General features: G+C 61.4%; 53 protein-coding genes and 4 pseudogenes (1 of these 57 only partly in view). 34 read left to right on the top strand and 23 right to left on the bottom strand.

The features are described from left to right. Together HX855_RS26480 and HX855_RS26475 are read left to right on the top strand one after the other, a co-directional pair. A protein-coding gene (locus tag HX855_RS26480; RefSeq protein ID WP_177089889.1) for a histidine phosphatase family protein crosses the window boundary here: on the top strand, positions 1–70 show its end. The gene continues 641 nt to the left of window position 1, outside the view; 70 of the gene's 711 nt are visible here — the last part of the coding sequence; its start codon lies beyond the left edge, outside the window; it ends in the stop codon at positions 68–70. 55 nt (positions 71–125) lie between these two features. Then, the gene (locus HX855_RS26475) at positions 126–440 is read left to right on the top strand and encodes an SCP2 sterol-binding domain-containing protein (RefSeq protein ID WP_008434667.1); all 315 of its coding nucleotides are present in this window, start codon (positions 126–128) and stop codon (positions 438–440) included. 478 nt (positions 441–918) lie between these two features. On the opposite strand, the gene HX855_RS26470 is transcribed toward HX855_RS26475, so the two are convergent. Beyond that, positions 919–3,552 (bottom strand): glucosidase, encoded by a 2,634-nt coding sequence (locus HX855_RS26470; RefSeq protein WP_177089888.1) that lies wholly within the window; start codon positions 3,550–3,552, stop codon positions 919–921. Between the two features lie 195 nt (positions 3,553–3,747). Between HX855_RS26470 and HX855_RS26465 the strand changes: the two genes are divergently transcribed. After that, on the top strand, positions 3,748–5,115 hold the full coding sequence (locus HX855_RS26465) for a VOC family protein (RefSeq protein WP_177089887.1): 1,368 nt from the start codon (positions 3,748–3,750) through the stop codon (positions 5,113–5,115). A 125-nt stretch (positions 5,116–5,240) separates the two neighbouring features. Here HX855_RS26465 and HX855_RS26460 read toward each other — a convergent pair whose 3' ends face one another. Then, entirely contained in the window at positions 5,241–5,480 is a 240-nt protein-coding gene (locus HX855_RS26460; protein WP_177089886.1) for a DUF465 domain-containing protein, read from the bottom strand. Positions 5,481–5,669: 189 nt separating this feature from the next. Between HX855_RS26460 and tkt the strand changes: the two genes are divergently transcribed. Beyond that, positions 5,670–7,736, top strand: coding sequence for a transketolase (gene tkt, locus HX855_RS26455; protein ID WP_177089885.1), 2,067 nt, complete (start codon positions 5,670–5,672; stop codon positions 7,734–7,736). Between the two features lie 57 nt (positions 7,737–7,793). Here the strand turns inward: tkt and HX855_RS26450 are convergent, their stop codons facing one another. From HX855_RS26450 to HX855_RS26395, 12 genes are all read right to left on the bottom strand, one after another. Next, complete coding sequence (locus HX855_RS26450; protein WP_177089884.1) at positions 7,794–8,555, bottom strand: SDR family oxidoreductase; 762 nt, start codon at positions 8,553–8,555, stop codon at positions 7,794–7,796. Between the two features lie 41 nt (positions 8,556–8,596). Beyond that, positions 8,597–9,424 carry a DMT family transporter gene (locus tag HX855_RS26445; protein WP_177089883.1) on the bottom strand — a complete coding sequence of 276 codons (828 nt, stop codon included), beginning with the start codon at positions 9,422–9,424 and terminating at the stop codon, positions 8,597–8,599. Between the two features lie 75 nt (positions 9,425–9,499). Next, positions 9,500–10,405 (bottom strand): transcriptional regulator GcvA, encoded by a 906-nt coding sequence (gene gcvA, locus HX855_RS26440; protein ID WP_177089882.1) that lies wholly within the window; start codon positions 10,403–10,405, stop codon positions 9,500–9,502. A gap of 87 nt (positions 10,406–10,492) precedes the next feature. Then, a complete protein-coding gene (locus HX855_RS26435; protein ID WP_177089881.1) occupies positions 10,493–10,861 on the bottom strand; it encodes an SMI1/KNR4 family protein in 369 nt (122 codons plus the stop codon). Between the two features lie 67 nt (positions 10,862–10,928). Beyond that, a complete protein-coding gene (locus HX855_RS26430) occupies positions 10,929–12,986 on the bottom strand; it encodes a methyl-accepting chemotaxis protein (protein ID WP_177089880.1) in 2,058 nt (685 codons plus the stop codon). A 385-nt stretch (positions 12,987–13,371) separates the two neighbouring features. Beyond that, entirely contained in the window at positions 13,372–14,523 is a 1,152-nt protein-coding gene (gene argE / locus HX855_RS26425; RefSeq protein WP_177089879.1) for an acetylornithine deacetylase, read from the bottom strand. After that, a complete protein-coding gene (locus tag HX855_RS26420) occupies positions 14,520–15,197 on the bottom strand; it encodes a DUF1028 domain-containing protein (RefSeq protein ID WP_177089878.1) in 678 nt (225 codons plus the stop codon). Before HX855_RS26420 ends, argE begins: the two co-directional genes overlap by 4 nt. A 27-nt stretch (positions 15,198–15,224) precedes the next feature. Next, positions 15,225–15,956 (bottom strand): class II aldolase and adducin N-terminal domain-containing protein, encoded by a 732-nt coding sequence (locus HX855_RS26415; protein ID WP_177089877.1) that lies wholly within the window; start codon positions 15,954–15,956, stop codon positions 15,225–15,227. Positions 15,957–16,174: 218 nt separating this feature from the next. Next, a complete protein-coding gene (locus HX855_RS26410; RefSeq protein ID WP_177089876.1) occupies positions 16,175–17,008 on the bottom strand; it encodes an ABC transporter substrate-binding protein in 834 nt (277 codons plus the stop codon). A 28-nt stretch (positions 17,009–17,036) separates the two neighbouring features. Beyond that, positions 17,037–17,909, bottom strand: coding sequence for a phytanoyl-CoA dioxygenase family protein (locus HX855_RS26405; protein ID WP_177089875.1), 873 nt, complete (start codon positions 17,907–17,909; stop codon positions 17,037–17,039). 35 nt (positions 17,910–17,944) lie between these two features. After that, positions 17,945–19,462, bottom strand: a complete 1,518-nt coding sequence (locus tag HX855_RS26400; protein ID WP_177089874.1) for an amino acid ABC transporter permease/ATP-binding protein — start codon at positions 19,460–19,462, stop codon at positions 17,945–17,947. Positions 19,463–19,843: 381 nt separating this feature from the next. Next, entirely contained in the window at positions 19,844–20,818 is a 975-nt protein-coding gene (locus HX855_RS26395) for a LysR family transcriptional regulator (RefSeq protein WP_177089873.1), read from the bottom strand. A 217-nt stretch (positions 20,819–21,035) separates the two neighbouring features. Here HX855_RS26395 and HX855_RS26390 point away from each other — a divergent pair, with 217 nt between their 5' ends. The 5 genes from HX855_RS26390 (at position 21,036) to HX855_RS26370 (ending at position 25,253) form a co-directional block, all read left to right on the top strand. Then, positions 21,036–21,470, top strand: a complete 435-nt coding sequence (locus HX855_RS26390) for a RidA family protein (protein WP_177089872.1) — start codon at positions 21,036–21,038, stop codon at positions 21,468–21,470. After that, positions 21,467–22,465 carry an NAD(P)H-quinone oxidoreductase gene (locus HX855_RS26385; protein WP_177089871.1) on the top strand — a complete coding sequence of 333 codons (999 nt, stop codon included), beginning with the start codon at positions 21,467–21,469 and terminating at the stop codon, positions 22,463–22,465. Before HX855_RS26390 ends, HX855_RS26385 begins: the two co-directional genes overlap by 4 nt. Positions 22,466–22,481: 16 nt before the next feature. After that, positions 22,482–22,925: a type II 3-dehydroquinate dehydratase gene (locus HX855_RS26380; RefSeq protein ID WP_177089870.1), complete on the top strand. Its 444-nt coding sequence runs from the start codon at positions 22,482–22,484 to the stop codon at positions 22,923–22,925. Positions 22,926–23,034: 109 nt separating this feature from the next. Next, positions 23,035–24,285, top strand: coding sequence for an NAD(P)/FAD-dependent oxidoreductase (locus HX855_RS26375; RefSeq protein WP_177089869.1), 1,251 nt, complete (start codon positions 23,035–23,037; stop codon positions 24,283–24,285). A 71-nt stretch (positions 24,286–24,356) separates the two neighbouring features. Further along, on the top strand, positions 24,357–25,253 hold the full coding sequence (locus HX855_RS26370; protein WP_177089868.1) for a LysR family transcriptional regulator: 897 nt from the start codon (positions 24,357–24,359) through the stop codon (positions 25,251–25,253). 21 nt (positions 25,254–25,274) lie between these two features. Here HX855_RS26370 and HX855_RS26365 read toward each other — a convergent pair whose 3' ends face one another. After that, positions 25,275–25,931 (bottom strand): peroxiredoxin-like family protein, encoded by a 657-nt coding sequence (locus HX855_RS26365; RefSeq protein ID WP_177089867.1) that lies wholly within the window; start codon positions 25,929–25,931, stop codon positions 25,275–25,277. A gap of 181 nt (positions 25,932–26,112) precedes the next feature. Further along, positions 26,113–26,505: a YciI family protein gene (locus tag HX855_RS26360; protein ID WP_177089866.1), complete on the bottom strand. Its 393-nt coding sequence runs from the start codon at positions 26,503–26,505 to the stop codon at positions 26,113–26,115. A gap of 344 nt (positions 26,506–26,849) precedes the next feature. On the opposite strand from HX855_RS26360, the gene HX855_RS26355 reads away from it, so the two are divergent. Beyond that, the gene (locus tag HX855_RS26355) at positions 26,850–27,470 is read left to right on the top strand and encodes a hypothetical protein (protein WP_177089865.1); all 621 of its coding nucleotides are present in this window, start codon (positions 26,850–26,852) and stop codon (positions 27,468–27,470) included. Positions 27,471–27,494: 24 nt separating this feature from the next. Here HX855_RS26355 and HX855_RS26350 read toward each other — a convergent pair whose 3' ends face one another. Beyond that, positions 27,495–27,902 carry a VOC family protein gene (locus HX855_RS26350; RefSeq protein ID WP_177089864.1) on the bottom strand — a complete coding sequence of 136 codons (408 nt, stop codon included), beginning with the start codon at positions 27,900–27,902 and terminating at the stop codon, positions 27,495–27,497. A 215-nt stretch (positions 27,903–28,117) separates the two neighbouring features. Here HX855_RS26350 and HX855_RS26345 point away from each other — a divergent pair, with 215 nt between their 5' ends. The 5 genes from HX855_RS26345 to HX855_RS26325 all read left to right on the top strand — a co-directional run bounded on the left by HX855_RS26345 (position 28,118) and on the right by HX855_RS26325 (position 32,664). Then, the gene (locus HX855_RS26345) at positions 28,118–29,083 is read left to right on the top strand and encodes an amino acid ABC transporter permease (RefSeq protein ID WP_177089863.1); all 966 of its coding nucleotides are present in this window, start codon (positions 28,118–28,120) and stop codon (positions 29,081–29,083) included. A 15-nt stretch (positions 29,084–29,098) separates the two neighbouring features. Then, positions 29,099–29,863, top strand: a complete 765-nt coding sequence (locus tag HX855_RS26340) for an amino acid ABC transporter ATP-binding protein (protein ID WP_177089862.1) — start codon at positions 29,099–29,101, stop codon at positions 29,861–29,863. A gap of 75 nt (positions 29,864–29,938) precedes the next feature. Then, on the top strand, positions 29,939–30,778 hold the full coding sequence (locus HX855_RS26335; RefSeq protein ID WP_169388908.1) for a transporter substrate-binding domain-containing protein: 840 nt from the start codon (positions 29,939–29,941) through the stop codon (positions 30,776–30,778). Positions 30,779–30,859: 81 nt separating this feature from the next. After that, positions 30,860–32,167, top strand: coding sequence for an FAD-binding oxidoreductase (locus HX855_RS26330; protein ID WP_177089861.1), 1,308 nt, complete (start codon positions 30,860–30,862; stop codon positions 32,165–32,167). 26 nt (positions 32,168–32,193) lie between these two features. Then, positions 32,194–32,664 (top strand): Lrp/AsnC family transcriptional regulator, encoded by a 471-nt coding sequence (locus tag HX855_RS26325; RefSeq protein WP_010172103.1) that lies wholly within the window; start codon positions 32,194–32,196, stop codon positions 32,662–32,664. Between the two features lie 9 nt (positions 32,665–32,673). Here the strand turns inward: HX855_RS26325 and HX855_RS26320 are convergent, their stop codons facing one another. Continuing rightward, positions 32,674–33,567 (bottom strand): LysR substrate-binding domain-containing protein, encoded by an 894-nt coding sequence (locus HX855_RS26320; RefSeq protein WP_177089860.1) that lies wholly within the window; start codon positions 33,565–33,567, stop codon positions 32,674–32,676. Between the two features lie 94 nt (positions 33,568–33,661). Between HX855_RS26320 and HX855_RS26315 the strand changes: the two genes are divergently transcribed. From HX855_RS26315 to HX855_RS26295, 5 genes are all read left to right on the top strand, one after another. Then, entirely contained in the window at positions 33,662–34,846 is a 1,185-nt protein-coding gene (locus HX855_RS26315) for an MFS transporter (protein ID WP_177089859.1), read from the top strand. Positions 34,847–34,996: 150 nt separating this feature from the next. Continuing rightward, a complete protein-coding gene (locus HX855_RS26310; RefSeq protein ID WP_177089858.1) occupies positions 34,997–36,427 on the top strand; it encodes an MFS transporter in 1,431 nt (476 codons plus the stop codon). Positions 36,428–36,579: 152 nt separating this feature from the next. Further along, positions 36,580–37,101, top strand: a complete 522-nt coding sequence (locus HX855_RS26305; protein WP_177089857.1) for a helix-turn-helix domain-containing protein — start codon at positions 36,580–36,582, stop codon at positions 37,099–37,101. 22 nt (positions 37,102–37,123) lie between these two features. Further along, a complete protein-coding gene (locus HX855_RS26300) occupies positions 37,124–38,233 on the top strand; it encodes an HlyD family secretion protein (protein WP_177089856.1) in 1,110 nt (369 codons plus the stop codon). Continuing rightward, entirely contained in the window at positions 38,230–39,795 is a 1,566-nt protein-coding gene (locus HX855_RS26295; RefSeq protein ID WP_177089855.1) for a DHA2 family efflux MFS transporter permease subunit, read from the top strand. Before HX855_RS26300 ends, HX855_RS26295 begins: the two co-directional genes overlap by 4 nt. A 9-nt stretch (positions 39,796–39,804) precedes the next feature. On the opposite strand, the gene HX855_RS26290 is transcribed toward HX855_RS26295, so the two are convergent. Further along, positions 39,805–40,584, bottom strand: coding sequence for an SDR family oxidoreductase (locus HX855_RS26290; protein WP_177089854.1), 780 nt, complete (start codon positions 40,582–40,584; stop codon positions 39,805–39,807). Between the two features lie 109 nt (positions 40,585–40,693). Between HX855_RS26290 and HX855_RS26285 the strand changes: the two genes are divergently transcribed. Next, entirely contained in the window at positions 40,694–41,134 is a 441-nt protein-coding gene (locus HX855_RS26285) for a helix-turn-helix domain-containing protein (RefSeq protein ID WP_177089853.1), read from the top strand. Here HX855_RS26285 and HX855_RS26280 read toward each other — a convergent pair. Then, entirely contained in the window at positions 41,111–41,662 is a 552-nt protein-coding gene (locus HX855_RS26280) for a hypothetical protein (RefSeq protein ID WP_177089852.1), read from the bottom strand. The genes HX855_RS26285 and HX855_RS26280 overlap by 24 nt on opposite strands. 45 nt (positions 41,663–41,707) lie before the next feature. After that, on the bottom strand, positions 41,708–41,869 hold the full coding sequence (locus HX855_RS26275; protein ID WP_177089851.1) for a DUF2986 domain-containing protein: 162 nt from the start codon (positions 41,867–41,869) through the stop codon (positions 41,708–41,710). A 144-nt stretch (positions 41,870–42,013) separates the two neighbouring features. On the opposite strand from HX855_RS26275, the gene HX855_RS26270 reads away from it, so the two are divergent. The 4 genes and pseudogenes from HX855_RS26270 (at position 42,014) to HX855_RS26255 (ending at position 44,889) form a co-directional block, all read left to right on the top strand. After that, the gene (locus HX855_RS26270) at positions 42,014–42,640 is read left to right on the top strand and encodes a glutathione S-transferase family protein (RefSeq protein WP_177089850.1); all 627 of its coding nucleotides are present in this window, start codon (positions 42,014–42,016) and stop codon (positions 42,638–42,640) included. A 115-nt stretch (positions 42,641–42,755) separates the two neighbouring features. After that, positions 42,756–43,906, top strand: a pseudogene (locus tag HX855_RS26265) (IS3 family transposase). A 29-nt stretch (positions 43,907–43,935) separates the two neighbouring features. Further along, positions 43,936–44,259 (top strand): annotated as a pseudogene (locus tag HX855_RS26260) (polymorphic toxin type 15 domain-containing protein); the annotation flags it as partial. Positions 44,260–44,271: 12 nt separating this feature from the next. Next, entirely contained in the window at positions 44,272–44,889 is a 618-nt protein-coding gene (locus tag HX855_RS26255) for a GAD-like domain-containing protein (protein WP_177089848.1), read from the top strand. An 83-nt stretch (positions 44,890–44,972) separates the two neighbouring features. Here HX855_RS26255 and HX855_RS26250 read toward each other — a convergent pair. Both HX855_RS26250 and HX855_RS33520 read right to left on the bottom strand, forming a co-directional pair. Next, positions 44,973–45,760, bottom strand: a pseudogene (locus HX855_RS26250) (PAS domain-containing protein); the annotation flags it as partial. Positions 45,761–45,838: 78 nt separating this feature from the next. After that, a pseudogene (locus HX855_RS33520) lies at positions 45,839–46,099 on the bottom strand (EAL domain-containing protein); the annotation flags it as partial. Between the two features lie 677 nt (positions 46,100–46,776). Here HX855_RS33520 and HX855_RS26240 point away from each other — a divergent pair. The 9 genes from HX855_RS26240 to HX855_RS26200 all read left to right on the top strand — a co-directional run bounded on the left by HX855_RS26240 (position 46,777) and on the right by HX855_RS26200 (position 55,919). Beyond that, the gene (locus HX855_RS26240) at positions 46,777–47,403 is read left to right on the top strand and encodes a LysE family translocator (protein ID WP_177089847.1); all 627 of its coding nucleotides are present in this window, start codon (positions 46,777–46,779) and stop codon (positions 47,401–47,403) included. A 235-nt stretch (positions 47,404–47,638) separates the two neighbouring features. Next, the gene (locus HX855_RS26235) at positions 47,639–48,535 is read left to right on the top strand and encodes a nitrilase family protein (RefSeq protein WP_177089846.1); all 897 of its coding nucleotides are present in this window, start codon (positions 47,639–47,641) and stop codon (positions 48,533–48,535) included. 36 nt (positions 48,536–48,571) lie between these two features. Further along, a complete protein-coding gene (locus HX855_RS26230) occupies positions 48,572–49,735 on the top strand; it encodes a substrate-binding protein (RefSeq protein WP_177089845.1) in 1,164 nt (387 codons plus the stop codon). A gap of 58 nt (positions 49,736–49,793) precedes the next feature. After that, the gene (locus HX855_RS26225; protein ID WP_177089844.1) at positions 49,794–50,627 is read left to right on the top strand and encodes a branched-chain amino acid ABC transporter permease; all 834 of its coding nucleotides are present in this window, start codon (positions 49,794–49,796) and stop codon (positions 50,625–50,627) included. After that, positions 50,620–52,431, top strand: a complete 1,812-nt coding sequence (locus HX855_RS26220; protein ID WP_177089843.1) for an ATP-binding cassette domain-containing protein — start codon at positions 50,620–50,622, stop codon at positions 52,429–52,431. Before HX855_RS26225 ends, HX855_RS26220 begins: the two co-directional genes overlap by 8 nt. Further along, positions 52,428–53,135 (top strand): ABC transporter ATP-binding protein, encoded by a 708-nt coding sequence (locus tag HX855_RS26215; RefSeq protein WP_177089842.1) that lies wholly within the window; start codon positions 52,428–52,430, stop codon positions 53,133–53,135. Before HX855_RS26220 ends, HX855_RS26215 begins: the two co-directional genes overlap by 4 nt. Before the next feature lie 5 nt (positions 53,136–53,140). Further along, the gene (locus HX855_RS26210) at positions 53,141–54,145 is read left to right on the top strand and encodes an asparaginase (RefSeq protein WP_177089841.1); all 1,005 of its coding nucleotides are present in this window, start codon (positions 53,141–53,143) and stop codon (positions 54,143–54,145) included. Between the two features lie 9 nt (positions 54,146–54,154). Continuing rightward, positions 54,155–55,306: a transporter substrate-binding domain-containing protein gene (locus HX855_RS26205; protein WP_177089840.1), complete on the top strand. Its 1,152-nt coding sequence runs from the start codon at positions 54,155–54,157 to the stop codon at positions 55,304–55,306. A 4-nt stretch (positions 55,307–55,310) separates the two neighbouring features. Further along, positions 55,311–55,919 (top strand): ANTAR domain-containing response regulator, encoded by a 609-nt coding sequence (locus HX855_RS26200; protein WP_177089839.1) that lies wholly within the window; start codon positions 55,311–55,313, stop codon positions 55,917–55,919. Positions 55,920–56,208: the final 289 nt, after the last annotated feature.

The following is a 56,208-nucleotide window of genomic DNA, read 5'->3' as shown; positions in this document are numbered from 1 at the left end:
ACTGGCTTCCTTCAACAGCCATACCCACTTGCAACTGTTGAAGGCGCCGCAGCTCATCACCTACCGATGAATTGCGGCCAACCGTGACCCCAAGGTCACTGGACTCACCCAAAAGGATCGAAACCATGACTGACGTAGCTAAAGCCGTAGAAGCAATGAAAGCCAAATTCAACCCAGCCGCTGCCGACGGCCTGGACCTGGTGTTCGGTTTCCGTATCGACGACACCCAGAACTTCTCGCTGGTGGTAAAAAACAAAACCTGCGAACTGCTGGAAGGTGAAAACCCCGACGCCCAGGTCACCCTGGTGATGGACGGCGACACCATGAAAGGCATCGTCAGCGGCGAAACCGACGGCATGCAAGCCTTCATGGGCGGCAAACTGCGCACTGAAGGCGACATGATGCTGGCCATGAAATTGAGCGAGCTGTTCCCGGCCTGATCAAGCCTGTTTTAAATGACAAATCCCGCCAATGGCGGGATTTGTCGTTTCTGGCTTCTTGTAGGAGCGAGCTTGCTCGCGAGAAACCTGAGCGCGCCGCGTTGAATCAGGCTGCCAGCGTCATCGTTAACGACCTTCGCAGGCAAGCCAGCTCCTACAGTGGACCGTGCCCGCTCTCCGGCTTCTTGTAGGAGCGAGCTTGCTCGCGAGAAACCTGAGAGCGCCGCGTTGAATCAGGCTGCCAGCATCATCATTAACGACCTTCGCAGGCAAGCCAGCGCCTACAGTGGACCGTGCCCGCTCTCCGGCTTCTTGTAGGAGCGAGCTTGCTCGCGAGAAACCTGAGAGCGCCGCGTTGAACCAGGCTGCCAGCGTCATCATTAACGACCTTCGCAGGCAAGCCAGCTCCTACCGTGGACCGTGCCCGCTCCAGCTTTTGATTTTGCCTTTGTTTCTACACGCTCAACGGATTGGCCTCCTACCGCGGCTGCAACAACAGCGCCACCAACGCACTCCACCCCGTCTGATGCGAAGCCCCCAACCCACGCCCGGTCTCGCCATGAAAGTACTCATGGAACAACACCAGATCGCGACTGGCCGGATCCGCCTCCAGCTGCGCATACCCCACCATCGACGGCCTTGAACCGTTTTCATCCCGCAGAAACAACCGCGTCAGCCGCTGACTGAGACCGTCCGCCACCTCCTCCAACGAAGCCAGATACCCACTCCCCGCCGGATACTCCACCGAAAAATTATCCGCGTAGTAACGATGAAACTCCCGCAGCGACTCGATCAGCATGTAATTCACCGGCATCCACAGCGGCCCGCGCCAATTGGAGTTGCCGCCGTACAACCGCGAATCCGACTCCGCCGGCTCATACCGGGCACACAGCGTGTTGCCATTCATCTTCAGCGCCAGCGGTTCCTCGGCAAACGCTTTGGACAGCGAACGCACCCCAAACGTCGAGAGAAACTCGGACTCATCCAGCATCCGCCGCAGCAAGTCCTTGGTCCGCTCACCCCGCAACAACGCCAGCAACAGGCGATTGCCCTGCCCCGGCTCGTTCCAGCGCGACACCAGCTTGGCCAGGTCTGGCCGGTGCTTCATAAACCCCAGCAGCCGCTCACGCAGCCCCTCCAGCCCTTCATGTTCACGCTGCTCCAGCACCAGCACCGCAAACAGCGGCATCAGCCCGACGATGGACCGCAACCGCACCGGCTCGCTTTCACCGCCAGGACGGTGCAGCACGTCGTAAAAAAACTGGTCCTGCTCATCCCACAACCCTTCGGCGCTGTCGTCCACGCGGTTGATCGCCCCGGCGATGTACAGGAAGTGCTCGAAGAACTTCACCGCAATGTCCACGTACACCACGTTGCGTTTGGCCAGCTCCAGGCCGATACGCATCAAGTCCAGGGCATAGGCGGCCACCCAGGCCGTGCCATCGGCCTGGTCCAACTGATAACCCGGCGGCAGGTCGGCCGAGCGGTCGAACAACGCGATATTGTCCAGCCCGAGGAACCCGCCCTGGAACAGGTTGCGGCCCTCGGCGTCCTTGCGGTTGACCCACCAGGAAAAATTCAGCAGCAGCTTGTGGAAGATCCGCTCCAGAAAATCCATATCGCCCACGCCCTTCAGCGCCTTGTCCTGCTGGTACACACGCCAGCTGGCCCAGGCATGCACCGGCGGGTTGGCGTCGTCGAAACGCCACTCGTAGGCCGGCAGTTGCCCGTTGGGGTGCATGAAGCGGTCTTTCACCAGCAACAACAGCTGCTGCTTGGCATAACCGGGATCGATCAGGGCAAAGGCCACCGCCTGAAAACCCTGGTCCCACGAGGCGTACCACGGGTATTCCCAGGTGTCGGGCATCGAGAGGATGTCGAAATTCGACAGGTGCCGCCAATGGGTATTGCGGATATGCAGGCGCTCGGGCGGCGGCGCCGGCTGGCCCGGATCGCCGTCGAGCCATTGATTCACGTCGAAGTAATACAGCTGCTTGGACCACAGCAACCCGGCCAGGGCCTGGCGCTGTACATTGCGCGCGTCTTCATCGGCGATGCCCTGTTGCAGCGCCCCGTAGAAGTCATCGGTCTCCTGGCGGCGCGTTTCGAACAGCTTGCGCGCATTGATCCAGGGCGCATCCGCCGGGGCGAAACGCAGGTACAGGGTTTTGCTCTCCTGGCCCGCCAGTTCCAGGATGAAACGGGCAGCAACCTTGGTGCCCGAATCCCGGCGAATCGCCGTTTGCGCCCCCGTGGTCACGTAGTCGTTGATCCCGTCCTTGAACGGCCCCGGCGCAGGCTGCCCGTCCAGCTTGGGGAAGTTGGTTTCGTTCTCGCAGAACAGCCACTCCACACCGTCCTGGCCCCAGGCACTCAGGTGGCGATCGGACAATTCATGATGCCGCGCCACCACCTGTTCCCCCTCAAGGCGTAACTCGGGTTTGGGCGCATCTGCGGTCCAGCTCCAGTCGTTGCGCGCCCACAGGTGCGGCAACACCTGCAAGCGCGTGGGCCGGTCCGAACGGTTGTGCACGGTGATGCGCATGAACACGTCATCAGGCTGGTGCTTGGCGTATTCGATGGTGACGTCGCAATAGCGGTTGTCTTCGAACACCCCGGTGTCGAGGATTTCGTATTCGGCATCCCCCAGGCCACGCCGGGCGTTTTCGGTGATCAGGTCGTCGTAGGGATAGGCCGCGTGGGGGTATTTGTAGAGCATGCGCATGTAGGCATGGCTCGGCACGCCATCGACGAAAAAGTACAGTTCCTTGACGTCTTCACCGTGGTTGCCCTCGGCGTTGTTCAGCCCGAACAGGCGCTCCTTGATGATCGCGTCGTGCTCGTTCCACAGCGCCAGGCCCAGGCACCAGCGTTGGGCCTTGTCGCTGAAACCCGCCAGGCCATCCTCGCCCCAGCGGTAGGCGCGGCTGCGGGCATGTTCGTGGGGGAAGTAACGCCAGGCATCGCCGTCGGCGCTGTAGTCTTCGCGCACGGTGCCCCATTGCCGCTCGCTCAGGTAGGGGCCCCAGTCACGCCAGCGTTCGGCGTCGTCCCTGGCCAGGCGCTGGCCTTCAATCGTTTCCAGAATGTTCGTCGCAGGCTGTGCCGTCATCGATTCTTCCGTCGCGTTCAGAGGTGACGGCCAGTGTAGAGCCCTTCGGCGATGAGATGCACGTGAAGCTGACGACATCCCGCTCATTCATTTGCAGAATGAAGTCCAGAGGAATCTTCGTTTGCAAGGCGCCGGCCGGCCCAACAAAATCAGGCAACCGTGCATTTCATCTCTACAGCCGCCAGGAATTTTTCTATGCCTACCGCCCGCGTTGTCAGCCCTGACGACATTCGCAAAGGCTTCTCCAGAGCCATGTCCGACATGTACCGCGATGAAGTGCCGCTGTATGGCGCGCTGATGGAACTGGTGGCCGAGACCAATGCCCGCGTACTGGAAACCGACACCGGGTTGGCCCACCAGCTGCAGCGCACCGGGGAAATCCAGCGCCTGGATAGGGAGCGCCACGGCGCCATCCGCCTGGGCACCGCGGAAGAACTGGCGACCATCGGCCGCCTGTTCGCGGTAATGGGCATGCAGCCGGTGGGCTATTACGACCTCACGCCCGCCGGGGTTCCGGTGCATTCCACAGCCTTTCGCGCCGTGCATGAAAGCGCCCTGCAAACCAGCCCGTTCCGGGTGTTCACCTCCCTGCTGCGCCTGGAACTGATCGAAAACCCTGAACTGCGCGCCTTCGCCCAATCAGCCCTGGCCAAGCGCTCGATCTTCACCCCGCGCGCCCTTGAGTTGATCCAACAGGCGGAAGCCGACGGCGGCCTCGATGCAGCCCATGCCGAAGAATTTATCCAGCAAGCCCTGGAAACCTTCCGCTGGCACCACACCGCCACCGTCACCGCCGCGCAGTACCAGCAACTGAGTGACCAGCACCGGTTGATCGCCGACGTGGTGGCGTTCAAGGGCCCGCACATCAACCACCTGACGCCGCGCACCCTGGACATCGACCAGGTGCAGGCCGCGATGCCCGGCAAAGGCATCACCCCCAAGGCCGTGATCGAAGGCCCGCCCCGCCGCCAGTGCCCGATTTTACTGCGCCAGACCAGCTTCAAGGCCCTCGACGAGGCGATTGCCTTTACCGACGCCAAGGGCAGCCACAGCGCGCGCTTCGGTGAAATTGAACAACGCGGCGTGGCGCTGACGCCCAAGGGCCGGGCGTTGTATGACCAACTGCTGAATGCCGCACGGGATGAACTGGGGGCGTTTCCGAATGAGGCCAACGCCGGGCGCTACACCGAATTGATGGAGCAGCACTTCCAGGCGTTTCCCGACGATCACCGGCAGATGCGTGAACAGGAGCTGGCGTACTTCCGCTACTTTGTGACCGAGCAGGGTTTGGCCGCGCAGGACAAGGCCGCCACCCTGGACGAACTGATCGCCGCCGGCCACGTCGATGTGGAGCCCTTGGTGTATGAAGATTTTCTGCCGGTGAGCGCGGCGGGGATTTTCCAGTCGAACCTGGGGGATGCGGCGCAGAGTCACTACGGGGCCAACGCCAACCAGGCCGAGTTTGAAAAGGCCCTGGGCCGCCAGACCCTTGACGAATTGACGTTGTACGGGGAAACCCAGCAGCGCTCGATTGACGAATGCACGCGCGCGCTGCTGGCCTGAAAGAGAGAGTTCGCCCGGCCACAGCGCATTCCATGCGCCGTCTAAGAGCCCCAGTGCCGGGCGAACGGTTGGCATGATAGGCAGCGACGGTGTCGCTGTCTTTCAGGCAATTCTGAACAAATCTTCTACTTGGCCGCCGCTTTCTCCAACTGCTCGACGATCTTGTCTTTGATCAACAGGCGTTTCTTCTTCAGCTTCTCCAGCTCCTCATCGCCGCCGCTCGAGGACTCAAGCTCCAGCACCTCCTTGTCGGCGCTGTCGTATTGGTGGAGCAGCGAATCCAGGTAATTGTCGCCCGCCCTGCGCTGTTGAATGTCTTCCTTGGTGAAAGTCAGGTCCTGATACAGGTCGTGTTTCACTGGCATGGAGTACCTCCGCAAGTAGATCAATGACTGAATGCCCTTTGAAGCTAGCCCATCCGGCGGGCTCTTGTCATGTTTGAGATCAACCTGTCGCGTTTGAGTCCCCGTTCGTCGCAGGGCAGACGATTTCATAAAACCTTTGGCCCACGCTGCCCTCCACTGTAGATCGTCACCCGATGGAGAACAGGTTCCATGAATCACGCTGCCAACGCTGTCGACACCCAGTGCATCAACACTATTCGAACCCTGGCCATGGACGCCGTGCAGAAGGCCAACTCCGGCCACCCCGGCACGCCCATGGGCCTGGCGCCCGTCGGTTACACCCTGTGGAGCCGCTTCCTGCGGTACCACCCCGAGCATCCCGACTGGCCCAACCGTGACCGTTTTGTCTTGTCAGTCGGCCATGCCTCGATGCTGCTGTATTCACTGCTGCACCTGGCGGGTGTGGTGGAGATTGACGCCCACGGCAAGCGCTCCGGCCAACCGGCCATCAGCCTGGATGACATCAAGCAATTCCGTCAGATGGATTCGAAAACCCCCGGCCACCCCGAATACCGCATGACCACCGGCGTGGAAACCACCACCGGCCCACTCGGCCAGGGCTGCGCCAACAGCGTCGGCATGGCCATGGCCGAGCGTTGGCTGGCCAAGCGTTTCAACCACGACGACCGGGTGCTGTTCGACTACAACGTGTACACCCTGTGCGGCGACGGCGACATGATGGAAGGCATCAGCAGCGAGGCGGCGTCCATCGCCGGGCACTTGAAGCTGGAAAACCTGTGCTGGATCTACGACAACAACACCATCAGCATCGAAGGCCACACTGAGCTGGCCTTCAGCGAAGACGTGATCAAGCGCTTCCAGGCCTATGGCTGGCACACCTTGCACGTCACCGATGCGAATAACCTGCTGGCCCTGAGTGACGCCCTGAACACCTTCCGGAAAAACACCGGCGCGCCGACCCTGATCGTGGTGGACAGCGTGATCGGCTATGGCTCGCCCCACAAACACAACACCGCCTCGGCCCACGGTGAACCCTTGGGCGAAGCAGAAATCCGCCTGACCAAGGCCGCGTACGGCTGGCCCGAAGACGCCAGCTTCCGGGTGCCGGATGAAGCGCGCACCGTGCTGCGTGACGCACTGCTGGAACGCAGCGCGCCGCTGTATGAGCAATGGGTGCACACCCTGTCCCACCTGGAACAATACGAGCCGGAGCTGGCCGATGAGCTGCGGCGCATGCGCGCCGGAGAAATGCCGGAGCATTGGCAGGACCAGTTGCCGAACTTTGCCAGCGATGCCAAAGGCGTCGCCAGCCGTGCTGCCGGGGGTGAGGTGTTGAATGCGTTTGCCCAGCAGATCCCGTGGCTGCTGGGGGGCTCGGCAGACTTGTCGCCCTCCACCAAGACCAACCTGACCTTCGACGGCGCCGGGCGTTTCAGCGCCGAGAACTACGGCGGGCGCAACCTGCACTTCGGGATCCGTGAACATGCCATGGGCGCGATTGCCAACGGCATGGCGCTGTCGTACCTGCGGCCCTACACCTCGACCTTCCTGGTGTTCAGCGACTACATGAAACCGCCGATTCGCCTCGCGGCAATCATGGAGCTGCCGGTGGTGTTCGTGTTTACCCATGACTCCATTGGTGTGGGTGAAGACGGCCCCACCCACCAGCCCATCGAGCACCTGACCCAACTGCGGGCCACGCCGGGCCTGCTGACCCTGCGCCCGGGTGATGCGAATGAAACCCTGGAAGCCTGGAAAATCGCCCTGGCCCAGACCCACCGGCCGACGTGTGTGGTGCTGTCGCGGCAAAACCTGCCGACCCTGGACCGCACGAAATACGCCCCGGCTTCGGGCACCGCTCGCGGCGCTTATGTACTGGCCGGCGCCGAGAAGCCCCAGGTGATCCTGATGGCCACCGGCAGTGAAGTCAGCCTGGCGGTAGACGCCTATGAACAACTGAAGGCTGAAGGTGTGGCGGCGCAAGTGGTGTCGATGCCGAGCTGGGAGCTGTTCGAAGAACAGGACCAGGCCTACCGCGACAGCGTACTGCCGCCGGCGGTGAAGGCCCGCGTGGTGGTGGAACAGGCCGGCCCCTTGGGCTGGGACCGCTACGTGGGGCAAACCGGGGCCAAGGTGGTGATGAACAGCTTTGGCGCCTCTGCGCCGTTGCCCAAGTTGCAGGCCAAGTTCGGCTTTACCCTGGAGAATGTGGTGAAGCTGGCCAAAGAGCAGGTCCAGCGCAACTCCACCGGCTAAGCGCTCGCGGGCCGGGCGTGGCCTATCGAGGGAAGCCTCGGTGCCACGCCCTTTGGCTCATTTACCCCCGGTCACATCCAGGAACGTCCCCGTGATGAACGACGCCTCGGCGCTCGCCAGCCACAGGATGGCCTGCGCCACTTCTTCAGGCTGACCGCCCCGGCCCATGGGGATCGAATCCTTCACCCGGTCAACCCGCCCTGGCTCTCCGCCGGTGGCGTGGATGTCGGTATAGATATGCCCGGGGCGGATACAGTTGACGCGTATGCCCTCCCGGGCGACCTCCTTGGAAAACCCGATGGTAAAGGTCTCCAGCGCACCCTTCGAGGCCGCGTAGTCCACGTATTCGTTGGGGCTGCCGGCCTTCGCCGCGCCCGACGAGAGGTTGATCACCGAGCCGCCCCGCCCGTTGTGACGAAATGACATGCGCTTCACCGCTTGCTGGGCACACAGCATCGGCCCGATCGCGTTGACCGCGAAAATCCGCTGCATCCGCGCAAAATCCAGGTCCTCTAACCGGGACTGCAACGCGTTGATCCCGGCATTGTTGACCAGCACATCGATGCGCCCGAATGCCCGGTCGATCGCCGCAAACAGCTGAATGACCTGCTCCGGGTCGGCGCTGTCGGCGCGCACGGCCAGCGCCCGGCGCCCCGCCGCTTCCACATCCGCCACCACCGCGAGGGCAGCAGACTCGTCGGAAACGAAGCTGATCGCCACGTCGTAACCTTGTGCGGCAGCCAGCCGCGCGGTGGCGGCGCCTACGCCACGACTTCCACCTGTTATCAGAATCACCGGTGCCTGCGAAACAGTATCCATTGAGCGAACCTCATGTGGTGGTGGGTAATGCTTTACGGGTGTCAGCCGATCAGGAGTGTGCCGGTGGCAATCACCACGCACGCCAGCACCTTTCGAACCGTCAATGTCTCACCCAGGAAGAAATAACCGATCAACGCCGCGAACAACACGCTGGTTTCGCGCAGCGCCGACACCGCGCCCATGGGCGCACCGGCCATGGCGTAGATGATGATGCCGTAGGCCAGCAGCGACACCAGCCCACCGGCGAACGCCGTGAAGAAGCCGGGCCGCACGCAAAACAAACTCTTCGCCCCGCGCAGGCCGATATACACCGCCGGCATCAGCACACCCCACAAGGCGCACATCCAGACCGTGTAGGCCATCGGGGCACCGGACAGGCGCGCGCCGATGCCGTCTGTCACGCTATAGGCGGCAATGAAAAACCCGGTACCCAAGGCGTATGGCAGGCTGGGAACGGCCAGCCGACGGCCCCTGAACGCCAGCGAAACAATGCCGCCAGACACCAGGGCAATCCCCAGCAGCGCGCTGGCCGAAACGCTCTCCCCGGCAAATACCGCGGCGCCAAGGGTGATCAATACCGGCGAGGAGCCCCGTGAAATCGGATAGGTTTGCCCCAGGTCACCCACCTTGTAGCTGCGCACCAGGAACAGGTTATAGCCCACGTGCAGCACTGCCGACAGCACCACATAGAACCAGCTGGCGGGTGCCGGCGGCTCCAGGAACACGGCGATTGCACCACTGGCAATGGCGACGGCCAGGCACATGACCGTCATCGACCACAGCCGGTCGGCGCCGCCACGCAGCAGCGCGTTCCAACTGGCATGGAGTAAGGCGGCAAAGAGTACTAAGAGAATGATGTGATAAGGCATGGGCCCATCCTAAGCAAACCGAAGCCTTAACTGAAACGAAGTCTCCTCATTAAAGAATGAGTAAATCCTCATGCTTTATTCGTAAGCCAACCCGGCTTTTACGGCCTCCTGCATCAACCAGGCACGAAAGCTGACGATGTGCGGCTGGGATTCGAGGCCTTTGGGGCAGACAAAATAATAGGCAACGGGGGATGGGAACGGCACCTCGAACAGCTTGACCAGGCGCCCGTCACTCAGCTCGGATTCCACATGCCCGCTGCGGGCCAACGCGATGCCCTGGCCGAGCAATGCCGCCTCGATCGTCATGTTGGTATCCGCAAACCGCACGCTCTCCTTGAGCGGCGAAATTCCCAGCCCGACGTGCTGGAACCAGACTTCCCACTTCGGCACCAGGTCGGCGCCGTCTCGCATCAGCAAGGGATAGCGCAGCAATTCGGCCGGGGTGCGTGGCAGGCCAAAGCGCTTCAACAGGTCAGGGCTGGCCACCGGAAAAATCTGCTCCCGAAACAGGAACTCCGAGTACAGCGCCGGGTAATTGCCGTTGCCGAAGCGGATCGCCACGTCCGCTTCCGCGCCGGAGAAATGGATGGCTTTGTCACTGGAGTCCAGGGTGACCAGTATTTCAGGATGCTGCTGAGTCAGGCCCGGCAAGCGCGGCAGCAGCCATTTCAACGCGAAGGAATAGGTGGTACTGACCTTGAGCCGCACCCTGCCCTTTTGCTCCCGCAGGTCCGCCAGCGTGGCCTCAAGGTTCATGAAAAACTCACGCACGATCGGCGCAAGGGCCGCCCCGGCGGGCGTCAGGCTGAGTGACTTGCCGCGCTGGAACAGCTGCAGGCCCCAGAGCGCTTCAAGGTGCTTGAGTTGATGGCTGACGGCGCTTTGAGTGACATGCAGCTCTTCTGACGCCGAGGTGAACGTGGCGTGCCGCGTGGCAACCTCGAAGGCGCGCAATGTGGAGGTGGGGGGCAGGTCTCTCATGGCAACGCGTCTCGGGGGCAGTCACCCGCCCTTTATGAATGGAAACTCATGATAGAGCATTCCACTCACCCGTCGACAGCCGCCCGCTTATTCACACGCCACGCACACCTGCTGAAACCACGCCGAGAAACTCGGCCAGCGTTCAGGGGTCGGGCCATTGTGGGACCAGTACCGAACCTGCCCGGTTTGTGACACGCAGAAGTAGTCGCCGTTGTCCTCAATAAACGGCAACCACTCCTTTGGCACCCCCATCTGGTTCCAGGCGGCCTGGGCGATTTCGAACAAGTCGAGATGGGTGGTGCCCGGCAGGATAACCGCCGGCTCGAACGTCGCATTGGCCACGTCGCTGCCGCCCTTGAGGAACTCAATGTAGGCGACAGGGAACGGGAAGTTCAGGTTGCGCGCCGCCTTTTCGATTTCAGCATCGGTGGGAATACGGAAAGGATCTGAGGTCATCGAGACAGTACCTGGCGCGCCGAAGGGGTGCGTGCTGAATACCACAGTTTGCCCCGTCGACACAGCCTCAACTCAGTTGGAACCGCGCGGTGTTGTCGCTCAAGGCACGGCTGCCCTTGCTCAACCTGTCCGCTGCCTGATTCACCGCCCGCGCGCCGTCGAGCAAGCGCCCGGCAGCCTGATCCACCTGCTGGATATTACCGCTCACCTCATCCGCGGTAGCCGCCTGCTCCTCAACCGCCGTGGCGATGTGCGCCAGGGTATCGGTGACGCTTTGCACGGCACTGGCGATCTCGCCCAGGCGATGGCCCAGGCCCGTGACGGACGCGGCATCGGTCACCGCCTGCTCGCACGCCGCGCCCATCAGCGTGACCGCCTGGCTCACCGTGGAGCGCAAGCTGTCTACCGTGCCGGCGATCTGCGCCGTGGACGCCTGGGTGCGTTGGGACAGGCTGCGCACCTCATCGGCCACCACCGCAAACCCCCGGCCCTGCTCACCGGCCCGCGCCGCTTCAATGGCCGCGTTAAGCGCCAGCAGGTTGGTCTGCTCGGCGATGCCGCGAATGGTGTCGACCACTGACTGGATCTGCTGGCCCTGCTGGTTGACGCGTTCCAGGGCGTCGGCGGTGTCGGTCAACCGCTGGTTGAGTTGTTGAATGCTCGCGGTGGTGCGCTGGCTGTCGCGACTGCTGTCCTCGGCAATTTGCCGGGTTTTCTGCGCGCTGCCGGAGGCCTGCTCGCAGCTTTTGGCGACGCCCATGGAGGTCGCGGCCAACTGCGTGGCCGCCGCTGCAATCTGGCTGATCTGTTGCTGCTGGTCTTCCACTTCAGTCAGCGTGCTGCCCGATTGGGAGTTGAGCGTCAGCACCGCAGAACCCAACTGCTGCGTCTCGTGATTGACCCCCAGCAGGCTGGTGCGCAATTGCACCACGGCCACGTTGAGCGCGGTGCTGATCACTGCCAGTTCGTCACGCCCTTCCACCGCCACCTCCACGCACAGATTACCGTCACGCAGGGACTCGGCCAGGGTGGTGATACCACTGGCGCTGCGGCGGATCGAGGCCTGCAAGCACACGAACAGGTACAGGGCCGCCAACGCCAGCACGCTGAACGTCACCGCCACCGGAATGAACTGCTTGATGGCGCTGCCGCGGTAGTAATCCAGGCGCGCATCCAGCGAGGTCAGCGACTGCTTACGCAATGCGCCCAGGGTGCCGAGCATGCCGTCCACGCTGCGTTCGAAAGCGGTGGTATCGAGCTTGATGGTGCCGCCAAATACGCCTTCGTCCAGGGCTTTCAGCTCGTTGTCCAACTGTTGCAGGCTGTCGTCGTATTGCCCGATCCAGGGTTGCAGCCCCGGGTATTGCTTGGCCTTGAGGGAGGTAGCGGCCTTGACCAACTGGTCCCGGGCATCACCGATGCGCCCGCGCAGGTCACGCATCTGCAAACGGCTTTGCAAGGTGAACTGCCCCGAGGCGATGGACGACTGCCCGACACTTGCCATGCGCCCGATTCGCTCGATCAGGTCAGGCGTCTGCTGGGTGGAAATCTGCATCAGCAAGTAGGTTTCCAGCCAGGGGTCGAGGATCAAGCCGGCGTCCATGGTGATCTGCTCACGCAGGGTTTGCATTGCACTCAGGGCAGACGTGAAGCGGTCGTAGCCATCCGGCCACCAACCCACGGTACGCAGGGAGGGCGAGTCCATGCCCTTGACCGAGGCCTGCAGTGCCTCAAAACGCGCCAGGGTATCGGCGCTGGCGTTCTGGGCTTTCAGCGCCTCACCCAAGGCCTGCACGCTTTGCAGGATCAGGGGGAAGTTGGTGTCGACGGCGTTCATCGCCGCTTTGGCGGCGGGTGTCTGGTCGTGGAGGATATCCGCGGCCTTCCAGCGCGCCGCCAGGTTGCGCTGGGCGGTGAGCTGGGCGTCCAGGGCATCCAGCGCCAGCAGTTCGCGCACACCGGATTGCTCAGTGGAAATCACCGTCAGCTTGGTGCGGTACTCCTGGGCGATCATCCACAGACTGCCCGCCAGGGGCAGCATGAACAGAAAAAACAGTATCTGAAACTTGCGCGCAAATCCGAAACGTCCAAGCAGGCGGATTCCTGGCGACAAAAGACTTTGCATGTCCGACAACTCCCCTGAACTACCCACACACAGCAACCATGGCTGAAGCCTGGAAATGACTGACGGCAAAATGCCATGTCATTGATTAAGCTGGCACAAGCAAGAAACGGACCGCTGGAGGAAGGCCGTTGGATAGGGAGCTGTAGTCGACGGAATCTGCGGGCACGCACGAAAATGGGGCAAAAGCACTCAGCACCGGTGGCAGAACGGTAACCCTCTGTGGCGAGGGAGCTTGCTCCCGCTGGGGTGCGAAGCAGCCCTGATCCTGCAAACGGTATTTCCTTGAGAGAACACCTGTGCCTGTTTTGGGGCTGCTGCGCAGCCCAGCGGGAGCAAGCTCCCTCGCCACAGGGTTAGTGTTGCTGAATAGGTGGGGGGAGTCAGATTACTGGCTGACAAACGCCAACACCCGCTCCAGCATCCGGTCACAGGCCTCAAGCTGCGCCACGCTGATGAATTCATCAGGCTTGTGACCCTGCTCCATGCTGCCCGGCCCGCACACCACGGTGGGAATGCCCGCCTGGTCAAACAGCCCGCCTTCGCTGCCGAACGCCACGGTGCCGAACGCCTTCGAGCCGCAGAAGTCGGCAACCCATTCAGCCGCCTGGCTCTCCACCGAGGTCGACAACCCCGGGTAGCTCGACAGCTCGCTGAAGTGGATCGCGCACTGCTCACTGACTGCCTGCATCGCCGGCAATAACGTGTGCTCGGCGTAACCGCGCAATTGGTCCGCGACGTGCCAGGGATCCTGCGCCGGCAGCGAGCGCACTTCAAAGTCGAAGCTGCAGTTTTGCGGGACAATATTGAGTGCCTTGCCGCCGGCAATCATGCCGGTTTGCACGGTGGAGAAAGGTGGATCAAAACTCACGTTATGGTGGTGCGGCGCCTTGAGTTCGTCACCGAGCCGGCCCAGTTCGAGGATCAACCGCGCGGCGTATTCGATAGCGTTTACACCCGACGGCGCATACGCCGAATGGCACGCCGCGCCATGCACCTCGCAGCGCATCGCCAATTTGCCCTTGTGGCCCAGCACCGGCTTGAGTTCGGTCGGCTCACCGATCACGCACAGCAAGGGTTTGACCGGCTTTGCGTGGAACGCTTCGATCAGCGAACGCACGCCCAGGCAGCCCACCTCCTCGTCGTAAGACAGCGCGATATGCACCGGCATGCGCAGCGGCGCCTGCACCAGCGCCGGGACGCTGGCCAGCACACAGGCGATGTAGCCCTTCATGTCAGCGGTGCCACGGCCGTACAGCTTGCCGTCCTGCTCGGTCAGCTCGAACGGCGCGACGCTCCAGCGCTGCCCGTCCACGGGCACCACGTCGGTGTGGCCAGACAGCACGATGCCCGGCACTCCTGCGGGGCCGATGGTCGCCAGCAGGTTGGCCTTGCTCTTTTGCTCATTGAACAACAACTCGCAACTCACGCCGTGGTGCTGCAAGTAATTGCGCACGAAGTCGATCAGCGCCAGGTTGGATTCGCGGCTGGTGGTGTCGAAGCTGACCAGTTGGGCCAGCAGGTCGCGGCTCTGGCTCATCGGTCATCTCCCGGCACCGCGTAACCCGGGGCAAATTGCGGGTTGATGGCGCGGTCGATGTAGTCCTGCATTTGCCCGCAGTAGGCCTGCCAGAGTTGCTCAAGCTCGCCAATCGGGTCGGCGTCAGCCCAGTCCACCCGCAGGTTGACGATGGGCCACAGGTGGTCGCCCACCACCACCAGCGCGGCGGAATGCACCGGCCCCGCTTCACCGCCGCCGGCCACACCCGCCTGCAGGGCGGCGAGCAGTCGGTCGGCGAGGTGCCCAGGGGTGTCTTCGAAAGCCCGCACCATGGCGTCGATCACGCCGGTGTTCGCCAGCATATTGCCCGCGGCCACACAGTGTTCGCCGCTGACCGCGTGGTGAATGCCCAGGGTCTGCCCGCCGCTGAAGTGCGCGGTTCTGCCGGCGCTATCAATGACGGTCACCTGGCGATACTCGCTGCGGCTTTGCGGAGTGAGCACGGCGGCCAGTGCCTCACTCGGCGCCACGCCTTGGGCCAACAGGTCCAGGGTGTGCGGGCCGAGTGCCGGCAAGGTGATGTTCTGCGACGCCACCGCGCCCACGCCTGGCCGCAGCCACGGGCAACGGGCGCCTACGGCAATGCTCGACGAGCTGATAGCGATGCCCAGTTGGCCGGTTTCGGCACAGCGGGCGACAACCGAAAAGGTCATGGGAATTCCTGTCTCTAAGGGATCAAATCAGTCGAGCAGCGAAGGGTCGGCGTCGATCATCAACTGCTTCATTTCTTCAAAATGCCGTTGCGAGAAATCCGCGATGCCTTCCCAGCCCCGCGCGGTTTTTTCGGCCACTTCGTCAGACAGCACCCGCAGCGGTTGGCCGGTGGACCATGCCGTGACAAGGATCTGGCAGGCGCGCTCCAGGGTCCAGATATCATCGAATGCCTCGCCGATGGACGTGGCGGTCACCATCACCCCGTGGTTGCCCATCAACAAGCGGCGCTTGCCGTCCAGCAAGCCCGCCAGGCGCACGCCTTCGGCCTCGGTGTCGGCCATGCCGCCGTACAACCCATCCACCGCCACGCGATTGAAATAGCGCGCGGTGTTCTGATCGATCGGCGGGATATGGGGGTTGGCCAGGCAGGCGACGGCGGTGGTGTACACCGGGTGCAGGTGCAACACGGCGCGGGTTTGCGGCAACAAGCGGTGAATCTGCCCGTGGATCGACCAGGCGGTGGGGTCCACGTCGGGATGGTCGGCGCCCGAGGCGTCGTCGGCGTTCAGCAGCAACAGGTCACTGGCGCGGATACGCGAGAAGTGCTTCCACTTCGGGTTGAGCAAGAACTGTTTGCCGTCGGCGGATACCGCCGCGCTGAAATGGTTGGCCACCGCTTCATGCATGCCCAGGTGCGCCACGATGCGGAAGGTCGCCGCCAGGTCGATGCGCGTTTGCTCTTCGTGTGATAACGCCATGTAGCTTTCTCCGCAGGGCAATTAGATGGCGAGGGGGTTATTGTGGCGAGCGAGCTTGCTCGCGCTGGACTGTGCAGCAGTCCCATTCGCTTGGATAAAACGAGGGGGCCGCTTCGCGGCCCAGCGGGAGCAAGCTCCCTCGCCACAGCAAGCTCCCTCGCCACAACACGCTCGTTCACCACAGGTTTGGTGCTGTCCTTTAAGTGAACGGTGTGTCATCAGGACTTCGGCATCAGCTCGGCGATGTCGGCATCGGTGGGCGCCTGGAAATTGTATTTCTTGAGCAACGCGGCGTATTCAGGGCTGGCGCTGAACGTCTTGATGCCTTCGATCAAGGCGTTCTTGACCTCGTCATTGCCCTTCTTCACACCGAAGCCGTTCAACACCGGGTAGATCAAGGTGTCGGAAGAAATCACCACACGCCCGCCCAGCTTGTCGACGGCACCACGGGCCACGGCCGCGTCGGTGATCTGCGCCTCAACGGCATGGGCCAGCAGGGCCTGGGTGGTTTGCGGGTCGGTGCTGTACTCGCTGATGGCGATCGGCTTCAGGCCTTTCTTCACACAGTACTCATCCGACAGCTTGTGCATCTGCGCCAGCCAGGAGGTGGCACCCATCGAGCCGATCTTGTGGCCGCAGAATTCTTCCGGCGTCTTGGGCTGGAACTCGCTGCCCTTGAGGGTCAGGATCGATTCGCCGCTCTTGAGGTAGGGAATCATGTCGATGACTTTCACCCGCTCGGCGGTGATGTACATGGACGAGTTGGTCACGTCGAACCGCCCCGCCTGCAAGCCGGTGATCAGGTTGGGGAAGCGCGTGTCGAGGGTCTCGACGGTGCGCCCCATGGTCTTGGCCAGGCCGTCCATGAACTCAATATCAAAGCCTGCAGGCTTGTTGTTGTCCATGTACTCATAGGGAAAGAAGGTCACGTCGGAACCGGCGACGATTTTCCCGTCTTTCTGGAAGGCCGCAGCCGCCAAGGACGTCATTGCAACCGCAGCGCCCAGCAGGCACACGGCAATAGGGCGAGCAATCATGTGAAACGCTGTCATGGTAATTCCCTGCAAGGTGAGAAGAAGGTTAGGCAGTGACGGAATCTTGGCCGGCCTGTTGCACAAAGAAAGAGGCGCCACGGGGCTTCTGCGGCAAGCGCATGTGGTTTTCCGTGGAACGCACCAGGCCACTTTCTTCACCGGCCACCATCAGGCCGGCGTGTGCGCTGGGCAGCGGGTTTTCGCCGAATGGCAGCGCGTCTTCAGCGGCGTAGACGCTGATGAACAGGGTGCGCGGCAGTTCGGTCTCGTTAGGGCTTGAAGCATGCAACAGGCGGGTGTGCATGAAGCACACGGAGCCGGCCGGGCCATAACAGGCCACCGGGTTCTGGCACAGGTCGTCGACCACCGTGGTGTCCACCGCGCCGGTGAAACGCTGGTCGTGCCAGTGCGACCACAGCGGGCCCTTGTGGCTGCCGGGAATCACCGTCAGCGGGCCGTTCTGCGGCGTGACCTCGCTGACCATCAGCAAGGCCGTGACGATGTCGTCGTTGCTGTGGGGCGTGAACAGAAAGTCCTGGTGCCACTTCACCTGCGTCGCAGTGTGGGGCAACTTGGAGTTGATCTTGCTGTGATGAAAACGGGCACCGCTGCCCCCGATCAGTTGCGCGGCAATCGCCGCCATCCGTGAGTGCAGCGCCACGCGGTGGTACGCCGGCGAAATCTCGGTGGGCGAACTCACTCGACGCAGCGAAGGATGATCGGGGCGGTGGTCGCCTTCCAGGTCGAAACGCGCTCGGCCATCCACCGTTTCGCCCCAGCCCTGATCGTGGCTGCGACTGTCTTCTACCCAGCGGTCGAAGTCGTGCTGCAACGCGGCCACTTCGTCCACCGTCAGCACGTCTTGCACCACCAGAAAGCCATCCCGGTGGAACTGTTCAATGTGCGCTTGCTCGATCATGGTGTTGCTCTCTTGTGGCTCGAACGTTAGTGGGGTCACGCCAGCGAGACGTCCTTGAGGAACGCCTCCACGCGTAGGTGTTCGCCGCTGCGCAACGCCTGCGGCGTGTCGTCGCAAACCACCCGGCCTTTCTCCATGAACACGATCCGGTCGGAGACCTTGAAGGCGAAATTCATCTCATGGGTCACGATCACCATGGTGATGCCCTCCTGGGCCAGGGCTTCGATGACTTGCAGGACTTCGTTGACTTTTTCCGGGTCGAGGGCCGAGGTGGGCTCGTCAAACAGCATGATTTGCGGGCGCATCATCAGGGCGCGGGCGATGGCCACGCGCTGCTGCTGGCCACCGGAAAGCTGGTGCGGGTACTTCCAGGCGTGGTCGAGCATGCCGACCTTGTGCAGCAGCGCGTAAGCCTGCTGCTTCAGCACTTCGGCGCTTGCGAGGCGGTGGTACTTCGGCGCCATCAGCAGGTTGTCGAGCACGCTCAAATGGGGGAACAGGTTGAAGCTCTGGAACACCATGCCGATGTTCAGCCGGTGCTCGGCGTGCTCCACGTACTGTGGCTTTTGCGCACCGACTTTATTCAGGTGAATGAACGGCTGGCCGTTGATTTTGATCTCGCCGTTATCCAGTTGCTCCAGGCCATTGAGCAGGCGAATCAGGGTGGTTTTGCCGGAGCCCGAAGGCCCGATCACCGACACCACTTCACCGGGCTGGATCTGCAGGTTGACCGAGCCCAGCACTTCGATGTCGTTATAGGCTTTGTGCAACCGGGAAGCCTGCAGCGCGGGGCCTTCAGTGCTGATGGGGCGCTGCAGGGCGGAATGTTGTTGGGTCGCCAGCGCAAGCACTGCGGCATCGGGAACCCGGGAAACGTTGCGCTGGTTGACGTCGAGAAAACGCTCCAGGCGCTTGAGCAGGAAGTCGAACACCGTGACGATGAATACGTAGAAAAACGCCACCGCCGCCATCGTCTCGATGACCAGGAAGTTTTGCGAGTACAGCCGTTGGCCCACCATCAGGATCTCGGTCAGCGAGATCACCGACACCAGTGAAGTGAGCTTGACGATGGAGATGTATTCGTTGGCCAGGGACGGCAGTGCCACCCGCAGTGCCTGGGGAATCACCACCCGCCACTGAATCCCGAAAAACTTCAGCCCCAGCGCCCGGGCGGCCTCGCCCTGCCCTTTGGGAATCGACAGCAGGCCGCCCCGGTGAATCTCGGCCACGTAGGCGGTTTCGCAGATCACCAGGGCCAGCAGGCCGGACCAGAACGGGTCGGCCAGAATCACTGACGTGGCGGGAATCGCCTGGGGCAAGTTGTAGATGAAGATCAGAAGCACCAACAGGGGCAGGCTACGGAACAACCAGATGTAGCCCCGCGCCGGCAGGCTGATCAGTGCATGTTTGGATTGCTTGGCCAGGGCCAGCAGAAAGCCCAGCGCGATACTCAGGACCCAGGTCAAGGAACTGAGCTGGATAACCGTCCATGTCGCCCGCCAGAACTCGGCATCGGCCAGCAAACCAAACATGTAATTCCAGTTGAAAGTCATCGTCACTGTGCTCGACAAAAAAATGAAAATGCCCACCGAATGCTCAACGTGTAGGTCGAACCCTGATCTGCACCGATGGACTGAGATTCGTGGGAGGAGGCCCTTGGGGTCAATTCGTAAAAGCCGGCCTAGTGGGTAGGGAGAACCTACGCAGCGTCACCGTTCCCTGGGTGACGACGGGGCTGCTGAAACAGCCTGTCTCGTATTGGTGCGGGACCGCGCCTGCACTGCAGGCCGGCGCCATCTTTTGGTGCACTGCAAACACAATCCCTTGTGGGCGCTGGCTTGCCTGCGATGGCAGCGCCGCGGTGTACCTGCAAGACCGAGGTGCCCGCATCGCAGGCAAGCCAGCTCCCACAAAACAGCCAGAAAGCAGGCCGTTCAGCTCACCGTGTTAGGGCTGCGCACCGCATGGGCATCAAAAAAGCTGGGGGCGGCCATGCCCGGGATGTACTGGTCGGACACGAACATCCGGCAACGCTCGGCAAACGCCGACACCACGCGGGACAACTGGGTATTGCTCGCCGTGGCGTAACCCAGTTGCATCGGCCGATGTGGCCCCGACAAGCGCAGGCGGATCAAACGCTTGCCGTCCTGGGAAAGGCTGGCTTTGGGCCGGGTATTGGCGAAGGAATAGCCGATGCCATTGGCGACCATGGAACGCACGGTTTCCAGGTTGCTGGAACGCATGATGATGTTCGGGGTGGTGCCCGCCTGCATAAAGAAGCTGAGGAAATACTCCCGGCTCCAGGGCGAGTCCAGCAGCACCAACGGGTAATCCTCAAGGTCGAGCATGCTCACTGCCGACAGGCTGGCCAGCGGGTGGTGCTCGCCCACCATCACATAGGGCGGCAGTTGCGCCAGGGGCTGGAAGTCGATGTCTTCACTGGTCACCAGGTCGTAGGTCAGGGCGATATCGATCTCGGCGCTGCGCAGTTTTTCCAGCATCTCCTCGTGGTTGCCCTCCACCTGGGTGATGCGTACCCCCGGAAACGCCCGGCCAAAACCGAACACCAGCTCGGGGGTGATCATCGGCGCCAGCCATTCCAGGCACCCCACCCGCAGCGGGCCGCGCACGGTGTTCAGCGACTCGGACGCAATGGTGTAGAGGTTGGTCATCTGCTCCAGGATCAGCTTGGCCTCCTGCATCACCTGGCGCCCCACCGCCGTAAGGGAAATGCCCTGGGCGTGGTGGCGAACAAACAGCTGGATACCGAGTTCGGCCTCCATGTGGGTGATGGCCGCCGAGATAGACGGCGACGACACGTGGATGCGTTCAGACGCCGCACTGATGCTGCCTGCCTCACCGGAAGCCACGAAATATTCCAGTTGGCGCTGGGTAATACGACTGAGCATCACGCCTCCACTTCATCAATGAGCCGACACCCGGCTGGCGCCGACGGCTTGAACCACAGCGTTGCATGGTTCATGCCGGGTCCTGTTTTGGCCTGACGCCCGGGCGTGGCCATGGCGCTTCGGTTTTGCCTAAGCATTACCCCGCGCAAATGCTGGTTTCGCGGGCGCAGGCGCAATGTGAAGCTGGATGTATTCCGCTCCCCAAGAGTCGCCAGCCATGCCCACTCATACCCGTATTCGCATGTTCAACACCCAGCAGACCTACCCCAATCAGTCGCTGGACAACGACCTGTGCCAGGCCGTGCGCGCCGGCAACACCGTTTATGTGCGGGGCCAGATCGGCACCGATTTCGACGGCAACCTGATCGGCCTCGGCGACCCGCGCGCCCAGGCCGAGCAGGCCATGAAAAACGTCAAGCAACTGCTGGAAGAAGCCGGTTCCGACCTGTCGCACATCGTGAAGACCACCACCTACCTGATCGACCCGCGCTACCGCGAGCCGGTGTACCGGGAGGTCGGCAAATGGCTCAAGGGCGTGTTCCCGATCTCTACCGGCCTGGTGATTTCGGGCCTGGGCCAGCCGGAGTGGCTGATGGAAATCGACGTGATCGCCGTGGTGCCGGATGACTGGAACCCCGGCCAACCGGCATGAGCGCGCTTCCCGAGAGAATGAGTGCGGTGATCGCCCGCGAACCCGGCGGGCCTGATGTGCTGCAAGGGGTGCAGCGCCCGGTGCCGGTTCCCCACGCCGGCCACGTGCTGATTCGCGTGACCGCCGCCGGGGTCAATCGCCCGGACCTGATGCAACGCAGCGGCCTGCCGGTACCGCCGGGTGTGAGCGATGTGCTGGGCCTGGAAGCAGCAGGCACCGTGGTCGCCGTGGGCGATGGCGTCGACGGGTTAGTGCCCGGTGATCGCGTCATGGCGTTGCTCAATGGCGGCGGCTACGCGCAGTACTGCGTCGCCCACGCCGGGCATTGCCTGCGGGTGCCCGCTGCCCTGTCGCTGGAGCATGCCGCCGGTGTGCCGGAAGCGGCGTTTACGGTGTGGCACAACCTGTTCGAACTGGGGCGCCTGCAACGGGGTGACAGCGTGCTGATCCACGGTGCCGCCAGCGGCGTCGGCAGCTTCGCCGTGCAGTGCGCGCAAGCGGCCGGTGCCTGTGTGATTGCCACCGCAGGCGGCCCGCAGAAAATCGCCATGCTCGAAGCACTGGGCGTCTGGCGTGCGGTCGACCGCCATCGGGAAGACTTCGTCGACGTGGTGAACGCGTGCACCGAAGGCCGTGGTGTGGACGTGGTGCTCGATAACGTCGGCGGCCCTTACATCGCCCGCAACCTCGCCGCGATGGCAATGGGTGGGCGGCACGTCAGCCTGTCATTCCTGCAAGGCGCAAAGATCGAACTGGACCTGCAACTGCTGATGCGCAAAAGCCTGAGCCTGGCCTCCTCGACATTGCGCCCCAAAAGCGACGCGGAAAAAACCCGGCTGGCGGCGTGCATTCATGAACATCTGCTGCCGTGGCTCGCGTCCGGCCAGGTGAGCCCGCTGATCCACGCCCGGCTGCCCCTGAGCCAGGCCGCCGACGCCCATCGCCTGCTGGAAGCCAACGCCAATATCGGCAAGGTATTGCTGACGGTCGACTAATCGCTTGGAGTTTCCCATGCCCCACACCGTGTATTTCCTCAATGGCCCCAACGCCAACCTGTATGGGCTGGACAGCGCCGGCACCTACGGCAGCGAAAGCTTTGCCAGCATCGAAGCCCGCTGCCAACGCCACGCCAGCGAATTGGGCCTGACCCTGGAGTTTCGCCAGAGCAACCACGAAGGCGTGCTGGTGGACTGGATTCAGGAAGCCCGGCTCAACGCCCACGGGATCATCATCAACGCCGCCGGCCTGAGCTACAGCTCGGTGCCGATCCTGGATGCGCTGCTGGCGTTCGACGGCCCGATCATCGAAGCCCACATGAGCAACCTCTGGAAGCGCGAGCGTTTCCGGCATCACTCCTACGTGTCCAAGGCCGCCACCGGCGTGATCGCAGGCCTTGGCGCACTGGGCTATCGCCTGGCCCTGACGGCGGTGGCCGAGCTGTTGGCGGCCGATTGAAGCGCTTTGGTTTTGCCTAACCTCTGCGTTCAAAAAGCATAATTTCCGGGTGACGGGCGCTTGAGCACACTGTCCCCTGTCGATGGTCGCTTATCTTTAGGAAGCTCACATGTCAGTTGAAACAATCAACACCCTGGTGGTCGGCGCAGGCCAGGCGGGGGTCGCCATGAGCGAGCATCTCTCACTCATGGGCGTACCGCACATCGTGCTGGAGCGCCACCGCATCGCCGAGCGCTGGCGGTCGGAACGCTGGGACTCGCTGGTCGCCAACGGCCCGGCCTGGCACGACCGTTTCCCGGGCATGAAATTCGAGGGTATTTCCCCTGAGAGCTTCCCGCCGAAAGAACGCATGGCCGCGTATTTTGAAGCCTACGTGAACATGCTGAAGGCGCCGGTGCGCACCGGGGTGGAAGTCCAGCAAGTGGAACGGCACAGCGGCCGGCCCGGGTTCAAGGTGACCACCTCGGCCGGCGTGATCGAGGCGACTAACGTGGTCGCGGCGACGGGGCCGTTTCAACGTCCGTCCATTCCGAACCTGGTGCCCGAGCACGCCAAGGTGCAGCAGCTGCACTCGTCGGCCTACAAAAATCCCGGCCAGTTGGCAGAGGGTGCGGTGCTGGTCGTAGGGGCTGGCGCCTCGGGCTCGCAAATTGCCGAAGAACTGCAAAAAGCCGGCAAGACGGTGTACCTCTCGGTGGGCGAACACTATCGCCCTCCCCGCGCCTACCGTGGCCGGGATTACTGCTGGTGGCTGGGGGCGCTGGGCTTGTGGGATGAAGTCAAGATCCAGCCGAAGAAGAAGCATGTGGCGTTCGCCGTCAGTGGCTACGAAGGCGGCAAGACCGTCGACTTCCGCCGCCTGGCGCACCTGGGTATCACCCTGGTGGGCGTCACCCGGTCATGGGAAGACGGCGTGATGGAGTTTGAACCCGGCCTGGCGGCGAACGTGGCGGAAGGTGACCGCGCTTACTTTGATGTGCTGCGCGATGCCGACGCCTATATCGAACAGAACGGCCTGCCGTTTGCCCCGGAGCCTGAGGCGTGGGCATTGCTGGAGGATCCGGAGTGCCTGGTGAACCCGCTCCTGAGCCTGGACCTGGCCGCCGCCGGCGTGACGACGATTCTGTGGGCCACGGGTTTCAGCTTCGATTTCAGCTGGCTGAAGGTGAATGCGTTTGATGAGAAAGGCGAGCCGTTCCACAAGCGTGGAATCTCGGCGGAAAGCGGCATCTACTTCCTGGGCCTGCCGAACCTGGTAAACCGCGCGTCGTCGTTTATCTACGGGGTTTGGCACGATGCGAAGTACGTGGCCGACCATATCGTCTTGCAGAACGACTACAAGGCTTATCGCAAGCCTTGATTCACTGGCGCGCCCCCGGCAATCCCGGCAGACTGCCCCCCTCGAGTTGAATCAGTGCGGGGAAGAACAGGATGGATCGGCTGGCGGCGATGGAAACCTATGTCTACGTGGTAGAGACCGGTTCTTTTTCTGCGGCTGCCAGGCGTCTGGACGTCGGGCAACCCGCTGTCTCAAAAACCATCGCACAGCTGGAAGAACGCCTGGGTGTGCGCCTGCTGATCCGCTCCACGCGCGGGTTGACGCCCACCGAGGCCGGCACGCTGTTTTTTGAGCACGCCCTCAAGGTGATCGAGGGGGCGAACGAAGCCGAGTTCGCCGCGCGCGGTTCGGCGGCCGGGCTGAGCGGCACGTTGCGTATTTCGGCGGCGACCACCTTTGCCCGGTTGCACATCCTTCCCCACCTTGGCGAGTTCCTGACGCTGCATCCGCTGCTGGACGTGGACCTGCGGCTGGACGACCGTTCGATGAACCTGATTGAAGAAGGCATCGACGTAGCCTTGCGCATGGGCGATCTCAGCGACTCGAATTTGACCGCGAGAAAAATCGCCCAATGCCAACGGCGGGTGATGGCGACACCGGCTTATTTCGAACACCACGGGCTGCCCACGTCACCCGCCGACCTGGTGAATCACGAAGCCGTGGTCTATGCGCTGGGCGGCGGTGGCACCGCATGGACCTTCAAAAAAGACGGGGCCGAGCAACCGGTCATTCTCTCTGGGCGGATTCGGGTCAGCGCGGCCGAGGGCGTACGTACGGCGGTGTTGTCGGGCTACAGCCTCACCGTGTCGTCGGAGTGGATGTTCAGCCCAGAGCTGTCGAGGGGTGAAGTGGTCCCGGTGCTGGCGGACTGGACGTTGCCGGAACTGGACCTGTGGGCGATCTTCCCCACCGGGAGAATGGCGAGTGCCAAGGCCCGCGCCTTTGTGGACTATGTGGAGCAACTGATGGAAAAGCCGCCACATCCGTGACGGCCCTGGTGCCAGCAAACGTTAACCGCGCAGCGCGGGAAGCAGCTCGGCAGGGTCCGGGCGACGGGTGTAGTCCGGGTTGACCTCAGCGTACGTGATCACGCCGTCCTGGCCGATCACAAAACGTGCCGGCATCGGCAGCACCCAGGCAGGGTCGTTGTTGAAGGCCGGCAGGTCGTTGCCGAAGGACTTGTACAGATCCACCAGGTAGTCGGGCAAGTTGAAACGCAGGCCGAAGGCATCGGCCACTTCGCTCAGGGTGTCCGACAGGATCGGGAAGCTCAGCTTGTTGTCACGCACCGACTTGCGGCTGTTCACGTTGTTCTGCGGAGAGATCGCCACCAGGCTTGCGCCCAGCTCACGAAACGCCGGCAAGGCGTCTTCCAGGGCTTGCAGCTCCATGTTGCAGTACGGGCACCAAGCGCCACGGTAGAACGTAATCACCAGCGGCCCTTTGGCCAACAACTCCACCGAGGAAACAGGCTTGCCGTCCGGGTCGTTGAGCTTGAAGACGGGGGCCTTGTCGCCCACCTTCAAGGCGCGCTCGGCCTGGCCGCTGGCAATCAGTTCGTCGGTGGCACGCTTCATCAGCGCGTGCACCTGGGGTGGCGCGTTGTAGGGTGGTTTACCGGCAACGAAGTCCGCTTTGAATGCATCGAGTTTTGCTTGAAGAGTCATGTTCGGTTCCTGACAGAGGGGCGGTTCACCGCCCGGTTTTGATCGCCAGACAAGCATTCCTGTTTGCAGGGCGCCGCAGTAGAGAGACCGCAAGCATAGGAACTATTCTTTGGAGGAATGCGTTGCGTCAGGGCAAAAAAAAGCCCGGCAATCGCGCTGGGCTTCGGATGAATGAGGGCAATTAACTCAAGGTAAATTTCCCGGTCGAGAACTCGACCTGCACATTAAGCCGCCCTTCATTGACCAGCCACGGACGAACCGAAAACGTACGCGCCCCACACTGATGCATCGGGTCTTCGGCGGCGATCGCCTTGGCCTGTTCGATCGACGTTGCGCGGATGATGAACAGGCCGTCCCCATCCCAATACTGCTCGTCATCACTCCAATGCGGCCCTGCGGCAACCAGGATGCCTTCACGCTCGATCTTGCATTGGTGCTCAAGGTGTTGATGGAGGTTCTCCATCACCGCGCCGATCCCGTCGGCGGGCGTGGAAAAGACCGCATAAAACTGCTTCTGGAGCATCCCCTTGCTCGCTTCAAGCACCTGCTCCCGCGTGACTCGCGTGTGTCCCATCGTTGCACCTGCAGAGAAATATCAGGCGGGCAATGTAGGGACATTCGCAGCGGCCGGTATAGGCCAGCGGGAGGAATAAGATTTATTCCGAGCAAGAATGGAACTCACCTTGGACGAGTCACGGCACCTTGCTCCATTGCCTGCTCATGTCTTCATCGCCCTTGCCGACACACTGGCGATGACGGGAAATCTCAACGGCCTATGCCTGCAAGTACTGGCCGTTTAACAGAGAACAAACTCTCCCACCCAGCCTCGGCTACACGCAATCCCAGCCACTCATCAGGACTCGCGTGTTCCCACGGTGTCGCATAGAAGATCTTCATTTTTACCCCAGGAGTCACTCAATGAAATGGCATCAACTGCTCTTCCCTTTCGCCGCGCTGGTGACTTGCGCCAGCAGCTTCGCCGCCACGCCCCCGCTGCAAACGTTTCTCGCCTGTGACGAAAACTCCCTGGCCGTGGTCAATCAGCCGGGCCTCAAGGAACGCATTCCCAGTGCGCTGGCCAACGGCAAGATCACCTTCAGTGGCGGCACCAAGACAGACATGGGGCAGCGGTGGGTGTTCGACACGCCGGTCACGCTCAATGGCGTCGCGTTGACCGGCTTTTTTGTGGAAGACCAGGACCTGATGGGCTCACGCATCATTGGCTGGGGCTTTTACACCCAGCAGGCACCCGATGAGCTTTACGCCCAGTTGAATAAAGTACCGGGCAGCCACCTGGAGAGCGCCAACGGGATTTACGCCCGCGCGCAAATCTGGTCGCACAAGCAGTCAGCCTGGGTACCGGAAAACGGCGATGACAATGCAGGCAAGTTGGTCACCGACACGGCAGAACGGATTTTGATGGTAGAACCGGCTTCGCAAGACGTGGCCAAGACCAGCAAAGGTATGGTCACTTGCTCGGTTCAAGGCTCGGTCAGCACAGCGATGCTGAAGTCCACTCGGCCTGACTTGATCAAGTGAGCCTTGGGGTCAGGCCACCGTTATCTAAACGTGGTCTGCCCCTTTGGGATCATGGCAGCACACACACAGTTTGTTGCCATCCAGGTCCCGAAAATACGCACCGTAATAGTCAGGGTGGTAGTGAGGCCTTAACCCTGGCGCCCCTTCGCCTACCCCGCCGAGGGCCAAGGCGGCTGCATAACTTCTTCTCACCGCCTCCCGACTGGGCGCAAGCAGCGCCACCATCTGCCCATTCCCCGGTGCACTGGGTTGTCCATCAAATGGCGCCCCAATGACGAAGAGTGGCCGAGGGGCGGTTTCGGCCACCCAACCGGCCCACGGCTTATTCGCATCACAGAATTTCAACCTGAGGCCCAACTCAGCCATCACCTTCGAATAGAACGCAAAAGCCCGATCAAAATCACCTGTACCTAAAAACACATGGGAAATCATGGCAGCTACCCTTGGGCGATGAATGCCCAGGAGTCTGGCGCGAAATGATGGCTGGCGAAAGCCTGATGACTTCACCTTACAGATGTAGGGCTCCCCTCCCCTCATACGCCTGATAAAACCGTAAATCCCAACAGTTCGCAGGGTGCCGCCCGACATTTCGCCAACCCATAATGGACTTACAACAATAAAGGGGCTCACCCCAAGGCACGTCAGCCATGTACAAAGACCATATCGTCAAGGCCCGCATGACGGACAGCCCCGCATTCATGGGAGCGGTCGCGGTGGTGATTTTCATCATCACGCTGGTCTGCGGGGTGGGCCAAAGCCGCCTTTCCCACTTGATGGGGCCCATCGTTCTTGACTTGAAGGCACCGCTGGCGCGTGACATTGCAGTGGGCGGCACGTTCACCGTCACGGTGGTGCTGAACCTGTTCATCCTTGGCCGGTTTCCCTTGCGGGCGCAGATCATCACGGTGTGGTGCGAACTGCTGGTGCTGTTCCTGTTGTTCTTCGACACCTTCAATCTTTCCTACGGTTTCATTGCGACCAAGATCGGTTTCATGATCACCCAAGGGGTGTTCACTACCGTCTACGTGTCGGCGATTTCGATTGCGATTGCGTTCGTCCTGGCCTTGCTGGGCGCCACCGCCCGCTTGTCTTCCAACGGCTTCGCGATTGCGATTGCGAGCTTCTACACCTCCTTTTTCCGCGGTGTTCCGCTGCTCATCCAGATCTATCTGATTTACCTGGGTATCCCTCAACTCGGTTATGTCGTCGGGGCCGTCCCAGCCGGGATCCTGGCGCTCTCACTGTGTTATGGCGCCTACATGACAGAGATCTTCCGTGCTGGCATCAGCAGTATCTCGCGGGGCCAGTGGGAAGCTTCGCGGGCGATTGGCCTGAATCCTTTCCAGACCATGACCCGAGTGATTCTGCCGCAGTCCATGCGGCTGATCATTCCGCCGACCGGCAACCAGTTCATTTCGATGCTCAAGGACAGCTCGCTGGTGTCGGTGATCGGGGTCTGGGAGCTGATGTTCCTGGCGAGAACACAAGGACGCGCCGAGTTCCGTCACCTCGAGATGCTGATCACGGCAGCGGTGCTGTATTGGCTGCTGTCGATCGTGCTGGAAACCGTCCAGGCCCGCCTGGAAAAGCACTTCAACCGCGCCCATCGCTGAACCAGGAGCATGACGATGAACCAGCCCTCAGTAGCCCCTGCCCCGTATCCCGCCATCTCGATTCAAGACATGCACAAATGGTATGGCGATTTTTATGTGCTCAAGGGCATCGACCTGCACATTGCCAGCGGTGAAATCGTGGTGGTGTGCGGGCCGTCGGGCTCCGGCAAGTCCACGTTGATTCGCTGCCTGAATCTGCTGGAAGACTTTCAGAAAGGCCACGTATTTATCGAGGGTACCGAGTTGACCCGTGATGCCGCCTGTGTGGCCGGCATACGGCGCCAGGTCGGCATGGTGTTTCAACAGTTCAACCTGTTCCCCCACATGACGGTGCTGGAGAACCTCATGGTCGGGCCCCGCCTGGTGAGCAAGCTCAGCGAGCTACAGGCGCGCGAGCTGGCCTATGAATACCTTGACCGGGTGCGCATCCGGGACCAGGCCGACAAATACCCCAGCCAGCTCTCGGGCGGTCAGCAGCAGCGCGTGGCCATTGCCCGCGCCCTGTGCATGCGCCCGCGCATCATGTTGTTCGACGAACCCACGTCTGCGCTTGACCCGGAAATGGTCAAGGAGGTGCTGGACGTGATGGGCGAACTGGCCCAGGACGGCATCACCATGGTCTGTGTCACCCACGAGATGGGGTTCGCACGACGGGTTGCCGACCGAATCCTCTTCATGGACCAGGGCTGCATCATCGAGCAAGCCAAACCCACTGAGTTTTTTGACAACCCGCAGCACGAGCGTGCCCGGGAATTTCTGTCGCAGATTCTCAGCCATTGAGAAGCACCGCCGAACCTTGCGAAGTCACCGACAAAAACAACAAGAACTGCATTCAAGCTACCTGGAGGCTTACCCATGATCTCGCTCACTCGCTTCGTCGCAGCAGCCACTGTCGCCACCGCCCTCGCCGGCCTCACAGGCACCGCCTGGGCGGGCTCGACCCTTGACCGTATCCATGAAACCAAGGTGATCAAAGTGGCCACCTCCGCCAACTGGCCACCGCAATCGTTCCTGGGGCCGGACAATAAACTGCAAGGGTTTGATATCGACGTCGCCAGCGAAATCGGCAAACGCCTGGGCAGCAAAGTCGACTTCGTGACGCCCGAGTACGGGATCATCACCGCAGGCCGCTGGTCGAACCGCTGGGATTTGTCGGTGGGCTCCATGACCCCCACCACCGAGCGCACCCGGGTGCTGGACTTTCCCGCGATCTACTACTACACGCCGTATGTATTTGCCGTGCACAAGGACGCTGCCGCAGCCAAATTGGCGGACCTGAACGGCAAGATTATCGGCGTCGAGGCCGGTACGACTTCGGAGGACTACATCAATCGTCGCCTCAAGATCGACGCCGCCGATGTGCCGCCGTTTACCTATGACGTCACACCCGGCGAGGTTCGCACGTACGGCGACAGCATGGGCCCGCTGGATGACCTGCGCATGGGTAACGGGGTCCGTCTGGACGCCACCCTGTCCGCGCTTCCAACCATCGTCGCGGCCATCAAGAATGGCTACCCCATCGTCAGGGTGGAAGGCAAACCGGCCTACTACGAGCCCCTGGCTATCGCCGTGGACAAGGGTGATGAAGCGTTCAACAGTGCGCTGACCAAGATCGTCGCCGACATGAAAGCCGACGGCACACTCAAGCAGCTGTCTGAAAAATGGTACGGCGCCGACCTCACCCAGGTGCAATAAAAACCCCACAGGCCATACAGGCGCCCGTCCTCGACGCGGCGCGCTGTACGCCTGCGCCGCGAAAAAAGGACGACGGACTTCATGTACACCTACAACAACAACTACTACACCGCCACGATGCGCGAGACGACTGAGCGTGCGGCGCTGTCAGGCAATGTCCAGGCCGATGTCTGCGTCATCGGCGCCGGGCTGGCGGGGTTGAGCACCGCGTGGGAACTGGTTTCGCGCGGGCAGTCCGTGGTGCTGCTCGATGCGGGCCGTGTGGCCTGGGGAGCGTCAGGGCGCAATGGCGGTTTTGTGCTTCAAGGCTGGTCCGAAGGGTTGTCCTCCATCGAACGGCGCTGCGGCAAACCGACAGCCGCCGCGCTGTTCAAACTGTCGCTCGAAGGGGTCGATATTGTTCGGGGCATGCTCGCCGCTCATCAATTCCCGGGTTGTACACCCACGCCCGGAAAACTGAGCGTGGTTCGCTACGAGGATGGCGAGAACCTGCAGCGCATGCGCGACAAAATGGCCGCGGATTTCGACTTTCACCTCGACTATCTGGACCGCCAGGCGGTGCGCGAAAAGCTCAAGACCGAGCGGTATTTCCAGGCACTGCGGGACAACCATGGTTTTCACTTCCACCCCTTGAATTATTGCCTCGGCCTGGCCCGGCTTATCGAAGCCAGCGGCGGAAAAATCCATGAGCGCTCGTCCATGACCCGCGTCGAAAGCCGCAACGGACGACACCGGGTCGTCACCGATCAGGGCAACGTCGATTGTGCCCAGGTGGTGTACTGCTGCGGCGGCTATGGCGGGCCGGAGTTCGGCAAACTGCGCCGCGCCTTCCTGCCCATCGCAACCTACGCGGTGCTGACCGAGCATCTGGGCGATCGCCTGGCGGAGGCCGTGTGTACCAGCGATGCAGTGGGCGATAACCGTCGGGCCTCGGACTATTACCGAATCGTCGAGGGCGACCGCCTGCTGTGGGGCGGTCGCATCACCACCCGCAACCTGCAAGATGAAAAACGCCTGGGGCAGTTGCTGACGCAAGACATCCTCGACGTTTACCCACAGTTGCGCGGCATCCAGATCGAAAAAGCCTGGTCCGGGCTGATGGGCTATGCGCGGCATAAAATGCCGCACATAGGCCCGCTCGGGAAAGGCTTGTGGACATGTACATCATTTGGTGGCCATGGTATGAACACCGCGCCGATCGGCGCACGCGTCATCGCCGAGGCGATTTGTGGCGAAACCGATCGCTACCGTCTGTTTGATGCCTACGGCCTGGAATGGAACGGCGGCCCCCTCGGTCCGGCGGCCGCACAAACGGTGTACGCGGGCCTGAAGATGATGGACATGTTTCAGGAAAGGCGTTCGCAACACAGGGCAACTCATAAAAACTGAACCCGAGCGAGGTCAAGGACGTGTCCATGGAAACGCAGAATCCCGGCCCACTGTTTAACCTCACCGACAAGGACCGGCAGTTGCTTGGCCTGCTGCAGGCCAACGCACGCGAACCCACTGCGTCATTGGCCCGCAAGCTCGGGGTGTCGCGCTCTTCAGTGCAGGAGCGGATCACCCGCCTGGAAAAGGCCGGGGTCATCACCGGCTACAGCGTGCGCATCGACCAGGACCGGCTTCAGCAGACGATCAATTGCTTCACCATGACCTCCTGCACCAACAAGAGCTACACCGATGTCATGACCTCGTTGCGCAAAATGGAAGCGGTGCAGGCCGTGTATGCGGTCTCGGGTGAGTCCGACTTCATCATTCACCTGGCCACTACGACCTTGAGTGAACTCAACGCCGAGCTCACCCGGATCAACATGATCAAGGGGGTGGCGCACACGGCTTCCCACATCGTGATGGAGACCAAGTTCAGTCGGAAACTGACGGTGTGAAGTGCCCGGTCACGCCTGATGATGCTCCACCAAAAAATCGACAAACGCCCTCACCCGCGCCGGCATCGCCGAGCCGCCGACGAACACCGCGTGAATCGGCTCCCGGTCTCCCGGGTTATAGGCTTCAAGCAGTGGCACCAGACGGCCGCTTTTCACATCGTCGGCCACGCTGAACGCGCCAATGCGCGCAATGCCTGCGCCCAGCCTCGCCAACTGGGACAACGCTTCCCCACTGTTGCCCTCGATCGTACCGGCCACTTTCAGCGAAAAATCGCGCCCGTCCTGGCGAAACGGCCAGTCGGGCGCTGCCCGGCGAAAGTTGAAACGCAGGCAGTTGTGGTCGAGTAAGTCTTGGGGCACCAGCGGTGTGCCGTTGCGCAGCAGATAGTCCGGCGAGGCCACGATGAGCTGCCCGGTGGCCCCGATCAGGCGCGCGGTCAACGGGCTGTCGGCCAACAGGCCAAAGCGAATCGCCACGTCCGCTTGCCCACCCAGGATGTCCACGACCTCATCTCCCAGCAGCAGATCCACCACGATGGCCGGGTAGCGCGCGCTGAATGCGGCAATCAGCGGCACGATCGACAGCCGTCCGTGGGCCAGCGCCGCGCTGACTCTCAAGCGCCCCCGGGGCACACCCTGGTCGGTGATTGCATCTTCGACTTCCGCCATGTCTGCCAGGATGCGCCGAGCACCGCGCAGGTAGGCCTCGCCCTCGGCGGTGAGCGTAATCGCCCGGGTGGTACGCAGCAGCAGCCGGGTACCGATTCGCCGCTCGATACGCGCGATGATCCGGCTGACCGACGACGGCGTGAGGCTCAACGCACGCGCCGCGCCCGACAGGCTGCCCTGCTCCGCCACCATGGCAAATACCGCCATCTCCCCTGACCGCCCGGCTATGTCCATTTGTGCGCTCTACGCAAAGCTGTCGTGGCCCACCTGGGGCTACTGCTGGAAAAGGCAGGATTGTAGCATTTGGCACACAGATGAGGAGCCACCCATGCGTATCAACCCACCGCTTTTAGCACTGTCCATCGGCGCCTTCGGCATCGGTGTCACGGAGTTTGCCCCCATGGGCATGTTGCCCGGGATCGCCAGCGATCTTGATGTGTCCATTCCCGCCGCCGGGTTGCTGGTGAGCGCCTACGCCATGGGCGTGCTGATCGGCGCGCCGATCATGACCCTCGCGACCGCCAGGGTTCCACGCCGTTACCTGCTGATCGGCCTGATGGCGATCTTCACCCTGGGTAACCTGCTGTCGGCGTTGGCGCCCGACTACCAAACCCTGATGATGGCGCGGCTGGTGACCTCGTTGAACCACGGTGCATTCTTCGGCATCGGTTCGATCGTGGCCGCGAGCGTGGTGGCGCCAGACAAACGCGCGGGGGCCGTCGCGGCGATGTTCCTGGGGCTGACCCTGGCAACCATTGGCGGCGTGCCCCTGGCCACCTGGTTCGGTGAGAACTTCGGCTGGCGTACCGCGTTCTGGGGCATCAGCGGGCTCGGCGCGATGGTCATGGCCGCCCTGTGGTGGGCGCTGCCGAATGCGCCGGCCCCCAAAGGCGGCAGCCTGATGGCCGAGATCCGCGTGCTGGGCCGTGGGCCGGTGCTTGCCGCGCTGGCACTGACCGTTGTGGGCTCCAGTGCGATGTTCACGGTGTTCACCTACATCGCGCCGATTCTGCGGGATGTCACCCATGCCTCGACCAACTTCGTCACCGGGATGCTCGTGCTGTTCGGCATCGGCCTGACCCTTGGCAACGTCTGGGGCGGTAAATCGGCGGACCGTTCGGTGGACCGCACCTTGATCACATCCCTCGTGGTGCTGATTGCCGTGCTGCTGGCGTTCTCGGTACTCATGCAATGGCCGTTGCCTGCCGCCTTGTCGATCCTGTTGTGGGGCGCAGCCAGCTTTGCGTTGGTGCCACCGTTGCAGATGCGCGTGATGGAAGCGGCCAAGGATGCACCGAACCTGGCATCCGCCATGAACATCGGCGCGTTCAACTTCGGCAATGCCATCGGCGCGGCGCTGGGTGGGGCGGTGCTCAACGCGGGATTGGGCTACCCGGCGATTTCCCTGGCTGGCGCAATCATGGCGGGCCTGGGCTTGCTGATGGTACTGGTTCTCGGCTGGCGCTCGCGACGTGCGGGTTCACGTACGGCTCGGGAGGTGGCGCAGGCGTGAAGGATGGGTTTCCACGAAACGCCAAGTCATCGCTTGCAAAATAATCAGCCCCGCTTCAATATTCCAAGCATAAACTTGGTTAATTAAACCAAGCCCGATGCTTATGCCCTTCGCCGGTTTGCGCCGCGAATGCATTACAAGGAATCGTTGATGCACACCCAAGACAGCAGTTGGGGCGAGTTGCTCCGCGGCAAGAACGCCACCCGTTCCATCGCCCTCTCAGGTGGCATAGCGCTCTATGCCACCAACACCTACATCGCTACCACCATCCTGCCGTCAGTGGTCGCCGAAATCGGCGGCCTGGAACTCTATGCCTGGAGTACCACGCTGTACGTGGTGGCCTCGATCCTCGGTTCCGCGCTCACCTCCAAACTGTTGCTGCGCACCGGCCCGCGATTGGCGTACGCCGTCGCCACCCTGGTGTTCATGGTGGGCGTGTTGATCTGCGCCCTGGCGCCGAGCATGCCGGTGATGCTGGGGGGACGTTTCATCCAGGGCCTGGGCGGCGGGATATTGCTGGCCTTGTGTTACTCGATGATCCAGCTGGTGTTCGAAGAACGCCTGTGGCCGCGGGCAATGGCGCTGGTGTCGGGCATGTGGGGCGTGGCGACGCTGGTCGGGCCGGCGGTGGGTGGCGTGTTTGCCGAGATGGACGCCTGGCGCCTGGCCTTCGGCGCGATGGTGCCGGTGAGCCTGGCGTACATGGTGCTCACCAGCCGCGCCCTGCCCCCACGGAACACCGCCGCGACGGCGACCGCCCGTTTGCCGGTACCTCAGTTGGTGCTGTTGGCCGGCGCGGTGTTGGCGGTGTGTGCGGGCAGCGTCTCGTCGCTGCCGGGCTGGAACCTGCTGGGCATCGCGACCTGTGCCGTGTTGGTGTGGCTGCTGATCCGCAAGGAGTCCAAGGCCACGGTCCGTCTTCTGCCCAGGGATGCGTTGAAGTTCAGCACCCCGCTCTGCGCGCTGTATGCGACCACCTGTTTGTTGGTGATCGGCATGAGCAGCGAGATCTTCATGCCGTATTTCCTGCAGCACCTGCATGGCCAGTCACCGTTGATCGCCGGCTACATGGCGGCGCTGATGGCCGCGGGTTGGACCGTCTCGGAAATCCTCAGCTCCGGCTGGACCGGCCGTGGTCCGCACCGCGCGATCCTCGCCGGGCCGCTGTTTATCGTGGCGGGCCTGGTGATACTGGCGATCACCACGCCCATCGCCGGTCACGGGGACTGGATGCTGCTGGCACCTATTTGCCTCGGGCTGTTCCTGGTGGGGTTCGGCATCGGCCTGGGCTGGCCGCACCTGTTGACGCGCATCCTGCAAGTGGCCTCGGAGCAGGATAAAGACACCGCCGCGTCGTCGATCACCACCTTGCAATTGTTCGCCATGGCCATGGGCGCGGCGCTGGCGGGGGTGATTTCGAACATGGCCGGCATCAACGACGTGGCAGGCACCGCCGGCATCGCCAACGCGGCACGCTGGTTGTTCGCGCTGTTTACCCTGGCACCGGTGTTGGCCCTGGTGATGGCGTTGCGGGCAACGCGCACGAGGGTCAGCGTCGGGGATGAATTAACGGTGTCTTGAGCCTGAACATCCGCTGGCACCGCCTCTGAAAAAGCCCTGCCCGTCAGGGCTTTTTTGCGTTTGCAAGAATTTTTCGTCGAGTGACTTTCATTATGAAATCCACTGTGCAATATTACTCTCGTAATATTTAGCAACAGATCCCGGAGATCGTCGTGAAAAAAGCCAGCTTCCAACCCATGCCCTGCCCGGTCGCCCGTGCCCTGGAGCACATTGGTGATGGCTGGAGCCTGTTGATCCTGCGGGATGCGTTCTACGGGCTGCGCCGTTTCGATGAGTTCCTTGCCAGCCTCGGGATCGCCTCAAACACCCTGACCCGCCGCCTGAACACGCTGGTGGCCAACGGTTTGCTGGAACGCCGCCCGTACCAGGACCACCCGCCGCGCCACGAGTACCACCTCACCGAAGCTGGTCGAGACCTGCGCCAGGTCATCCTCACGCTGATGGCCTGGGGTGCGCGACACGCCGAGGGCTCGACCAAGGTATTTCTCGCCGATGAAACCACCGGGCTCCCCGTGGTGCTCGCCTTGATGGACGCCAACACCGGCAAACCCATCACCCGCGACGGCCACCGCGTACATGTCGCTGCCGATGCCGAACCGCTGACCCAGTGGCGCGCGCGCACCGGCCGGGCCTACGCCGAAAAAGACCAACTGGTCAGCCCCTTCCCCCACTAATGCTCAATGAGGTCATTTCGCCATGGACGCTCCAGTCAGCGCTGTGCCCGAACCCACGAAAACATCCCGGCGCAAACAGCTGCTGCGCCTGGGGCTGCTGGCCCTGGCCGTGGCGGGCGGCGTTGGGTACGCGAGCCACTGGTGGTTGGTCAGCCGGTTTGTTGAAGACACCGACGACGCCTACGTGGGCGCGGATGTGACGGTGATCAGCGCCAAAGTACCCGGCTATATCAGCGAAGTGGCCGTGCAGGACAACCAGTTCGTCCATGCCGGCGACGTACTGGCGCGCATCGATGTGCGCGACTACCGCACCGCCCTGGCCAAAGCCGACGGCGCCGTGGCGGCGCAACAGGCCGCGCTCGCCAACCTCGACGCCACCGAACAACTGCAACTGGCGGTGATCAACCAGGCCAGGGCACAGATCGACGCCACCGACGCCGAAGCGCAGCGGGCCGGCGACGATCAGACGCGCTACCAGAACCTGGTGCGCAGCCAGGCCGTGTCGGTGGAAAGCGCACAACGGGTCAACGCCGTGTGGAAGACCGCCCGCGCCGACCACTCCCGGGCGCAAGCCGGGTTGATGGCGGCGCGCCGGCAAATCGACGTGATTGAAACCCAACGCGGCCAGACACGCGCCGCGCTGCAACAGGCCCAGGCCGAACGCGACCAGGCACAACTGAACATCAGCTACACCGACCTGCGGGCCCCGGTGGACGGCTATGTGGGCAACCGCCGCGCCCGGGTCGGTGCCTACGCTGCGGCCGGCAGCCAGTTGATCTCGGTGGTGCCGGCGAAGGGCTTATGGGTAGACGCCAACTTCAAGGAAGACCAATTGGGCCGCCTGCAGGTCGGGCAACGTGTGAGCATCCGCGCCGATATCCTCCCCGGCCGCGAGTTCCACGGGCACATCGAGAGCCTGGCCCCCGCTACGGGTGCGCAGTTCAGTGTGCTGCCGCCGGAAAACGCCACCGGCAACTTCACCAAGATCGTGCAGCGCGTGCCGGTACGCGTGCGGCTCGACAGCAATGACGCCGACTTCGGCGCCCTGCGCCCGGGCTTGTCGGTGATGGCCAAGGTCAACACCCAGGAAGCGTTCGAGGAGCAGGCCGGCGCACTCAAGGCCCAGCTATGAACAGCCCATTGCCCGCCCTCAGCACAGCGCAAAAGGTCGCGGCTTTCGCCACCATGTGCGTGGGCATGTTCATCGCGTTGATCGATATCCAGATCGTGTCCGCCTCCCTCAAGGACATTGGCGGCGGGCTGTCGGCCGGGGCGGACGACACGGCGTGGGTACAGACCGCGTACCTGATCGCGGAGATCATCGTGATCCCGATGTCGGGCTGGCTTTCGCGGGTGATGAGCACGCGCTGGCTGTTTGCGGCGTCGGCGGCGGGGTTTACCTTGACCAGCCTGCTGTGCGCGCTGGCCTGGAACATCCAGAGCATGATCGCGTTTCGCGCCTTGCAGGGGTTTCTGGGGGGCTCGATGATCCCGTTGGTGTTCACCACCGCGTTCATGTACTTCAACGGCAAACAACGGGTGATCGCCGCATCCACCATCGGCGCCATCGCGTCCCTGGCGCCCACGTTGGGCCCCGCCGTGGGGGGCTGGATCACCGATATTTCCTCCTGGCACTGGCTGTTCTACATCAACCTGGTGCCCGGCCTGTTCGTGACCTTTGCGGTGCCGATGCTGGTCAAGGTCGACCGCCCCAACCCGTCATTGCTCAAGGGCGCCGACTACATCGGCATGGCGCTGATGGCGGTGTTTCTCGGCTGCCTGGAATACACCCTCGAAGAAGGCCCGCGCTGGAACTGGTTCAGTGACAGCACCATCTCCACCACGGCCTGGATTGCCGCCGTCAGCGGCGGGTTGTTCATCTGGCGCTGCCTGGAAATCAAGGAGCCGATTGTCGACCTGCGCGCCCTGCGGGACCGAAACTTCGCCCTGGGCTGCCTGTTTTCGTTCATCACCGGCATCGGCATTTTCGCCACCATCTACCTCACGCCGCTGTTTCTCGGGCGGGTGCGCGGGTACGGCTCGCTGGACATCGGCCTGGCGGTGTTTTCCACGGGGGTGTTCCAGTTGCTGGCGATCCCGGTGTACGCATTGCTGGCCAACCGCTTCGACCTGCGCTGGATTTTGATGTTCGGGCTGTCACTGTTCGCCCTGTCGATGTGGGACTTCTCCCCCATCACCCACGACTGGGGGGCCAAGGAATTGCTGCTGCCCCAAGCCATACGCGGTTTTGCCCAACAAATGGCGGTGCCGCCCGTGGTCACCCTGACCCTCGGCGCACTGGCCCCCGACCGGCTGAAACTCGCCTCCGGGTTGTTCAACCTGATGCGCAACCTCGGCGGCGCCATCGGCATCGCCGCCTGCGCCACGGTGCTCAACGACCGCACCAACCTGCACTTCCTGCGCCTGGCCGAGCACCTGAACATCCGGAACGAATCGATGAATATCTGGCTTGATCAGCTGTCAGGGAATGCCCAGTTACTCGGGCAAAACAGCCTGGACGCCAGCCAGTTCGCCCTGCGCCAGCTGTGGGCACTGACCTGGCGCGAGGCGCAGACCCTGACCTATGCGGACGCGTTCCTGATGATCATGGCGTGCTTTGTTGTCGCGGTGTTGCTGGTGCCCTTGATGCGCAAGGTGCAGCCGCCGAAGCAGCCGTCTGCGGATGCGCATTGAGTCACCCGATCATATTGAAGGCCGCAGCGGCGCCAACCGGCTGAGCCTGGTCATCTGTTTGAATATCAAGCCCGGCGCAACCCGGCTGGCCACCTTCAGCACCTTGCTCAGGCCCGGGCATATTTCCAGTTGCCCGGCTTCAATCTGCCGCAGGCTTTGCTGCACCATCAGCACCGGGTCCATGCCCTTTTCATTCTTCATTTCTTCCGCGAACTCGGCCCTGAGCAACGGTGTTTCGGTGCCAGGCGGGGCAAGCTCGACCACGGTGACGGTGCTGTGTTGAAGCTGCGCACGCAGGCATTGGGTGTAAGCGTGCAATGCCGATTTGGACGCACTGTAGACAGGCGCCGCCGGAAACGGCACAAACGCCAGCCCGGACGACACGTTAACAATCAAGCCGCGCGGTTGTTTGAGTAGAACGGGAAGAAACTGCTGGATCATCCGGAGGGGGCCGCTCAGGTTGATCTCGATCTCTTCAGTCACGTCTTCCAGCGTCCGGTCCTCGGCCAGTCTGATATTGCGCATCACGCCTGCGTTATTCACCAGCGTATCGAGCCCCGGGAACTGACCGGTGACTGCCGCAAACAGCGTTTGGATGCTGGCGAGCTCGCGCACGTCGCTTTGAAACGTGTGCAGACCCGGCAGCCGTTGCCGCGCCTCGTCCAGCTTGTGCGGATCACGGCCCGTCACGATCACGGTATTGCCTCGCGCCATCAGCTGGCGGGCCAGCTCAAGCCCGATACCACTCGAACCTCCGGTCACTAGCACTGTTCGTCCGCTCATCTTCATCGAAGCTCTCCAATAGTGGGTCACGCACAAGGAGCTTGAGGGATACACTGTCCGTAAGTAAGTAGGCACCCAAAAGATCTATACGCACCCAAAAGAGAGTGTCCGAGCGATGAACAAACACCCTGGTTTTACCGACGAGCAGATTGCCGCGGCCCAGTTCTACGCCCGGCAAACACCGCCGAAGGATCTGGACCCACGCATTGCCTCCCTGGTCACCGACCTGATAGGCCGCGTTGCGGACAAATGGACCATGCTGATTCTTGAAGCCTTGATCGAAACGACGCCGCTGCGTTTCACACGCCTGAGTGAGCGAGTCGGCGGCATCAGCCAGAAGATGCTGACGCAGACCTTGCGGGGCATGGAGAGGGACGGCCTGGTGGTGCGCAAGGTCTACCCCGTGGTGCCGCCGAAAGTCGAATACAGCCTGACAACCCTCGGCTTTACGTTGGGCGCTGCGTTTTGTGGCGTGTGGGTGTGGGCGGCGAAAAACCTGGAGGAGATTGAACAAGCCCGAGTGGATTTCGATCTACGGTGTACCACCGAGTCCTGACGCCGCAACGTACTGCATCACCTCTCCAATCCCGACAATATCGGGCGCCTGGCTCACGGCAACTTCCGGGCTGCACCATGGGTAACTCAGGCCGGATACCCACTGCATCACGCCGGCCAGATCCGCCGCCGGCAGGGTCTTCATATGCTCGATGGTGATCGTCAGCTTTTCAACCAGCCCTGATTCGGCGCTGAACTGCCATTCGTACACCCCACACCCGACCCGGGCTTCGCCGGAGTTCTTGTCGGACATGCCCACCAGCCATTGGCACTTATAGGTGTGGGCCCCCGCCTCCGGCGGCTGCCCCAGGCAAAACGTGTAGACGTTTTCAAAGGTCTGCCCGAACCGCCTCACCAGCACATCGCCGATGCCCGCCACGCCTTCAACGTGGGGCGGAAACGAGATGGACCCGGTGCGCACCACCATGTCCAGGATCGCCGCCGGGACAAACGCCCGGCTGAGCAAATGTGGACGGTTGCCGTCCTTGGCGAGGATGTAATGTTCAATCGCGCGTTGAGCCGTGTTCATGATTTTCCGTCGATTCCCTATCGAGTGACGCGTGAGCCGTCTGGATCAGCTCTCAGAGGAAACAGCTGACTCGTCAGCGGACTCGGCCGCCAGTTTCAGTCGGTCAGCTTTACTGATGTACCTGTCTTTGCTGACCGGTGCCAATTTGGCACTGGCCTTTTTGGCCTTGGCCTTGAACAGCTGCTGTAGTTTCTTTTGACGATTCATGTTTTCTATCCGGTATGTCATCAGTGCTTAGCGTTGTGATTATCCCTCTTTCATGCGTTCATCCAAGCACATTTAATTCGCGGCACTCCCCAGCGCCGCCGCGGTCTCTCCTTAACACCCCCACTCTCGCCCAGCGGAGTCACCATGATCATCGTCCACCACCTGAACAACTCCCGTTCACAACGCATCCTGTGGCTGCTCGAAGAACTCGGCCTGCCCTACGAACTCAAGTGCTACCAGCGCGACCCGAAAACCAACCTCGCACCACCGGAGCTCAAGGCCATCAATGCCCTGGGCAAATCCCCGGTGATTGAAGACGGCTCCAATGTGGTCATCGAGTCCGGCGCCATCATCGACTACCTGATCCGTCGCCACGGCCACGGCCGCCTGCAACCCGACCCGGCCACTGCCACCTATGACGAATACGTGCAATGGCTGCACTTCGCCGAAGGCTCGGCCATGCTGCCGCTGATGCTTAACCTGTATGTCGGACGCCTGGGTGATGCCGGTGCGCCGTTGCATCCGCGTATCGAGTCCGAGGTGGCCAATCACCTGGGTTACCTGGACAACGCACTGGGGCGATCGCCGTACCTGGTGGGTGAGGCATTGACCGGCGCGGATATCCAGATGAGCTTCATCGGCGAAATCGCCAGGGCCCAGGGCAAGTTGCAGGCGTACCCGAATGTGGCGGCGTGGGTGCAACGGTTCCAGGAACGGCCTGCGTATCGCAAGGCGCTGGAACAGGGTGGGGAATATGCGTTTGCGAAGTGATTGAAACGGGTGGCCGGACAAGCCCGCTCCCAGGGTTTGTCCGGCGCGTTTATCTGAGTCGCCCCGGGTTTCCTAGACACCTCTTGCCTTAAACTGAGGCCAATTAGGAGGTGCCATGAGCAACCCGCGTTACCCGGAAGAATTCAAAATCCAAGCGGTCAATCAAGTGATCGAGAAGAAGCTGCCTGTCGCTGATGTGGCGGCCTGTCTCGGCGTGTCGACGCATAGCCTCTATGCCTGGATAAAGCGCTACAGCAAACCTCAGGCAGAACGGCAGCAAGACGATGATCAGCACGCTGAACTGCGTCGTCTGCGAGCCGAACTCAAGCGGGTCACCGAAGAGCGAGACATCTTAAAAAAGGCCGCCGCGTACTTTGCCAAGGAGTGCGGTTGAAGTACGCCTTTATCAAGCAGCGAGCGGGCGACTACTCCATTCGACGGCTTTGCCTGACGCTGAAAGTCCATCCCAGTGGTTATTACGCTTGGTTGTCTGAGCCGCAATCTGCACGCGCTAAAGACGATCAGCGATTACTGGGTTTGATCAGGCATTCGTGGCTGGAAAGCGGCGGAGTTTATGGCTATCGCAAAATCCATGACGATCTGCGCGAGGTCGGTGAGGATTGTGGTCGGCATCGTGTGGCGAGGCTGATGCGTCTTGAAGGTCTGCGTTCTCAGACAGGGTATCGACGACAACCTGGCAAGTACGGCGGTAAGCCAGCGGTCGCCTCACCCAATTTGCTGAAGCGCCAGTTTGATGTCGTAGAACCCAATAAAGTTTGGGTCACCGACATCACCTATATTCGTACGTATGAAGGCTGGCTGTATTTGGCTGTGGTGTTGGATCTGTTTTCTCGCCAGGTCGTTGGCTGGTCAATGAAGTCGCAAATGACCAGTGATTTGGCCATTGATGCGTTATTGATGGCGGTTTGGAGGCGTAAACCGAAGCAAGAGGTGATGGTTCATTCCGACCAAGGCAGCCAGTACAGCAGCTCCGATTGGCGCAGCTTTTTGAAGGCGAAGAATTTAGTTGCCAGCATGAGTCGCCGAGGAAATTGTCATGACAACGCCGTGGCTGAGAGCTTTTTCCAGCTTCTAAAGCGGGAACGGATCAAGCAGAAAATCTAGTCCACGCGCGAAGATGCTCGTAGTGATGTGTTCGATTACATCGAGATGTTCTACAACGCAATACGCCGGCATGGTTTCAACAATCAACTGTCACCGGTAGAGTTTGAAAAGCGTTACGCAATGAGCTTGCAAGGTGTCTAGAGAATCCGGGGCGATTCAGCAAGGTGGCTGCGACTGCAGCTCGTAAAAAACTACAAACCCACCTTCAACAAAGATTTCAAGATGAATTTTCACAAACGATGTCTCCCAAAACTGCAAAAATAGAAAGCTTAAAAAAAGCAAACGAAACAATGGCAAATCTCGCAGGACTGCATAACCCTGATTTGAGTGCTGGTGGTAGAGACGTCATTTCGGACTTTGGTGATAGGCAGGTGAATTCAAGTATTGGCCCGCAGTGGAAAAACAGAATCAAAAATCTGAAAGATGCAGCTGAAAGCATACCAAAAATGATGAGAGAGTCGACGCTCCTCAATGTAAAACTTCACAAGTGTTAAAGGTGGTGAGTAATGGACGAAGTATTTTCAATTTTTTTAGAAGAGTTTGGGAATCAAATTGATAAACAGAACGTACCACCATCAAGTATCGAGCGCTACACTGGCAAATTACCCAATCAACTTTTGGAGTATTGGGCTGAACATGGCTGGTGCGGCTATGGTGATGGGATATTTTGGTTAGTGAACCCGCAAGAGTATGAGGGAGTAGTAGCATCCTGGATTGAAGGGACTAAATTTGAAACAATCGACACATATCACCTAATTGCCCGTAGTGCTTTTGGTGACTTATATTTTTGGGGTGAAAAAACTGGTGCCTCTCTTAATGTAACTAGCATTCTATCTAGATACACCGTATTTAACTCAGTATTTGGGGCTGAGCAGATGGACAAACAACTACAAAATTTCTTGCTAACCAGAAACATAGATAATGACGACTATGGCGACTTATTTAAACCGGCAAAGAAAAAATTGGGTACCTTACGTCATGATGAGATGTATGGTTTTGTACCCGCATTAATGTTAGGCGGACCGGACACCCTTGACCAACTTGAAAAAGTAAAAGCGGTGGAGCATTTGATACTACTATCCCAACTCGCCGAGCTTCAACCCTATGACTTTTCAGACATTTAAAGCTGGTGTTGATAGCAATGCCAACTGAATTTGGGGTAGGCAAGTCTGAAAATTTTTGATGAATTTGCTTTTCAATTTCTACAAATAGAACCGCTCATTGCGTTCATCGGCGTGCGGATCTCATGGCTCATGGTCGCCAGGACAGTGGTCTTGGCGCGATTGGCCGCGTGAACGTCTTCCAGCAGGCGCTGGCGCTCGCTGATATCGATCCAGTTGGCGATCATGCCGCTGACCTCACCGGCGCTGCTGCGGTACGGCAGCATCCAGTGATAGATGGTCAATACTCGGCCATTAGGCATGATCAGGCTGCGATCCTGTAACTGTGCCTCGCCACTTGCCATCACCTGCGGGTAGTCACGGTGATAGGCGGCGGCCTCATCCGGGTCCCCCAGTACACCCTCCAATACGGCCTTGCCGATCACCTGCTCGCGCTCGACGCTGAACACGTCCAGGTAGCCGCTATTGCAGATCAGCAACTTGCCCTCGCGGTCACGCACATAGATCGGATGGGAGGTGCCATTGATCAACACGCGCATGAATTCAACCGTGTCGCTCAACGTCTGCTCGGCCTGCTTGCGCTTGCGCATAAGCCTGCGCAGGTAGGTGATCCAGCCCCGGGCAATCACCAGCAACACGGCAGCAATCACAAACCCCTGGATGATTGCGCTGCGGTTGCGCAGCCAGTCGCTGTCGCCCACCACACTTCGCTGCGCCAGCGGTTGGTCAGTTCGTCCATTTCTTCGGGGGCGATACTGAGCAACACCTTGTCCAGGATCGAGAACAGCTCCCGCAAGCCGCGTGCCGTGGCGAAGGCCATGCGCGAGTTGGTAACGCCCACCGTGCTGGTGATACGCAAGCGATCGCGGTATTGGGTGAGGAGCTGCAGGTCCAGCAAGCCGTTTTCCGCCAGCTCGAACACCAGCACCGACGCACACAGCTCATGGCGTTGCAGTGCCAACTGGATATGCTCGATCAGCCCATGGCGAGCCAATTGCGAGGCATGCAAGTTGAAGGACATTGTCAGCGCCATGCCCTGGCGATGCACCACGGCCAACAGTTTCAAGCCTTGCTCAAGCAACTGCTTGAACATCTCATCGATCAGGTCATAGGCCAGCACCGCCGCCAGGAAATCCTTGGGCACCAGCACCCCTCGGGCCGGGTGCTCCCAGCGCGCCAACGCCTCCACCCCGGCCAGGCTGCCATCGTTCATCACCCGCTTGGGCTGGAACCAGCCACGGAACTCGCCCAGCGCCAGGCCCTGGTGTATTTCGTGCTCCGTGGGCAGCGTGGCCATGGGGGGCGGCCGAAGAGCCAGTGGCGGCACCGACCGGTAACGTTTAAGCAAGCGATCCAGTGCCTGTAGCTGCAAAGGCACACACAGGATCCCGAGCAACTGCACACCCGACAAACAGTCCAGATGCCCCAGGGCCCGGCGCAGTTCCGGGCGCAGCTCATTGGACAACCCCACGGCCTTCACCAGGCCCATCTGGCTGGCGTAGCGCAGGAACTCAACCTGCTCGGAGCCCTTGCTCCCCAGATCACACAGCACGATATCCACGCCCCGCATGTGCTGCATCAGTATCATCGCCTGCTCGCAACTGCTGGCTTGCAGCACCTCCCGCACCCCGAGCCGTCGCAACAAAGTGACCAGGGCGCTGCGCTGGAAGCTGTGGTTTTCCATAACCAGGACACGTGGTGGGGCCATCGTCATCAACCGTCTTACAAACTCGAAGACGACCATGGTGGCAAGCATGAGTAACACTCAGCGAAGGAAGCAGCCCTCTGTCGTGTAGGAAATTTCCTTGCTCAATTCGAGTTCGACGCAGTTGACGGTATTCGCCGAGTGAGGATTACTGTGGGACGTTTCCATATTTGAGATGACCCAGCATGTTCGACCTCGCCCCCCTCCTGACCTATGTCGCCGTCGTTATCGGCCTGTTCCTGATCCCCGGCCCGGCCGTATTGCTGGTGATCACCCGTACCCTGCAGGGCGGGCGCAAGGTGGGCATTGCCACCGGACTCGGCGTTGCCTCGGGCGACCTGATCCACACACTGTGCGCAGCATTGGGCCTGTCCGCGATCCTGATGACCTCGGCCGTGGCGTTTAACGTGGTGAAAGTCATCGGCGCCTGTTACCTGATCTACCTGGGCGTGCGCGCCTTCATGGCCAAGCCGGGTGCGACCACGCGCAAAGACCTGCCCACGGTGACCTCGACCCAGGCGTACTTCCAGGCGGTGGGCGCGGAAGTGTTGAACCCGAAAACCGCGATTTTCTTCCTGGCGTTCCTGCCGCAGTTCATTCACCCGGAGTCGGGCTCTTCCCTGGCTCAATTCGCGGTGCTGGGGTTGATCTTCTCGGGGCTCAGTGCGGTGTACACCACGCTGATTTCCGTCGCCATCCGGCCGTTGAGCGCATGGATGGTGGGCCTGTCAAAACTGCGTCGCTGGGAGGGGAAAATCATCGGCACGTTGTTCATGGGCCTGGGGCTGAAAATTGCGTTTCAGCAGCGGTAAGACGAGCCCCGCCCCATTCGATGCCGTTTGCTCGCCCCGGAACCCCGATGTTAATCCCTTGAAAAAATGCATTGACATCGTTCGGTAGACCTCTGTAATTTCGGTCACATCGGTCGCCTTTTCTTGTAAGAGAAATCGTAGGCCCTCAGCAATAGTGCTGAGTACATATCGGCTATAGAAGCCCCTGATTTGCGTTTTCACGCATTCGGGGGCTTTTTTTTTGGAAAATTTTTATATGTCGACATCGCACTTCACCGAGCAGCCCCAGGCATTTCCGAACATCACCGTGGCGGCCGTGCAAATGGAACCCCATGTGGGCTGCAAGGCGAGCAACCTTGAAACCTCGTTACGCTTGATTGACGAGGCGGCGACTGCCGGGGCACAGATCGTTGTGCTGCCCGAGCTGACGAGCAGCGGTTACGTGTTTTCCAGCCGCGAAGAGGCCTTTGAACTGGCAGAGGTGATACCCGCCGGGGCCAGCACTCAAGCCTGGGAAGCCATTGCGCGCGAACGCAATATCTACGTGATCGCCGGCATCGCGGAGCGCGTGGGACAGACGCTCTACAACGCCGCCGTGATGGTCGGCCCGGAAGGCTACATCGGTACGTATCGCAAGCTGCATCTGTGGGGCGACGAGCACCTTTATTTCGAAGCCGGAGACCTTGGCTTGCCGGTGTTCCCTACGCCACTGGGTCGTTTGGCAATGATCATCTGCTACGACGGCTGGTTCCCTGAGGTGTATCGACTGCTGGCCGTGCGGGGCGCAGACATCGTGTGCATGCCGACCAATTGGGTGCCCATGCCGGGCCAGGCGGATGGCGCCACGATCATGGCCAACACCCTGGCCATGGCCAGTGCGCACGTCAACGGCCTGAACCTCATTTGCGCCAATCGCGTGGGTACCGAGCGCGGCCAGTACTTTGTCGGCAATAGCCTGATCGTCGGTGCCGACGGTTGGCCCTTGGCGGCGCCGGCCAGTGCGGATCGCGAGCAAATACTCTACGCCGACATCAACCTCAAAACGTCTCGCCAGTCCCATCACCTGACAGCGTTCAACACGGTCCTGCGTGACCGACGTACCGACATCTACGACCCCATGCTCGGCACGGGCTGGCAGCCACCCCGCTACTGACGCCCATCGACAAAAACAACCGTTGAGGATACTCACATGAAATGCAGTCATCACCTCACCCGCTTCGCGGCGCTTGCAGCCACCGCGCTGCTCGCCACCCAGGGCTACGCCGCCGAGCCGATAAAAATTGGCGTGGCGGTGGGTTTGTCAGGCGCCAATAGCGTCGTGGCCCCCGCAGTCGTCCAATCCTCGCAACTGGCAGTGGACCAGATCAACGCTGCCGGCGGGATACTCGGGCGCCCGGTGCAACTGGAAATTGTGGATGACGCTTCCGGCGCGATAGGCGCGCAGAAAGCCTTCGATACGCTGGTGCTGGAAAAGAAAGTCGATGCAATTATCGCGATGGAAAACAGTGCCGCGCGCAATGCTGCCCTGCCGGTGATTTCCCGAGGGCACGTGCCGTATATCTACACCTCGTTCTATGAAGGCCGCTCCTGCAACAAATGGATGTACGTCAACGGCTGGGTGCCTGAACAACAAGTGGCGCCTGTAGTGGATTACTTCAGCCAGAAGCTGGGGGCCAAAACCTACTTTCTGGTGGGCAACGACTACGCTTTTGGCCGCGGCATGCTGAAGTTCACCAAAGCCTATATTGAGCAACACGGTGGCAAGGTCATCGGCGAAGAATACTTGCCGATGGACGGCAGCGACTGGACCGCCGTGATTTCAAAAATCCGCTCGGCGCAACCCGACGCCCTGATCAGCGCCACCGCCGGTGGCGCCCCCAACGTCTCCTTGGCCAAGCAGTTGAAAGCGGCTGCGCTGACCCTGCCTTATGGCAACCTGGCCATCGACGAAGGCACCGCCAAGACGATGGGTGACGTTGCCACGGGCATGTATATGTCTGCGTCCTACTTGACCAGCATCGACACACCACAAAACAAGCAATTTCTGGCTGACCTCAGCCAGAAGTTCGCAGGCGACCTGTCCACCCCCAACGAGCTTTCAGAACCGCAATACGAGGCGTTCTTTCTGTATAAGGCGGCGGTCGAAAAAGCCAACACCACCGACTCCACGGCCGTCGTCGCAGCGCTGAAGGAGGTGTCGATAGTCGGGCCGCGCGGGGTGGTGCAGATGAACGCCAGCCGCCATACACCGCTCGCCATGCGCCTGGGCCAAATACAAAGCGATGGCTCGATTCGCATACTCGAAACCCAAGAGGCGGTCAGCCCCGGCACTCAATGCCCGGACCTGAAATAGTCCACCGCCGGCTCACTCAGTATCGCTTCACGCTACAAGCTCCCCGGAGGGAGACGTCATGGTGTTAATTCTCGATATAACAACAACAATAGCCATGCTTTTTATTGTGACGGCGGGGCTGATGATGATTTTCGGCATCATGAAAATCGTCAACTTCGCCCACGGTGCCCTGCTGACAATGGGCGGGTATGCGGCGTTCGTCGTGACCCAACTGGGATGGAGCCCCTGGCTGGCCTGGCCGCTGGCGCTGGTGACCGGCATGACGGTGGGCGCGATCATCGAATACCTGATTGTGCGGCCACTCTACAAACGGCCCCTGGACGCGATCCTGGCCACCTGGGGCCTGGGCATCGTGATTGGCCAATTGATCATCATCGGCTTTGGCCGCGATGTGAAGTTCGCCGACGTGCCCCTGACCGGCACCTGGTCCCTGGGCGGCACGGATTACTCCGCTTACCGCTTGCTGTTAATCCCCTTGGCCCTGGGGGTGTGCGCCTTGTTGACCGCGTTACTCAACGGCACACGCTTTGGGGTGAAGACCCGGGCCGTGATCATGAACGAGGAGTTGGCGAGCGGCCTGGGCATCCATGCCGGGCGCATACGCTTCATCACCTTCAGCCTGGGTGCGGGCCTCGGCACCTTGGCCGGCGCCTTGATCAGCCCGCTTTCGAGCATCGATCCGGGCATGGGCATTACCTGGCTGGTTTCCGCGTTCATGCTGGTGATGGTCTCCGGGCACTCGATGCTCAGCCTGCTGGTGACCTGCGCCGTATTCGGTGCGTGCCAGGTCATCGTCAGCACCTATGGGAGCCCGGTGCTTGGCGGCCTCACGATTGCCGTGCTCGCGGCACTCACCTTACGTATCCGCCCGAAGGGGTTCGCCCATGACTGACCCGACCTTGCAAGCGACGCACACCCAACCCTCACGCTCACGCGACCAGCGCGCCTTGAGCCGCTCGACCCTGCTGGCCCTGGTCGGCATCGGGTTGTTGGTTGCCGGCCCCTGGATCTTTGACAGCTACGTGCTCAACCTGCTGATCAAGGCGTTTCTGTTCGCGATCGTTGTCATCACCGTCGATGTGCTGTGGGGCTATACCGGCTACCTGACGTTTGGGCAGTCGGCGTTCTTCGGCATTGGCGCCTATGCCGCTGGGTTGGTGTTCACCCACTTTGGCCTGTCGCCGGGCACGATTGCCATCGCCATTGGGTTGGCAATCCTTGTGCCCATGGCGGTCGCCGCGTTGGTGGGCTGGCTGTCTTTCTACCGAGGGGCCTCGCCGTTCTTCGCCACGGTGATCTCACTGGTGCTGCCCATCGTCATGACCCAACTGCTGCTGTCGGGCGGCGAGTGGACCGGCTCCAGCTCCGGGCTGACCGGCTACGACACCTTCGACCTGTCGCTGCAAGCCTGGTACTGGATCGCCGGTGGCGGTGTCGCGCTGATCGGCGTGTTCGCGTGGCTGTTCGTGCGCAGTGATGCCGGGCGGGTGTTGGCGGCGATACGTGACAACGAGTCCCGGTGCGCTTACCTGGGGATCAATGTGGCGCACATCAAAATCCTGCTGCTGATCGCCACCGCGGCGATTACCGGCATCGCAGGGTTTGGCTATGGCGCCTTCAGTGGCGTGGTGGCCCCCGAGCTGTCGGGGTTTGTACTGGGAACCGAATTGATTATCTGGGTGGCCCTGGGTGGACGCGGAACCTTGTGGGGCCCCCTGGCGGGCGCCATTCTGATCAACGTCGCCACCGCCTACCTGGGCAGCCGGATGCCGTTCCTGTGGCAACTGATCCTGGGCCTCGCCTTTGTGCTGGTCATCGTCTTGCTGCCCCAGGGCATCGTACCGGCGCTGCTCAAGCCCTTCGGCCTGGGGGCAGGCACGCGACGAGCGCCCTCGCTGGTGGAGCGTGCAGGCCGGGAAGTTCCCGTGTCGACCGGAACCCCCGCCCTGGTGATGGACGACGTGACCAAACACTATGGCTCGCTCAAGGTGCTGCAGGGCATCAACCTCAAGGCCGAAGCCGGTGAGTTGGTGGGGCTGATCGGCCCCAACGGTGCGGGCAAAACCACCTTGATGCGCTGCATGAGCGACGGTGCCGACCGCACCTCGGGCACGGTGCACCTGTGTGGCCACGATATCCGCCGGCTTCCGGCTGAAGCCTGCGTGCGTTTTGGCCTGGGGCGAAAATTCCAGAATGCCAATATCTTCGAATCGCTGACCGTGGCCGAGTGCTTGCGCATCGCCGGCACGCTTCACCACAAACCGGCTTTTTTCAGCCAGGCAAACACCCTGGCCCTGCCCTCTTATGCCCTCGACGTGCTGCGGGTCACCGGGCTGGACCACATGCTGGACGTGGTCGCCCGGGATTTGTCCCATGGTGAACAGCAAGCGCTGGAACTGGCCATGGTGCTGGTGCTGGAGCCGCGCATCGTACTGCTCGACGAACCGACCGCCGGGCTGACAAAAACCGAGCGCACGCAGATTGGCGAGGTGCTGTCCTTGCTCGCCCACCGCTACCAGCTGTGCTGCCTGCTGGTTGAACACGACCTGGACTTTGTGGAACAGATCGCGACGCGCATTGTGGTGTTGCACCAAGGGAAGATGATCATGCAGGGGACATTCGAAGAGGTCGTCAACTCGGAGTTGGTCAAAACGATTTATGCCGGGTCGGCATTCGCACCACGGGAGGTTGTATGAACGGTGCCACGTTGAACTTGAGTGCCGTCACCAGCGGCTACAGGGCGTCCGTCGTGATTCGCGACCTGTCGCTCACCGTCGGGGCCGGCGAAGCGGTGGCGTTGCTGGGCAAGAACGGCATGGGCAAGACGACCTTGCTCAAGACCATCATGGGCTACCTGCCGAAGAAGCAAGGCAGCGTGCACGTGAACGGCAGCGACATCACCCGGCTGCCGCCGCACCGCATCGCACAGGTGGGTATCGCGTATGCCGCCCAGGAAAAACCCCTGTTCACTGAACTGAGCATCCGCGACAACCTGCGCATGGGGCTCGAAAAAGACGCCTTGTTCGATGAACGTTTCGCGGCCATCGAGCCGGTGTTCCCGGTGTTCAAGGACCGCCTGAAGCAGTATGCGGGCACCCTGTCGGGCGGCGAGCAGAAGATGTTGCTGGTGGCGCGGGCCTTGATGATGCGACCCTCGATCATATTGCTGGACGAAATCACTGAAGGCCTGCAACCCTCGGTGATTGACCGGATCGCCGTCGCCCTGATGCACGAGCGACAGCTCCACGGCACGACCCTGCTGCTGATCGAGCAGAATGTGCCCTTTGCACTGAAGGTTGCGGACCGCTACCTGGTGCTCAAACAAGGCGAAATCGAAGAGGACGGCGATGCGCATGCAGCGGGTGCCGCCGAATCGATTTTCAACCATCTGAGGGTGTGAGGCTGATGGCCCAAGCAAGTGCTGACGAGCTGCCGGTGTGCCTGTTCATTGCAACCGGCGGCACCATTGCCATGCGGGTTGACCCGTCAACCTCGGCGGTGGTACCGGCGTTGTCGGGCAGCGACCTGATCAAGGCGGGCCCGGAAATAGCGACGTTTTCACGGTTGGAAGTGCACAACCTATCGAATATTCCGTCGGTCGAAATGGGGCCGTTGCGCTGGGTGCAACTGCATCACGTGATTGAGGCCGCCTTGGCGCGCAAGGAGATTGTGGGGGTGCTGGTGTCCCACGGCACCGACACCCTCGAAGAGACCGCGTGGTTTCTGGACTTGACGCTGACCCGGCGCGACAAGCCGGTGGTGCTTATCGGTGCCCAGCGCAATGCCTCCGAACCGGACTTCGATGGCCCGCGCAACCTGAGGAGCGGCGCGCGGGTATGCGTTGCCGCGCAATCGTCAGGCCAGGGTGTGATGGTGGTGCTGAACGACCAGATCAATGCCGCCCGGGAAGTCACCAAGACACATACCTCGGACGTCGAGTCATTCAACTCCGGCGATGCGGGCCTGCTGGGTCGGGTGGACGGCGATCGCGTGGTCTTCTACCGCGCCTCGTGCCGTCGACAGCACGTGCCTCTGGCGCAAGGTGCACTGCCTCGCGTCGACATCGTGCCGATGTACGCCGGCGCCGACGGTGCACTGTTGAACGCCGCCGTACAGGCCGGGGCCAAAGGTGTGGTGATCCAGGCGTTGGGCGCGGGCAATGTGAATGCCGACCTGCTGGCGGCCATTTGTGATGCAATTGATTCGGGCATTACCGTCGTCATTGCCTCCCGCGTGCCCCGCGGGCGGGTCAGCCCTGTGTATGGTTTTCCCGGGGGCGGCATGACGCTCAAGACCGCCGGTGTGGTGTTTGCCAATGACCTGAGCCCGCAAAAGGCTAGAATCCTGCTGATGCTGGCGCTCCAGGTCTCCCGGCCCACATCCGAACTACACGCACTGTTTGATCAATAGGTGAGCGCCATGCCAAGTACCAGGACAGCAGTCGCCAAAGAGCAGGGATGGCCGGTGGGCGTCTTGTACTCGCGCTCGGGTGCAACCGGGGTCACCGAGTCCGAGCACTTCTTTGGCACCGCGCTGGCCATCGAAGAAATCAACGCGCTGGGCGGCGTACTGAACCTGCCGCTGATTCCCACCGCGTATGACCCCAAGGGTTCGCCGGAGGAGTACCGGCGCCTGACCAGCAAGCTGCTCATCGAAGACGAGATTAACGTCATTTTTGGCTGCTCCCGATCGTCCAGTCGCAAGGCGGTGCTGCCGCTCATCGAACGGCATAACGCGCTGCTCTGGTATTGCTCGTTCTACGAGGGGTTCGAATATTCGCCCAACATCATTTATACCGGCGCCGTTCCCAACCAGAACAGCATCCAGCTCGCGGCCTACCTGCTGCAAAACAAAGGCACCCGGTTATTTTTGGTAGGGGCAGACTACATCTACCCGCGCGAATCCAATCGCATCATGCGCGACGTGGTGGAGCAGTACGGCGGCGAGATTGTCGACGAGATCTACCTGCCCATCGACGCAGAACTGGCGCGGATCAAGGACGTCCTGGATGAGATCCGCGAAGCCCAGCCGGATGTGGTCTTCTCGACCCTGGTGGGGCAGTCGGCCCGCTCGTTCTATCAGCTCTATGCCGCGCATGGGCTCGACCCCAGGAAAATCCCGATTGCCAGCCTGTCCATGGCCGAAGAAGAAATCCGCTTGATCGGGCCACAGCTGTGTGAAGGCCACATCACGGCGGCGACTTACTTCGGCTCGTTGCCCAATGAAAGCAATCAGCGGTTCATCGAACTTTGGCGCAATCGATTCGGTGACCGCCCTACCAGCACCTGGTCGGAAATGGCGTATTCTCAGGTACACCTGTTCGCCCGCGCCCTGCAGCGAGCGGGCAGCCTGGACAGGCGCAAATTGGTCGAGGCCGCACACAAGGTCAAGTTTGCGTCGCCGGAAGGGCCCATTGCGATTGATCCAGACAACAACCATTGCGCCCTCACACCCCGAATCGGCATGTGCCGCAGTGATGGGCAGTTTGACGTGGTGTGGGAAGGTTCAGGGCCGGTCAAACCCGACCCTTACCTGTCGACGTTCGGGTTCTCTGAGTTTTGGTTGAGGTAACACCATGAGTTCCAGCCTTCGCCGCCTCTATGAAGATTTGCGCAGTATCTGCGTCGCGTTTGTTTATCCCCCCGGGGATGATCGCGACATTGTCATGCAGCAACTGAAAAGGATTGGCTGCCGCGTGAAGATCGTGTGGCCCTTCCCCTCAGAGCCTCCGGCGGACGTCGACGTGATTCTGTTTCAGATCACCCAGGCGCTGGAAGGCAACAAAATCTGGTCCGGCGCCTCGGTCAACGCGGCGCTCATCGCCCTGTCCGACTACGAAAGCCCGACCATCCTGAAGTTGTTACTCGACACCCGCGCCCACGGCGTCATCTCAAAACCGTTTCAGTCCTCCGGTATTCTCAGCACCCTGGTACTGGCGCGAGCGTCCTACAGCTATCAGGAACGGTTGCAGGGCAAGATCGACAAGCTGGAATTGACCATCAAATCCCGGCGTCAGATCGAAAAAGCCATTCGGGTGCTGGTTGAACGTCAAAAACTGACCGAGACCCAGGCCTACGAACACATGCGGTCGCGGGCCACCAGCTTGCACGTGACGGTGGCCGAGGTGTCCGGGATGATCATTGAGGCCCATGAGGCGATGGAGAGGCTCGGGCTTGGGCTGTAGGTGGGGTATTGAACGATCAACCGAGATCAAAGGTGGGAGCTGTCGAGCTTTAGCGAGGCTGCGATGGCGGCAGTCCTGCAAATATTGATGTCGGCTGACACACCGCCTTCGCAGCCTCGCCAAAGCTCGGCAGCTCCCACACTGAACGCTCTGTGCTTGTCAGACCTTCGCCGCTTGAGTGCACACGATTCAAGGAGTCTTGAGTCACTCCGTGGCAAACCGCTGCCTTTTGACCCGGTACATCTCGCCATCGGCATGGCTGAGCAGGCCGTGATGATCGTTCCCACGC

This window comes from Pseudomonas sp. IPO3778 (genome assembly GCF_013386825.1).
Lineage (GTDB): Bacteria > Pseudomonadota > Gammaproteobacteria > Pseudomonadales > Pseudomonadaceae > Aquipseudomonas.
This window is presented reverse-complemented; position numbering and strand designations above follow the sequence as displayed.

Bases quoted from the DNA above. Each gene is read 5' to 3' on its own strand.
- HX855_RS26475 (WP_008434667.1), top strand. From the start codon at position 126: ATGACTGACGTAGCTAAAGCCGTAGAAGCAATGAAAGCCAAATTCAAC.
- HX855_RS26470 (WP_177089888.1), bottom strand. From the start codon at position 3,552: ATGACGGCACAGCCTGCGACGAACATTCTGGAAACGATTGAAGGCCAG.
- HX855_RS26465 (WP_177089887.1), top strand. From the start codon at position 3,748: ATGCCTACCGCCCGCGTTGTCAGCCCTGACGACATTCGCAAAGGCTTC.
- HX855_RS26460 (WP_177089886.1), bottom strand. From the start codon at position 5,480: ATGCCAGTGAAACACGACCTGTATCAGGACCTGACTTTCACCAAGGAA.
- tkt (WP_177089885.1), top strand. From the start codon at position 5,670: ATGAATCACGCTGCCAACGCTGTCGACACCCAGTGCATCAACACTATT.
- HX855_RS26450 (WP_177089884.1), bottom strand. From the start codon at position 8,555: ATGGATACTGTTTCGCAGGCACCGGTGATTCTGATAACAGGTGGAAGT.
- HX855_RS26445 (WP_177089883.1), bottom strand. From the start codon at position 9,424: ATGCCTTATCACATCATTCTCTTAGTACTCTTTGCCGCCTTACTCCAT.
- gcvA (WP_177089882.1), bottom strand. From the start codon at position 10,405: ATGAGAGACCTGCCCCCCACCTCCACATTGCGCGCCTTCGAGGTTGCC.
- HX855_RS26435 (WP_177089881.1), bottom strand. From the start codon at position 10,861: ATGACCTCAGATCCTTTCCGTATTCCCACCGATGCTGAAATCGAAAAG.
- HX855_RS26430 (WP_177089880.1), bottom strand. From the start codon at position 12,986: ATGCAAAGTCTTTTGTCGCCAGGAATCCGCCTGCTTGGACGTTTCGGA.
- argE (WP_177089879.1), bottom strand. From the start codon at position 14,523: ATGAGCCAGAGCCGCGACCTGCTGGCCCAACTGGTCAGCTTCGACACC.
- HX855_RS26420 (WP_177089878.1), bottom strand. From the start codon at position 15,197: ATGACCTTTTCGGTTGTCGCCCGCTGTGCCGAAACCGGCCAACTGGGC.
- HX855_RS26415 (WP_177089877.1), bottom strand. From the start codon at position 15,956: ATGGCGTTATCACACGAAGAGCAAACGCGCATCGACCTGGCGGCGACC.
- HX855_RS26410 (WP_177089876.1), bottom strand. From the start codon at position 17,008: ATGACAGCGTTTCACATGATTGCTCGCCCTATTGCCGTGTGCCTGCTG.
- HX855_RS26405 (WP_177089875.1), bottom strand. From the start codon at position 17,909: ATGATCGAGCAAGCGCACATTGAACAGTTCCACCGGGATGGCTTTCTG.
- HX855_RS26400 (WP_177089874.1), bottom strand. From the start codon at position 19,462: ATGACTTTCAACTGGAATTACATGTTTGGTTTGCTGGCCGATGCCGAG.
- HX855_RS26395 (WP_177089873.1), bottom strand. From the start codon at position 20,818: ATGCTCAGTCGTATTACCCAGCGCCAACTGGAATATTTCGTGGCTTCC.
- HX855_RS26390 (WP_177089872.1), top strand. From the start codon at position 21,036: ATGCCCACTCATACCCGTATTCGCATGTTCAACACCCAGCAGACCTAC.
- HX855_RS26385 (WP_177089871.1), top strand. From the start codon at position 21,467: ATGAGCGCGCTTCCCGAGAGAATGAGTGCGGTGATCGCCCGCGAACCC.
- HX855_RS26380 (WP_177089870.1), top strand. From the start codon at position 22,482: ATGCCCCACACCGTGTATTTCCTCAATGGCCCCAACGCCAACCTGTAT.
- HX855_RS26375 (WP_177089869.1), top strand. From the start codon at position 23,035: ATGTCAGTTGAAACAATCAACACCCTGGTGGTCGGCGCAGGCCAGGCG.
- HX855_RS26370 (WP_177089868.1), top strand. From the start codon at position 24,357: ATGGATCGGCTGGCGGCGATGGAAACCTATGTCTACGTGGTAGAGACC.
- HX855_RS26365 (WP_177089867.1), bottom strand. From the start codon at position 25,931: ATGACTCTTCAAGCAAAACTCGATGCATTCAAAGCGGACTTCGTTGCC.
- HX855_RS26360 (WP_177089866.1), bottom strand. From the start codon at position 26,505: ATGGGACACACGCGAGTCACGCGGGAGCAGGTGCTTGAAGCGAGCAAG.
- HX855_RS26355 (WP_177089865.1), top strand. From the start codon at position 26,850: ATGAAATGGCATCAACTGCTCTTCCCTTTCGCCGCGCTGGTGACTTGC.
- HX855_RS26350 (WP_177089864.1), bottom strand. From the start codon at position 27,902: ATGATTTCCCATGTGTTTTTAGGTACAGGTGATTTTGATCGGGCTTTT.
- HX855_RS26345 (WP_177089863.1), top strand. From the start codon at position 28,118: ATGTACAAAGACCATATCGTCAAGGCCCGCATGACGGACAGCCCCGCA.
- HX855_RS26340 (WP_177089862.1), top strand. From the start codon at position 29,099: ATGAACCAGCCCTCAGTAGCCCCTGCCCCGTATCCCGCCATCTCGATT.
- HX855_RS26335 (WP_169388908.1), top strand. From the start codon at position 29,939: ATGATCTCGCTCACTCGCTTCGTCGCAGCAGCCACTGTCGCCACCGCC.
- HX855_RS26330 (WP_177089861.1), top strand. From the start codon at position 30,860: ATGTACACCTACAACAACAACTACTACACCGCCACGATGCGCGAGACG.
- HX855_RS26325 (WP_010172103.1), top strand. From the start codon at position 32,194: ATGGAAACGCAGAATCCCGGCCCACTGTTTAACCTCACCGACAAGGAC.
- HX855_RS26320 (WP_177089860.1), bottom strand. From the start codon at position 33,567: ATGGACATAGCCGGGCGGTCAGGGGAGATGGCGGTATTTGCCATGGTG.
- HX855_RS26315 (WP_177089859.1), top strand. From the start codon at position 33,662: ATGCGTATCAACCCACCGCTTTTAGCACTGTCCATCGGCGCCTTCGGC.
- HX855_RS26310 (WP_177089858.1), top strand. From the start codon at position 34,997: ATGCACACCCAAGACAGCAGTTGGGGCGAGTTGCTCCGCGGCAAGAAC.
- HX855_RS26300 (WP_177089856.1), top strand. From the start codon at position 37,124: ATGGACGCTCCAGTCAGCGCTGTGCCCGAACCCACGAAAACATCCCGG.
- HX855_RS26295 (WP_177089855.1), top strand. From the start codon at position 38,230: ATGAACAGCCCATTGCCCGCCCTCAGCACAGCGCAAAAGGTCGCGGCT.
- HX855_RS26290 (WP_177089854.1), bottom strand. From the start codon at position 40,584: ATGAAGATGAGCGGACGAACAGTGCTAGTGACCGGAGGTTCGAGTGGT.
- HX855_RS26285 (WP_177089853.1), top strand. From the start codon at position 40,694: ATGAACAAACACCCTGGTTTTACCGACGAGCAGATTGCCGCGGCCCAG.
- HX855_RS26280 (WP_177089852.1), bottom strand. From the start codon at position 41,662: ATGAACACGGCTCAACGCGCGATTGAACATTACATCCTCGCCAAGGAC.
- HX855_RS26275 (WP_177089851.1), bottom strand. From the start codon at position 41,869: ATGAATCGTCAAAAGAAACTACAGCAGCTGTTCAAGGCCAAGGCCAAA.
- HX855_RS26270 (WP_177089850.1), top strand. From the start codon at position 42,014: ATGATCATCGTCCACCACCTGAACAACTCCCGTTCACAACGCATCCTG.
- HX855_RS26255 (WP_177089848.1), top strand. From the start codon at position 44,272: ATGGACGAAGTATTTTCAATTTTTTTAGAAGAGTTTGGGAATCAAATT.
- HX855_RS26240 (WP_177089847.1), top strand. From the start codon at position 46,777: ATGTTCGACCTCGCCCCCCTCCTGACCTATGTCGCCGTCGTTATCGGC.
- HX855_RS26235 (WP_177089846.1), top strand. From the start codon at position 47,639: ATGTCGACATCGCACTTCACCGAGCAGCCCCAGGCATTTCCGAACATC.
- HX855_RS26230 (WP_177089845.1), top strand. From the start codon at position 48,572: ATGAAATGCAGTCATCACCTCACCCGCTTCGCGGCGCTTGCAGCCACC.
- HX855_RS26225 (WP_177089844.1), top strand. From the start codon at position 49,794: ATGGTGTTAATTCTCGATATAACAACAACAATAGCCATGCTTTTTATT.
- HX855_RS26220 (WP_177089843.1), top strand. From the start codon at position 50,620: ATGACTGACCCGACCTTGCAAGCGACGCACACCCAACCCTCACGCTCA.
- HX855_RS26215 (WP_177089842.1), top strand. From the start codon at position 52,428: ATGAACGGTGCCACGTTGAACTTGAGTGCCGTCACCAGCGGCTACAGG.
- HX855_RS26210 (WP_177089841.1), top strand. From the start codon at position 53,141: ATGGCCCAAGCAAGTGCTGACGAGCTGCCGGTGTGCCTGTTCATTGCA.
- HX855_RS26205 (WP_177089840.1), top strand. From the start codon at position 54,155: ATGCCAAGTACCAGGACAGCAGTCGCCAAAGAGCAGGGATGGCCGGTG.
- HX855_RS26200 (WP_177089839.1), top strand. From the start codon at position 55,311: ATGAGTTCCAGCCTTCGCCGCCTCTATGAAGATTTGCGCAGTATCTGC.